This window comes from Kistimonas asteriae (assembly GCF_018263925.1).
Classification (GTDB): domain Bacteria; phylum Pseudomonadota; class Gammaproteobacteria; order Pseudomonadales; family Endozoicomonadaceae; genus Kistimonas; species Kistimonas asteriae.
The window spans coordinates 1-57,671 of the sequence record NZ_JAEVHF010000008.1 but is presented as its reverse complement, the minus strand read 5'-3'; the positions used below and the strand labels follow the sequence as shown (position 1 = coordinate 57,671).

Genomic DNA, 57,671 nt, shown 5'->3' with positions numbered 1-57,671 from the left:
TGCTGCCCCATACCCTGTATGACTGTCAGCTCATCATTTTTAAGCGCAATGAGTTTTTCCAGCGTCCCCAGTTGCTCTGTCAATGCATCTAGCTTATCCCTGAGTTCTGCATTCTCACGGGTCAGCAGATCAATCCGCTCGGAGCTTAATGCCAATTCATCTTCCAAGGCTCTAACACGGGCAGAATCTCCACTGCCTCCGCCCTGGTCAGCCCCGTTACCACGTCCACCATCACCGGAAGAGACAACTGTCAACCGGCCATCGTCCTGGCGCTTTCCGGGTTCATCATCGACTGAAGAGCGACGGGTAGCATCCAACTGTCTGACGCTGCCTTTCCAACTGGAATTCTGTTTAGCGACTCCGGCAATGGAACCCGCTTCGCTGAAGTCTCTCAGCATGACGCGATCAGGAATACGCAACACACTGCCCTGCTTGAGCATGTTGATATTGCCATTGATGAAGGCGCCCGGGTTTTCTGCCTGAATAGCCAGCATCATCTGCTGTGGCGACACCGATCGATCCGGACGGAACCGCAAGGCAATATCCCAAAGTGTTTCGTCCTTTTTAACTTTATGGGAGCCTGTCGGCGTCCTGGAAGGGGATCGGGATGAGTCAGGTGTCGAGCGGATGGGCGCAACGGCATCAGGAATACGCTGATAACGGTTGGCACTGCCTCCCTGATACATTGGTTTACGCGCAACCTCTTCAGCGACACTCGCACTGAACGAAGGCGGATCCAGCAGCAAGGTATATTCCCGCAACAGACGTCCACTGGGCCAGTGGACTTCAACCAGAAAATTCAGGAAAGGTTCAACCACCGGCTTGCGGCTGGTGAGACGGACAGTCGTTCTGCCGTCATCATGGACGACCGTTTCAAATTTGAGATCGGATAAGAAAAATGGCCGTTCCACCCCCGCACGTTTGAAATCGTCCCGTGTCGCCAGGTTCGGCAATATTTCAGTATTGGACAGCTCCCTGACCTGAACCAGCTCTATTTCAGCATCAAGCGGCTGATTAAGATACGAGTTAATCGTAATCTCTCCTAGCCCGAGCCCGAGTGCAGGACCCGCAGATATCGCCCCAGTGGCAGCCATGGCCACTATCAGCTTGCGTAGCATGATCCCCTATCCCTTGATTATTATTGTCGCTCGACCTGGCAATCCGATATCACGGTTGAGACCGGTAAAACCTGCAAAGCCACATGATTCTGATCATTATGCCCCGGTCATGCCGAGGCTTCTCTTTTATTCTCAATAACTTATCATTCTGCGAAGGATTTTATCAATAGCTCTGCGATCTGAATGCTATTGAGTGCAGCACCTTTTCGTACATTATCTGACACAATCCACAGATTCAGCCCCCGCTCACAGGAGATATCTTCACGGATTCGACCGACAAAGACCTCATCCTGACCGGAGCAATCGCCCACAGGGGTCGGATAACCACCCGCCACCGGCTCATCCATGATCGTGACACCTGGCGACTTTTCCAGCAACCCACGCGCATCTGAAACCGTGAGCCGCGCTTCCGTCTCGATACTCACCGACTCAGAATGCCCATAAAAAACCGGCACCCGGACACAGGTAGGATTCACCTGAATTGTGTCATCGCCCAATATCTTTCGGGTCTCCCACACCATCTTCATCTCTTCCCGGGTATAGCCGTTCTCTTCAAAGCGATCGATATGCGGAATCACATTAAATGCGATCTGCTTGCTAAAAACATCGGCTTCAACCGGCTTGGCGTTAAGTAAACGGGCTGTCTGGTCTGCCAGCGCCTTCACGCCCTTCATGCCAGCACCACTGACAGCCTGATAGGTGGAAACGGTTATCCGACGGATCGTCGCCGCATCATGCAAGGGTTTGAGGGCCACCAACATCTGGATCGTTGAACAATTGGGATTGGCAATGATGTTATGGTTACGGTAGGACGTAATCGCCTCAGGATTCACCTCCGGCACAACCAGAGGAATATCGTCCTGGTAGCGAAAATGTGAGGTGTTATCAATCACGACACAACCTGCGGCAGCGGCCTTGGGCGCATATTCCGCAGAGACCTCCCCCCCAGCAGAAAACAGCGCTATTCGTACCTGGGAAAAATCAAAATCCGCAAGATTTTCAACCCGATGGGCGCGATTGCGAAAGATCACGCTGCCACCTGCGGAGCGCTCACTGGCCAAGGGGTACAACTTGCCAATCGGGAACTCGCGTTCCTCCAGAATCGACAACATTGCCTCACCCACAGCACCGGTGGCACCGACTACAGCAATATCATAGGTTGAACTCATCAATTATCATCCAGCATTTACAACGAAATCAGTCACCTATATACCCCTTTTCAGGCCAACAAATCCAGCAATACTCTCGCCGAAGGCCCGCCTTCCGGTATAACGTCCCTGTTACACCCAGCGCTTTAACCTCACGATTCAAGCAGAATTCTCAGCATACGACGGAGTGGTTCAGCCGCCCCCCAAAGCAACTGGTCTCCTACCGTGAATGCGGACAGATACTCTAGCCCCATATTCATCTTGCGCAGACGACCCACCGGCACGGACAGTGAACCACTCACCACAGCAGGAGAGAGGCGCTGAATACTCTCTTCACGATGATTAGGCACCAGATCAACCCAGTCATTCGCCTGGGCGATCATGGACTCAATATCCGCCATTGGAATGTCTCGCTTTAACTTCAACGTCAGCGCCTGAGAATGACACCGCATGGCGCCGACACGTACGCAGATACCGTCCAGTGGAATAGCCTGCTCCAGCCCCAGGATTTTGTTGGTTTCCGCCTGCGCCTTCCACTCCTCCCGGCTCTGGCCGTTTTCCAGCTCCCGATCAATATAGGGAATCAGACAGCCCGCCAGTGGCACACCAAACTCAGAAACGGGAAACGCCTCTGAACGGATAACATCAGCCACTTTTCGATCAATATCCAAAATGGCGGCAGCAGGATCCTGTAATTCTGACGCTACAGCATCCCTGATCACACCCATCTGACTGATCAGCTCACGCATATTGCGCGCACCGGCACCACTGGCCGCCTGATAGGTCATGGCACTGGCCCACTCCACCAGCCCTTCGCGGAAAAGACCGCCCAGCGCCATCAACATCAGGCTAACCGTGCAATTACCACCCACAAAGGTTTTAACGCCCTGCGCCAGCCCCTGCCTGATCACGCTGTCATTGACCGGATCCAGCACAATGATGCTGTCATCGACCATTCGCAGTTTGGACGCGGCATCTATCCAGTATCCCGCCCAACCGGACGCCCTGAGCCCCGGATAGACATCACCGGTATAATCGCCCCCCTGACAGGAGATGATGACATCCATCTGCGCCAGCGCCTGCAGATCCCGGGCATCAGCCAGGTCGGGCACCTCACGACCGATATCCGGTCCCGGCTGCCCTTTCTGGGATGTGGTAAAAAAGGTGGGTTCTACCAGGGCAAAATCATTTTCTTTGAGCATCCGCTGCATGAGTACGGATCCCACCATACCCCGCCAACCCACCAGACCAAGCTTGATCATGCAATAAACTCCCCGCTCCTCTTGTTATTTATATGGCTGCCGCCACCGCATCGCCCATGGCCTGGGTTGAGACCTTCTGCAGCCCCTCCGACCAGATATCTGCTGTACGTAACCCCTCATCCAGCACCTTGCTGACCGCTTGCTCAATCACATCGGCGACCTCCGCTTCAGCAAAGGAATAACGCAACAACATGGCCAGCGAGAGAATGGTGGCCAGCGGGTTGGCAACCCCCTGCCCCGCAATATCCGGTGCTGAACCGTGTACAGGTTCATACAATCCTTTATTGTGAGCATCCAGTGAGGCCGAAGGCAGCATGCCGATAGAACCGGTCAGCATGGCAGCACAGTCAGACAAAATATCACCAAACATATTGCCGGTTACCATGACATCAAACTGCCTTGGCGCGCGCACCAGCTGCATGGCCGCATTGTCGACATACATGTGTTCCAGCTCAATCTTCGGGTATTCCTTACCAATCTCTTCCATAATTTCGCGCCAGAGCACGGTAACTTCGAGTACATTGGACTTGTCAACGGAGCAAACACGACCGCCACGTTTACGCGCTGCCTCAAAGGCGACCCGGCCTATGCGACGAATTTCGGATTCACTGTAGACATAGGTGTTGTATCCCTGGCGCTCACCATTGTCGAGTGTGCGAATGCCACGGGGTTCCCCAAAATAGATACCGCCAGTCAACTCGCGGACAATAAGAATATCCAGATCACTGACCACTTCCGGCTTCAACGTCGAAGCCGACGCCAGCTGCGGATAGAGAATCGCCGGGCGAAGATTGGCGAAAAGATTCAGGCTTGAGCGCAAGCCGAGCAAACCTTTCTCAGGACGCTTTGACGTTTCCAGGTGATCCCATTTCGGACCACCTACCGCGCCCATCAACAACGCATCGGCCGACATGGCCTTGTCGAGCGTTTCCGCCGGGAGCGGGTTACCGGTGGCATCAATGGCCGCGCCGCCTAGCAATGCCTCATCAACGGAAACGGCCAGATTGAATGTGTCTTTTACCTTGTCCAACACCTTCAGCGCTTCGGCAACGATTTCCGGACCAATGCCATCACCAGGCAACACCAGCAACTTTTTCATTTTTCTACTTACTCCTGAAACATAATCACTGTTGTACAACGATTAGCGGGCAATGGTATTGAACAACCAGGGGAAACGCGCCTGGTGACGCTGTTCAAATTGCCGGATTGAATCGGACTGCGCCAGCGTCAACCCAATCTCATCCAACCCTTTCAACAGGCAATCCTTACGAAAGGCATCGATTCCGAACTCAACCTCACGGCCGCCGGGGCGCACAATCACTTCTCGCTCAAGATCAATGGTCAGCGAATAACCATCCTGCCCAGCCGTTTCACGGAACAACTCATCAACAACATCTTCAAGCAAAACAATAGGTAACAAGCCATTCTTGAAGCAATTATTATAGAAAATATCCGCAAAACTCGGTGCGATGACACAACGAAAACCATAATCATCTAACGCCCAGGGCGCATGTTCACGGGATGAACCGCAACCGAAGTTATGTCGACTCAGCAGAATCGACGCATTGCTGTAACGGGTTTGATTGAGCACAAAATCAGGATTCAGTGGACGACCGCTGCAATCCTGATCCGGTTGCCCTTCATCGAGATAGCGCAATTCATCAAACAGGTTTTTCCCAAACCCTGAGCGTCGGATCGATTTCAGGAACTGCTTGGGAATGATCATATCCGTATCAACATTGGCACGATCCATTGGCGCAACGATACCGGTATGCACGGTGAATGCTTTCATGATGCACGCTCCATCAATTCCCGGACATCAACAAAATGTCCCGTAACCGCTGCCGCTGCCGCCATGGCCGGACTGACCAGGTGCGTCCGCCCACCAAACCCCTGACGCCCTTCGAAGTTACGGTTGGACGTGGAGGCACAGTGTTCACCCGATCCCAATTTGTCCGCATTCATGGCCAGACACATGGAACAACCCGGTTCACGCCACTCCATGCCGGCTTCAATGAAAATCTTATCCAGACCTTCCTGCTCCGCCTGCGCTTTCACCAGGCCCGAACCAGGAACCACCAGCGCCTGTTTCACCGACGACGCCACCTTGCGCCCTTCCACGACACGAGCCGCTTCGCGCAGATCTTCAATCCGGGAGTTCGTGCAGGAACCGATGAAGACTCGATCCGGGCGAATATCAGCGATATTCATACCAGCCTGAAGCCCCATGTAAGCGAGTGCACGGCGAATACTCTCTGCCCGCGCATCATCTTTCTCCTGATCAGGATCCGGCACAAAGCCGCTGACCGGCGCCACCATCTCGGGTGAAGTCCCCCAGGAGACCTGCGGTTCAATAGTCTCGCCGCGCAGAACCACGACATGATCAAACTCGGCATCAGCATCCGACACCAGTGTCCGCCACCAGTCGACGGCCGCTTCCCACTGACCGCCTTTCGGCGCGTAGGGGCGCTGCCTGACGTATTCGATCGTGGTGTCATCCACTGCCACCAGACCGACCCGGGCACCGGCTTCAATTGCCATATTGCAGATGGTCATCCGCCCTTCCATCGACAAGCTTTCAATGGCTGATCCGGCAAACTCAATGGCATACCCGGTTCCACCCGCTGTACCAATTTCGCCAATGATGGCCAGGATGACATCTTTGGCGGTCACCCCAGGCCCCAGTTCACCATCCACACGAACCAGCATGTTTTTCATTTTCTTGGTGACCAGGCATTGGGTGGCCAGCACATGTTCGACCTCGGACGTGCCGATACCGTGTGCCAGCGCTGCAAAGGCGCCGTGGGTAGCCGTATGGGAGTCGCCACAGACCAGGGTCATGCCAGGCAGCGTCAGGCCCTGCTCAGGGCCGACAACATGCACAATCCCCTGCCGCCGATCCTGCATTTGGAATTCCAGAATACCAAACTCATCGCAGTTCTCATCCAGCGTCGCGACCTGGATACGGGACACCGGGTCCACGATTCCGTCGATACCCGCTTCCCGCTCCGAACGGGTCGTCGGCACGTTGTGATCAGGTGTCGCGACACTCGCATCCACCCGCCAGGGTTTACGGCCTGCCAGTCGCAGCCCCTCAAAGGCCTGTGGTGACGTGACTTCATGTAATAACTGACGATCGATATAAATCAGCGCGGAGCCATCATCCCGGGTTCTGACCAGATGATTGTTCCAAAGCTTGTCATAGAGCGTTTTGCCGGACACGTTTCAGTCTCCTTCACAGACTTACCCTAACCACTAACAGGCAGGGGTATTTTTGTTCTATTACCGGTCAAGATGTGGAATAGCCAGGATCAACGCAGGTGATTGTTATTGCCTTTGCCATCCCGCCACACATCTGAATGCCTTATGCTGGCAATGTATGGTATCGTCACACATAAAACAAATTCATATTTTTAATGTTTTGAATAACTATAAGGAATAGGAAAGTCTCCGTGGACAGCCAAAACCTCAGAGCATTTCTCGCGGTTGCCGAAAGCGGTTCCTTTTCCGCTGCCGCACTGGCGTTACACTTGACCCAACCTGCGGTCAGCAAGCGAATTGCCACACTGGAAGCGCAGCTCGACTGTAAACTGTTTGACCGAATCAGTCGACAGATTACGCTGACCGAAGCCGGTCAAACGTTACTGACCCGCGCCCGCGCCATCCTGAACGCCATTGACGACACCCGCAAGGCACTGGGTAACCTGTCCGACAAGGTTTCCGGCAGCCTGACCATGGCCACCAGCCACCACATCGGCCTGCACCGGTTACCGGCGGTATTGAAAACCTACAGCAAACGCTACCCGGATGTCCGACTCGATATTCGCTTTATTGATTCAGAACAGGCGTATACCGCCCTTAGCCAAGGTGAGATAGAACTGGGTATCATCACACTCCCCCCGGACAACCAGCCCCCCGTCATTGCGCGTCCGCTCTGGCTGGATCCGCTGGCCTTTGTCGTTGCCCCCGAACATCCGTTAACCCAGCAATCCCGTATTCAGCTGAAAGACCTGGGGCGATTCCAGGCAATTTTTCCGGATAACCGTACGTTTACCCATCATATTGTGAAGGAGCTGTTTGATCAGGCGGGGCTGACGCTGGATATTTCCATGTCGACCAATTATCTGGAAACCATCAAAATGATGGTATCTATCGGATTGGCGTGGAGTGTACTGCCTGAAACCATGCTGGATGAAACCATTGTTCGCCTTCCGGTAAAAGGCGCTGACCTTGCCCGGACACTGGGGGTCATTCATCACAGCGAGAGAACATTGTCGAATGCAGGACGCGCCATGCTGGCACTGCTGGAAGAGTTGGAACAGCCCTGACGGGAATGTCAGGGCTGTCTAATCGGTCAACGATTACTGTTCAAATGCGCAGGGATGCTTGCCAGTAATATTGGCATAGAAGGCTTTAATGGCCGCCATGTCGGCTTCGATGTCGCCGGTAGGCATGAAGGTCGGCCCAAAACCACCGACCTTGCGCTTGAAGTCGAGGAAGCCGGACGCTATCGGCACCTTGGCCCCGTGGGCGATATGGTAAAAACCCGTCTTCCACTTCCGGACCTTGGATCGGGTACCTTCCGGGGGAATCGCGATAATCAGTTCCCTGTTGCGGTTAAAGGCATCAATGGTCGCCTGCACCAGGTTGGTCGAACGGCTGCGATCCACCGGTATTCCCCCCAACCATTTCATGACCGGCCCCATCGGTCCGCGAAACAAAGACGCCTTCCCCATCCAGAACACTTTAATCCGAAATACAAATGCCATGGCAATCGTCAGGGGAAAATCCCAGTTACTGGTATGCGGCGCTGCTATCACCACATACTTCGGCGCATCCGGAAGCGATCCTTCCATTTTCCAGCCCGTCAGCCTCAGGCCTATTTTCGACACCTGTCGAAATAGCCAGTTAACAACCGGTGTGTCAAAAACAGTATGACGCATCATGATTCCCTGTATAACGGCGGCTTGTCATGCTCACCTTGATCAATGTTTTGTCCCCTTGTGCTCCTGCCAACAGGGAACAGTATGCTGCCACCACCCTTATATGGCTGGCAGCGGTAAGACGTAGCCATAGATGGCCAGAAAATGGCACACACAACCGCCCAGAACAAACAGATGCCAGATGGCATGATTAAACGGCACCCGTTTCCAGACGTAAAAAACAACCCCCAGGCTGTACACCAACCCACCACCGGTCAGTAACCAGATCCCCCCTGCAGGCAGGCGCTCCACCAGCTCCCCAATCGCCACCAGGGACAACCATCCCATCCCCAGGTAGGTCAACAGCGACAGTTTCCGGTAGCGGTGCCCAAAGACCAGCTTGAAAGCTAACCCCAGTCCAGCAAGACTCCAGACAACCGCCATCAACACGGTGCCGAAAGTCCCTTCCAGCGTCACCAGCAAAAACGGCGTGTAGGTACCGGCAATCAGCAAATATATGGCACAGTGGTCAAATAGTTTGAGCCATCGCTTCGCCCCCGGCGCCGGAATCGCATGATAGAGCGTCGATGCCAGGAACAGCAAAATCATGCTGCCACCATAGATGCTGAAACTGGTGACCCTGACCGCGTCATCCAACGCCACCGCCTCACTGACCAGCAATACCAGGGCGACAATACCAAACACCATACCCAACCCATGGGACAGACTGTTGGCGATTTCCTCCGCCACCGAATAGGGGCTTCGGACTGACTGACTCCCTGACATGCTTTCCTCCACTGAGTTTCGGGACAGCGCTTTATAACATGACTGTGTCACGAACTCAGTAAGATTTGCTGAATTTAACGGCTGTTTCCTGTCGATAGCCTATCCTTTTCTTTCGAAACGACGAACTCTCCCAACCTGCAAACTTGGTATAAACCCTTAATTACATGGCGACACCACTGGCTACAATCCGCGAATCAAATTCCACGGAACTGGCCATAAGCACCATGAACATCAAACCAGTCCTGTACGTCGCAGGGCTTTTTCTGATGGTACTGGGCATTCTGATGCTGATCCCGGCCCTACTCACCCTGTCAATGGGTGATATTGGCGCTGGCGCGTTCTTCGAGTCTGCCATCTATACCTTCCTGAGCGGCGGCCTGCTGGCCATGCTGATGCGATCACGGCACTTCAGTCTGGTCTCCCGGCAGATCTTCCTGCTGACCAACGTGAGCTGGATTCTGGTCAGTGCGTTTGCGGCCCTGCCGTTTGTCCTGGTTGAAGACATGTCCTACACGGATGCGTTCTTTGAAACCATGTCCGGCATCACGACTACAGGCTCAACGGTGATGAGCCATCTGACCACAGTCAACGGCGGCATCCTGCTCTGGCGCTCCATTCTGCAATGGCTGGGGGGGATTGGCTTTATTGTGATGGCGGTCGCCATCCTGCCATTTCTGAAAGTCGGTGGTATGCGCCTGTTCCAGAGCGAATCTTCGGACTGGTCAGAGAAAGCCCTGCCGCGCTCCGGCTCGATTGCCAAACGCATCGTCCTGGTTTACAGCATTATTACCATCCTCTGCATGGTGGGTTACCTGCTGTCCGGGATGAATCTGTTTGATGCCGCCAACCATGCCATGACCACGGTATCCACCGGTGGCTATTCCACCAGCGATGCCTCCATGGGGCATTTCAGCAACCCTTGGGTACACTGGAACGCGACACTGTTCATGATACTGGGCAGTCTGCCATTCGTACTCTTCGTGAGGTTTCTGCGAGGGGACCGGGCATCACTGCTTCGTGACAGCCAAGTGCAGGCGTTTATCGGCTTCCTGGTCATGATCTGGCTGTTATTCAGTGTATGGCTCTGGCTCAACTCCAGCTATGACTGGTTTGAGTCACTGACCCTGGTTGCGTTCAATACCACCTCCGTCGTTACTACCACAGGGTATGCGATGACGGACTACAGCCTCTGGGGGGGCTTCGCGATCAGCCTGTTCTTCTTCCTGACCTTCGTTGGCGGCTGCTCGGGCTCCACCGCAGGTGGTATCAAAATCTTCCGTTTCCAGATCGGATTCAAGCTGCTTCATATCCAGCTGAAACAGCTCAATCATCCGCGGGCTTTCCTTGTTCAGTCCTACAACGGTATTGAGATTACCAACGATATCCTCCGCTCCCTGGTGGCTTTCAGTTCGTTCTTTGGCCTGCTGGTTGCGTTGCTGACGATTGGCCTCAGCTTGCTGGGCTTGGATTTTGTCACCAGCTTGAGCGGCGCAGTCACTGCCATTGCCAATGTGGGCCCTGGCTTTGGCGATGTGATAGGCCCTGCTGGCAACTTCGCGACGCTGCCCGCCATGGCCAAATGGCTACTCTGTGTCGGCATGCTGATGGGACGCCTGGAAGTCATAACCGTATTGGTTATGTTCCTGCCCTCCTTCTGGCGTAACTGATGAACGGGAAGATACAATCGCTCATCGACTTCCAGCCTATGCAGGACACCCTTTGTGGCGCTAGCGGACAGCTTTGAGACCCTTATTAACAATCTGATAGACCAGGCTCGCCTCTCAAAACAACGACGGGCACTGGTATTATCAGGCAGCCATCAGTGGTGCCTGGCACATGCGACCACCGCTATAGCCAGCTTTGACGATCCCCTCTGGATCAGTAACACATCAGGAAACCGCAATACAACCCACTTCAAACCCGGCCAAACCCAACAACTGCTGGGCACTGAGGGCAATGCCGTTATCATTGATGCCCATAGCGGCTTTAACCCCAATGCACTGGGCGCCGCCTCTGGCATTATTCGTGCTGGCGGTCTTCTGATCCTGCTTTGTCAGCCCTTAGAGGATTGGCACAGGCATAACGATCCGGAGTACCGCGCCATTCTCAGCCATGGATGCGCACCCGAAGACATTCGGGGGCATTATTTGTCCCGAATGGTTCGACTCATCAAAGCCTCCAGCCACACCACCACGGTAGAGGAAGGACTGCCATTTCCTTCATTACCGGTTTATGAGACGCCAACAACGGATACGTTGCCTGATACTGACAACCTCTGCCGAACGGATGACCAGCGCAAGGCCGTAGAAGCGATCGTTCGCGTTGCCACCGGCCATCGACGCCGCCCTCTGGTGATCACGGCAGATCGAGGTCGAGGCAAATCGGCTTCGCTGGGTATTGCAGCAGCACAACTGCTACAACAGGGAGCCGGTCCAGTGTTGGTTACCGCACCGCAGCCCGAAGCCGTGAAACCCCTGTTTGATCAAGCTGCCAGGCTTCTACCGGATGCTGACATCAGAAGACACCGTATCCAGTACAACGAAACAACCCTTCATTTTGTCGCACCTGATGACCTTGCCCAGAATCCCCAGGAAGCGACGTTGGTCATGGTAGACGAGGCTGCAGCGATTCCTGCCTCCCTGCTAAGCAAACTCTTAAAACAACATGCGCGTATCGTTTTCTCATCCACGATTCACGGTTACGAAGGCAGCGGCCGGGGATTTGCCATTCGATTCAGGGAAACCCTGGACCGGATAACCCCTAAATGGCGTCATCTTACGTTGAACACACCCATTCGCTGGGCGAATAACGATCCGGTTGAAGCGTTCACTTTCCAGCTGCTGCAACTGAATGCGTCGCCTGCCCCGGATGCCATGATCGTGGAAAGTGCCAATGGCCAGGATAGCATCGTAAAACTGTCGCAAGCCCAGCTAGCCCAGGATGAAGCGCTACTGAATGAACTGTTCGGCCTGCTGGTTACTGCCCATTACCAGACAACACCTCGTGATCTGCAGATGCTACTGGATAGCCCGAGTCTTTCCATTTATGTACTCTATCGAGGCGCGCATATCGCTGGCACCGTATTGAGTGTGATGGAAGGCGGGTTCAGCAAAGCGTTGGCTCAAGCCATCTGGCTAGGTGAACGGCGCCTTCGCGGCCACCTGATTCCCCAATCCCTTGCCAACCATGCCGGGATGCCGGAAGCCGCTGAGTTAACGGGTGAGCGGATCATGCGTATCGCCATCCATCCCGCACTACGCCGCCAAGGCCTGGGCAAGCAACTCCTGGAAACAGTTATAGCGGACTGCCAACGAAAGAACCGGGATTTCATTGCCAGCAGTTTTGGCGCCACCCCGGCACTCCTGAACTTTTGGCAAGCATCGGGGCTTACACCACTTCGATTGGGCTCAACACGCGATACCGCCAGCGGTGAGCATTCTGCGTTAGTCATGCTACCCCTGTCTGAAGCTGCATCCAGCTTACACACCCTTGCAAGAAAACGGTTTATCCAGCAATTGCCCTTACTAATGAGCGATTCGCTCCGTGATATTGAAACCTCGCTGGTAGCGGCACTGTTAAGTGAAACCTCTCACTCAACAGAAATAGAACATGACCATTTAACTGAGCAAGACTGGTTAGACAGTGTTTCTTTTGCCTACAGTAATCGCACCTATGATGGGTGTATTCTTGCAATAGAAAAAATGCTGCTCAAAGCACTGCGGAGGAATCCGGCACTCATAGCGCCTGACACACTGACGCTATTGGTGCGCAAGATCTTGCAGAAAGATAACTGGCAAGAGGTTGCAAACCAATGCCAGCTATCAGGAGAGAAGGCCGTGGTTGCCCAGCTTCGTCGGGCTGTAGGGCAGCTGATAGAACTGCACCTGCCAGAATGCCCAACGCCCGTCCGGGAAAAATTACAGCCATTACTGAACAGGCGGCCCAACTAGGCTCTAGGTTACAGCCCCGGCAATCACCGGGGTAGACACCGACACATCACTATTCTGGGCCCGATGCCGGAGCAGGTGATCCATCAACACAATGGCCATCATTGCCTCTGCAATCGGTGTTGCCCGTACCCCGACACAGGGATCATGCCGCCCTTTGGTGACCACTTCGACAGGATGACCCTCCACGTCAATACTGCGTCCAGGCACCAACAGGCTGGAGGTCGGCTTGAGCGCAATATGAGCCACAACATCCTGCCCCGTCGTGATGCCACCCAGAATGCCGCCCGCATTGTTCGACAGAAAGCCTTCCGGCGTCATTTCATCGCGATGATCGGTACCCTTCTGTTCCACACAATCAAAGCCCGCACCAATTTCCACACCCTTTACCGCATTAATACTCATTAATGCATGGGCAAGATCCGCATCCAGACGATCAAACACCGGCTCGCCCAACCCAGGCATCAGACCCGTTGCGATGACCGTAATGCGGGCTCCGATGGAATTGCCTTCTTTTCTCAGCGTATTGATGTAATCCGCCATCTCCGCAGCCTTGGCCGCATCCGGACAAAAGAAAGGATTACGATACACTTCATCCCAGTCAAAGGTTTCCGCCTTGATTGGTCCCATCTGGGAGAGATATCCGCGAACGGCAATCCCCTGCGCCTTCAAAAATTGCCGTGCAATGGCACCTGCGGCCACACGCATCGCTGTTTCCCGTGCAGAAGACCGTCCACCGCCCCGATAGTCGCGAATGCCGTACTTGTGCCAGTAACCATAATCCGCATGGGCGGGACGAAAACGATCCTTGATCTCGGAGTAATCCTTGGAACGCTGATCCGTGTTTTCAATCAGCAACCCGATCGGCGTACCCGTGGTCACCCCTTCGAAAACGCCAGACAGGATGCGCACTGCATCGGGCTCACGCCGCTGCGTGGTATAGCGGGACGTGCCGGGCTTTCGACGATCAAGATCCTGCTGAAGCATTTGCTCATCCAGCGGAATGCCCGGAGGGCAGCCGTCCACAATACACCCGAGCCCGGGGCCGTGGCTCTCACCGAACGTGGTCACGGTGAACAGTTTTCCGATGGTATTACCTGCCATGATACTCCACTGCCGTTTATTGCAGGGTGATGGCTTCCGTTAAGCCACCCCCCCTCGGTTCTTGTTGATGCCGGCATTATACCGGGTTTTCAGTGGCTGTCGCCGAATCGGTCGCGATAGCGCCGGCACTCTTCTGCCGTAAGAACGAAGACGCCGTGGCCGCCATGCTCAAATTCAACCCAGGTAAACGGAACCTCCGGGTAAGCCTCCTGGAGGGCCCACTCGCTGTTGCCCACTTCCACCACCAGCAGACCATTTTCATCCAGGAATTCCGCCGCATTCGTCAGGATCGTGCGGGCAAAATCCAGCCCGTCATTACCCGCTTCCAGTCCCAGAGCCGGCTCATGCAGATATTCATCGGGCAGGTCCGCCATATCCTCGGCGTCCACATACGGTGGATTGCTGACAATCAACTGATAGCGGGGGCGGTCTTCCATCGTCTTCAACGACAGAAACATATCAGACTGGACCGTTCGCACACGATCCCATAACTCAAAACGGTCAATGTTGATATGGGCAACTTCCAGCGCATCCTCGGAGATATCGACCAGATCGACCTGCGCCTCCGGAAAGGCCTGCGAACAGGCGATACCAATGCAACCGGACCCGCAGCAGAGATCCAGTACCCGGTCAACGGTCTGCCCGCCAAGCCAGGGTTCAAAGCCTTTTTCAATCAATTCAGCAATGGGCGATCGAGGAACCAGCACCCGCTCGTCCACATAAAACGGCATGCCGTAGAACCAGGCCTGATTCAGCAGGTAAGCCGTCGGGATATGCTCCCTGATACGACGCTGCACCAGTGCCGTCAGTTGCTGCCGCTCACTGTCAGTCAAGCGGCTGTCAAAATAGGCAGAATCATAGTCCCAGGGCAGATTTAATGCCTGCAAAACCAGGTGCAGCGTTTCATCCCAGCTGTTGTCCGTACCATGGCCATAAAACAGCGACGGATCTTCATTAAAACGGCTGTATGTCCATCGCAGCCAGTCGCGAATAGTTAGCAGGCCGGACGTATCATTGAGCAAATCTGACACCATGACTCCTACAACGGATCAGTTTAGAATGCGCGATTATATCCCACTCTGCCCGGGAAAGAGGCGGTTTCTGAACTATTTAACCTGTGTCGTTTCAAACGACAAGATAGCCTGAACTGTGTCACTCCCAAAAGCCAATGGAACCAGCAATGGGCGACGATGCCAACCACAACGCCAGCACTGACGACGAAAACCGACTGTTCCAACAGGAAATGGCCGGGGTAAAACCGTTGCGCCAGCATCAGGCCCAGACATCAGGTAAGTCAGACATTATTCCGGAATTCACCAAGGCAATGCGGCGGCGGTCAGCGGCAACGGACTACACACCGCCCACTGATGGACTGTCAGACACTCATATTGAGCCGATTGAACCGGAACAATCCATCGAATGCCTGAAAGCTGGCCTACAGCATAGCCGCTTCAAACAATTAAAACAGGGGCATTTCCCTGTCGACTACAACCTGGATCTGCATGGCTGCACCATAGAAGAGGCCCGCAACCTTCTGACCCGCTTCCTGGCTTTTTGCCAAGACCAGCACTATAGCTGTGTGCGCGTCATTCACGGCAAATCCCACCGCAGTTTCGGGCAACAGGATACGATGAAGAGTTATGTGAACCAGTGGCTACGACAGATCAACGCTGTCCAGGCGTTTTGCTCCTGCCTGTCGAGGGATGGTGGTCGTGGTGCAGTTTATGTCTTGCTGAAAACGCGTCGTTGAATACTGTTTTATAAGAAACGATCATTCCTGTGACGGGCTGGAATCCGGTATAGCATCACTTTGACCTGCTACACCAACCTCATCTTCTGCCTGAGAAACAGCAAACTGCGGATACTGATCCAGCAACGACGCCGCCTGCAAACGGCCGACCTGGATCAGGTCCTCCGCCCGGTGGAATTCATAAAAACGACACTGGCGGGCAGACACCGGAATCAGGACATCCGCCGAATAGGCCGCCATCTGGTGACGGGTCAAGACTTCCTGCATGATCTCCAGGGACTGGTTGACGATATCCAGCATACCGGTTTTACCTGACGCCAGCTCAACCGTTCGCTGCATGGATTCATCGGAGTCATCGTCTGAGCCACTCTTTTTGAGCTTTCTGAACCACCGCTCGAGTATCCGTTGCTCCTTGGCTGCAGGCACAGGGTCACAGGCGATCTGCAAGGGGGCAATATCCGCATTAAGATCGACTGCAATGATCAGGTCGGTATGTGCTGAGACGGTTGGCGCAATTGGAATAGGATTCAGCACCCCCCCATCGACCAGAAGCCGGCCGTTGTATTCAACGGGTGTAAACAGGCTGGGAATGGCAATGGACGCCCTGATCGCCTGCAGAAGATCGCCTTCCTGGAACCAGATTTCCTTGCGAGCATTGAGATCGGTGGCAACGGCGGTATACGGAATGCGCAGGTCTTCTATCAGGCAATCACCGACCATGCCGCTCATCGCTTCAAGGACCCGGCCGCCTCTGAACACACCGGGAGAGCGAAAGGATAGATCCAGCAGACGGATCACATCCAGGTATTTCAACTCCATCACCCACTCGCGGTAGGCTTCCAGCCTGCCGGCAGCATAGAGACCGCCTACCAGTGCCCCCATGGAGCACCCTGCAATGGCTGAAATCTCATACCCTCTGGCCAGGAGCTCATCAATCACTCCGATGTGGGCATAACCCCTGGCGCCGCCACTACCAAGAACCAGTGATACCGTTTTGGCCATGTTTTTTCTCCCTGTCCCTTATTAGCCTAGGTGATGTCAGGGAAGTATCAGGCATTGAGAGCGTTACAGCAGCTTTGACTGGCTATTGAACCCTCATAACCCGTACAAAAGGCATGGTGCTAGTCGCCGTTTCCTGCAACAAAGGACCCGTACCAATCACAAAGAGCCGCTCATCTGCCACATTTTCTTCGATTAAGCGGTCTTTCAGCGCTTGGCCATACTGCCGGGAGCGCTCAATTTGCTGATCCAGTTTGAGGTCGCGATCAAATGGCACAGAGCCGGCCAGCAATAATGTCGTCGTACTATCCTGCTGCAAATGCGCCAGGATTTTGTCGATAGCCTGCCGGGCAATCGTTCCAGTCTCAGGCTGTACGACAACATCCCAGTACTGCTCCATTCCAGATGCTTTCAAACCATCGTCAGAACTTGGCGCGGTCGGAAATGCTCGTTCCTGCACTCCTTCCACGATCAACTGATCCAGCATGGCATAAACGCGCTTGTTTCCACGCCGGACTGTATACAGCACATAGTACTCGGTATGACTATCGACGGTACGCGCACCCAGCAAGTAAAACTGATCCTTGTCCAGACCATACAGGTTAGCTTCTTCAAACACCTTATTGGCCCAGAGGTTACTCGGGCCACAATGGCGACCTTCGCAACTATAAAGCGTTTTCACACCCAGTTTTTCCAGACGATCAGAAAAATAACGAAAACTGGCATCACTGCCATGACCATCCGGCATCAGATAGATGACCCTGCGCCACGCACCATCGAGCCGCTGTTCCTCATCAGCGCGCACAACACCATTCACTTTTTTTATGGCACTGGCCACCAGCGGGTAATTGACTTTTTTCCCTTCGCTATGACGAACAATGTCCGCATTGGGATATCGCTCAATGCCCGCCAGATTGGCCGAGCCCGACATATCGGAGGAATAGGCACTGCCCCAGAGAGAAAGCAAACAGAGAGAAAACAGGATCCTTTGCATTGTCGTCAACTACCCGGTACAGGTTGAATGAGAATTGCAGTTTATCACTTGCTCACCCAATCAGCCTGCTAAAACCTTCGTCCTACTTCAATACATGTCATATCCTGCACTTCGCATTCAGAACCACGCCTTAACACGCTCAACAAACGGCAGCAGCGATCCCACAATCCAAAGCCTTGCACGAAGACCAGCACTGGTGGTGTAGCCGGTTGTGATGAAGCGCACCCTGCCATCCATGACCACCACGAATGAGGGGACCGTCGTCACGCCCCACTCCCGGCTGATGACACCCGTCGTATCATTGAGAACAGGAAAATTCAGCTCCCTTGCTTTCATATACTGCCTAAGCCATTCCTTGTTTCCGGAGCTCATGGTCACTGAGACGACCTTATAATCATTGGCCACCTTCTGTACCGCAGAATTGATCGCGCGACACTCCATACACCAGTTGGCCCAGAAATACAGCAAGACGGGCTGATCGTGGCTGATCGAGAGTAAATCGATATAGTCACCATCAATCAGGCGGCCTGAAACAGCAGGTGCCTGATCCTTTGGCATACTCCTCTGGGCAAAGTAGCCCTGCACCGTGAGCACCATAACAACCATAAGGACACCAAACAGAATTGGCTCCATAATCTTGCGACCATCTATGAAGGAAAACATCGACACTCCTTGTCGTTTGCATGGCCGTTGAGTAAAAGCCATGCCGTTTCAATACGCTGCCATTAGCTTAAGTATTAGCTTGATTATGGCGTGATGCTATCTGCGCTGATTTCAACAATAGACAATTTTAAGCGACGATTGCCTGCACAATATTACAGAGGTACAAATTGTACATATTACATTTTCTATCCATTTTTTAGATGATAACTGAAATTATATAGATATGAGCCAATATCAGGATAAAAACGCCTAACAACGTGGAGATTTGCTATAAATCTCAAAGAGTTAAAACAGCTCATACGTGAAAATCCAGGCACCGCAGTCAACTTGGTGGCCAATGAAGGCAATATTTATCTTTGTCAAATTACGAAAGGTAACAACCGGTACTTTCTGACGGAAAAAGACCCAACATTTCCCATCCTATTTCACAGTATCAGTGAAGCCACTGATTTTCTGGGCAAGATCGAGCAGCCTATCAACCTGATACAACACAGCGCGTATGATGAAATGGTAGGAAACCAGACCGCTGAAGAGACCTATTCATCGTTACAGGTTCGCTGAGGATTGTCAGCATACTGAAAAAGCACGCAGCAGCATCCTCATGGAAGCGTAAATCTGCGTACAATACGCCCACCAGAAACAAAAAAATCGGGGATCCACATGGATTTTCTTCGCCACGAAATACCACTTCTGAATGGTAAGCCTCAACCCCTGTCAGCTTACAGCAACCAGGTCGTTCTGGTCGTCAACACCGCCAGCAAGTGTGGCTTTACACCACAATATCAAGGCTTGGAAGCTCTTTATCAGAAATACCAGGACCAGGGACTGGTTATTATTGGTTTCCCCTGCAACCAGTTTGGCCATCAGGAACCCGGTAATAGCGATGAAATCGCCAGCTTCTGTGAAAAGAACTACGGCGTCAGTTTTCCCATGTTTTCAAAAGTGGATGTCAATGGAGAGAATGCCCATCCATTGTTCCAAGAACTCAAAAGTGCTGCGCCGGGCGTATTAGGGTCTGAAGCGATCAAATGGAATTTCACTAAGTTCCTGATTTATCCGGATCAGTCCAAAGTCGTTCGTTACAGTCCGACAACCGCGCCGGAAGATCTGGAGCTGGACATTCGAATTGCACTCAAGAAAATCAAGGCAACGTCAACAGCCTGAGCCAATAAACCGCTCTTAAAAAATCAAACCGGGAATCGTCCTTCCAGGCGGTTCCCGGTGTCGTTTTACGCACTGGACAGAAAATCGCCCATCGCCTCCGCTACCGCCTCTGCCTGTTCTTCAATATGAAGATGGTGTCCACCCGGCAATGTCTTGATGGCAATATGATCCAGTTCGCCTTGGTGGGCTTCCACACCTGCGATCACGATGCCGCCTTCAGCGGCAATTAACAGTGTTGGCATGGACAGGCGATTCGTGAAAGCCTGCGCATGCGCATGGGTCAGCCGCATGGCTGAAGGCAGTGTCAAACGGGCGTCCGTACGCCAGGTCCAGCCACCGTCACAGGGCTCAACACCACGCTCAACCAGTATTCGAGCGGCCGCTTCGCTGATCGTCCCAAAACCTCTCAAGCGAGCAGCAACAGCCTCATCCTTGGAGGCAAAAACGGATTTATTGCGGCTACGTAGCCGAATACGGTGTTTAATCGCCTTGGCCAGCTGTTCCGGCGCCTGGTCCACCTCCGTTGGCATAGGCCAGATGCCGTCTATCAGCATCAGGCGCTCAACCCGCTCCGGGAAAGCCCCCGCCGTCAGCACGCTGACAATGGCCCCCATAGAATGTCCCAGCAATGAGAAACGCTCTAACGCGAGCGCATCCGCAATTTCAATCAAATCACCGACATAATCCCAGATCGCATAGCTGGCATCCGGCCCACGATGCTCCGAGAAACCATGACCTGCCTGGTCAATTGCAATAATCCGGTATTCATCAATCAGAGGCGCCAGACGGCTGAACGTAGCGGCATTGTCGAGCCAGCCATGCAGGGCAAGGATGGCTGGAGCATCATCACGTCCCCACTGGCAGGCCGCAAAGGTCATATCCGGCGTGGTTATTTTGAATTCTTTCACGAAGGTTTGGGCACTCCCATGGATTCAGCTAAACGGGTAATCAATTGCGCCGTCTGCTCAGGCTGTTCGAGGGGAAACATATGGCCACCGGGCACTTTCTGGACGCGAACCTGTCGTCGAAGACGCATCGCCATAATCATATGCGGCATCACCACATCGCTGCGATCACCGTAAACCACGACAGTTGGCACCGGAAACGGTTTTACTGCACGAGGCCAGCGATCAGGAATATTGCGATAAATGCTGATTTCAATATCTGGGTCGAAACCAAGGCGAACCTCCGTCTCACCATGTTCCATCCCATGATCCACATAATCCGCCAGACACTCAGGATCAAAATGCCGAAACAGGGGCTTTTTCTGGAAGTAATCCATGGCCTCTTTCCGGCTGCGCCAGACGCTCCGCCGCCCGAGGGTTCGCCCTGCCGGTGTAATCCTGTCGACAGCGCCGAGTCGTTTGATCAGGCGTACAAGACCTCCCTCCACGGGCGTTAACAACGGTGCATCCAGCATGATGACCCCACGAAAAAGCTCGGGCGCCTGCCATGAGGCAAACAGGCTCAGAACGCCGCCCAGCGAGTGCCCGACGGCCAGCACCGGCTCCTTATGCTGACGACGTATCGCTTCCAGCAGCTCATCAACCAGATGCGGCCAGCTGTCCGTCACGGGAAACAGCGGATCATGACCATGCTTTTCCAGCCAGCCGACGGAAAACCCCTGTTGCTCAAGGGCTGAAAAGAGCTTTCTGTAAACGGGTGCAGGAAAGCCATTGGCATGGGCAAAGTGAATTGGCAACGTCATGACGCCCTTTTGTTTTTTTCAAACAAGCGTTTGATTAAGAATAAGAGAGCATGGCGCTGGCGTAAAGGAAAAAAGGGGGATCATCACAAACAATCAACCCCTTTTGTTGTGTTTCAGGCATAAAACAGTAACGGGACAAACGCAGTCAGCAGCAGCGTGACAGCCATCACCAGCAGCGGCAGGGCAAAACGTTCATAGCGCTGCCAGAATGATCCTGACACGGCTCCGCGATCCACTTCATCATCACCCACCACCTGGCGGGTCAACAAATGATTCAGCGCAACCGGCGGGCTGAGATAACCCAATTCAAAGGCAATCAGGGTCACCATCCAGAAATGCAGCGGATCAATGCCATTATTGAAGGCAAAACCGGTCAGTGTGATGGTCACCAGGATCACAGCACCATAGGGATCCATGATCATCCCAATCAGCACGAGTATCACCACCAGCAATGCCATAGTCAGCCAAACGGAAGACAGATCCTCCGGCAGCATAGACACCACATCTCCACGATCAAAGACGCCACCGAGACAAATGGACAGGGCCATCAGCATCAGCAACGCCCCGATATGCGCCGACGCCTCGCCGGTCGCATGGCGAACCGCAAGTTCGGTATCCTTTATGATATTGCCTTCGCGCTCCGACCTTTCCCGACGACGAAGCCATTGATCAAGAATCACAACCGCCAGCATGACCGCAGGCAATATCACGGGGGCACTGAATTCATCAAGTGCTGTATTCAGCCCCCATCGATACCAAAGCACCATCACTGCAATCACCAGTGCGTAAGGCACCAGTTTTTTTAGGGTGTTCACCGTTTCCGGCCACGCATCGGCTACCGGCGAAACAGATAGCGTTGCACGACGGGATACCATTGAAACCACAAGAAACAATGATGCAGACAGCAGGAACAACCACAGACCCCAGCCGTATAACTCCCGCGTTGTCACTTCTTTGTTCAGAGCCGCGATAATGACAATCAGCAGACAGGGGTTAAGGATCACCCCCATGCTGCCGGACATGGCGGTGGTCGCCAAAGCCAGTTGACGTTGCGCACCGGCACGCCGCAGCTCCTGATAAATCACGGCACCTACCGCAATCACATAAATACCGCTAGCACCGGTGTAAGCCGTCGGCAGCGCAGACACCATAATGGCGAGGAAGGCCAGCATTTCTGGCGGTAGCCGCCATGGGCGGAACAGATCAAAGACGAGACTGGCCATCCGGGTCTGCTTGAGCAGCATACCAATCCAGACATACAGACCGACATTGATAAACAGACCAGATAGATCGAGCATCTTGCCCAGATAGATCGTCATTGCGGGCAGGTGACCGATCAGAATAAAGAAAACACCCGAAATCAGCGCCATCCAGCTGTATAAGGGAATGCACAACAAGGCATGGCCCATCGCCCCCCCCGGCAGCAAACCTGACGGCCGTCGTAAGTATTGCAACAGGCTGATCAGGGTCAACACCGTAAAGCCGGCAATCCAGCCCCACTGAATCCAGTATTGCTGGAAATCAGGCACAATCCCTGACGCTTCCTGCATTGATCGGTAAGCCAGCGCAGAAGCCAGCAACAATGCATTCCCTGCCAACTGGGCCAGGCTGGAGACCTGCAGGTCCCGTACGGTACGAATCCCCCGCAGGGCAATATGGTCGCGCAACAGGGTGGCGGATGCTGCAGCCACCAGCAGCAAGGTCATTAGAATGTAACGGGAGGCATTCAGCCCAAGGTCACCAATGGCAGCAATCCCTTCTTCAAAGGCTGCATAATACTGAAGCCCATCCGTTACCTGACTCTGGCGCGAAGCATAGTCAGAATGACGACGCTGGCATTCTGCCTGAGACCGTTCCAGCGAAGCCCTGAGAACAGCAGGGTCAGCCGGTTCTTCATCAAACAGGGACAACTCATCATCAACATCCGCCTGCTGGTTCGCCAGCAACTCAGCGAGTTCATAGTCAATATCAAGATCTGGCTGACATGCCGGGGCCTGAGCTGGGACTCTCAGTTCGTGATAATCAGGCCAGAATTCACCGCCAATGGCGAGTAGGCGGGAATGCAGCATGCTACTGCTTTCCAGCACAATGACCAGCAGTAGCACCAGCGCAATGGGCAAAGAGGAGAGCCAGTCTGACAGAGTGCGGCTACGGCTAACGCTTTCGTACATCGAGGTCTCGCCTTGTTATTATTATGGCCGTGTCGTTCGATCAGTGGTCAGCTGATCACTCAAGCTTTTCCGCACATTCCGCCTGAACCGGATCGTATTTGCAGCGCACCTTACGCATAAGTTTCAGCATCCTGCCGTCATAAATCGACTGATCCCGGAGCACTAGCCTTGCCTCACGCATAATCTGACGATAGTCGTCGACTTCCGCAGGATTGGGTTCCACCCAGTACTTGTCGTCAATTTTATCGGTGGCGTTGCCGATAAAGGCGAACGCACGATCAAAACTGGTCAGGGCCATCTGCCGTGATTTCTGACCAAAGTCTTCGGGAAAGCGGTCATGGCGGATCACCATCTGGAAGGTCAGCTGGATAAAAATATGGTCTACAACGCCGCCCCCAGGTTCCAGCCCCTTGTACATCTCCAGTGGTTCATAAGCGACAGCCGGCGCAAAGGTGACATCCACACTACCGTTGTTGAACTTACCGGCAAAATTCGTTGTATTACCACTGACCGGTGTCCCGCCGACCTGTCGCACCAGCTGCTGAGAGACTTCGTCCCCCTCCATTACGATGATCTTCTTGCCCTGGATTTTGTTGAGGCTGTCCCAGTTCCGATCCCTGACAAATGCATAAATAGCGCCAGCTGGCATAATACCCGCCACTTCGTAAGGACCATTCCGCATCAATTTCGCCGCCTTAGGGCTCATCAGTGTCTGGAGGGTTGTTCTCAGTGTCGTGTAATCCGGCAAAGCACCCACGGCTTCTACCGTTGAGGTGAAGCGGTTGAAGGCGCGCGTCTTGAGACCGGTAAACGCAGCGGCATCACACTGCCCCGCCTTCAGCTCATCGACAATGACGCTTTCATCCATGAAGGTTTTTAAATCAAGGTCAACCCCCCAGGACAAGGCTTCCGTCTTATAATCCTTCATCAGCGCAAGCACGTCGCCATTATTTCCGACAGGATCGAAAATACAGAAAGTATTCTTGGTCAAAGCGGCCTGGACAGACACTGAGCCAGTCAACACGCATGCGACAAACAGTGACAACAGTGGCCGACGAATATGATGGGACATGAAAACCATCCTTTACATTGTTCTTCTTTTTATCAGCTGCACGACAGATCAAAAGCATTTAAAGCAAATCGTTGATATCAATGGTTTCGATCGCATCCTGCTTGTCATCCCAAAAACGACCAAATGCACCTGTCGGGGTTCGCTTACCGGTTGCTGCAGTCCATAATGCGTCAGAAATGCCTAACATTTGCTCATGGGCCATGGCATCAAGCAATTGATAATCAGGATCGGGTAAGCGACGTTTTTCGGCTTGCGCATGATCACGAATCAATTGGCGCACCAACGCTTCATCACCCGCACTAACGGCCGCCATCGCATGAAATATATTTGCCAGCCTGACGCCACTGGCGGCACCGGCATCACTGGCCTCCTGCAGGCGGCGCCACGGGTCTTCACCTTCCGGTACTACACCGGGAATCATCACCCACAGCGTCGCACGAATGGCTTTTGGCACCCCCCACCATGCCTGGCTGTCGAGACACTGTGCGCTGCGTTCAACACGGGCAGCGATACTCCGGGGGATTCGCCCTTCTGTTGACCGAATATCACTGTTGACCGCCTGCAAACCACCAATCAACCCGAGCAACCAGACCAGCTCATCCTGCGAAGATTCCAGTGCCGGACAGCCAGTGCCCGGCTCACCATAATATTGACTCAGATGGTGCCAGGCCTGATATTGACGATCGGCAGCGACGGCCCAGGCGCGCTTCACCATAATGCGGGCGTCCTGAGCCTCCATGGTATCGCCTCGCAACAAGGCCCGTTGATAACGCAGCTCCTGTTCCCGCGCCTGAACTTCAGCACACAGCGCAGATGACATATACGACATCACACCCAACTTGCTAGCGCCTCGATGAAACGTTCCCATGGACATCAGGGCCGGTGTCATGGCATCACCCATCGCACACCCCATAGCCGGGTCACTGGTGGTCATGACATACGGCATCGCAATATCTTCGGCGTAGGTCTGGGTGTATTCAGTTGCAACATTAAAAACCATACTGCTACAACCGCCCAATAAACCCAGCAATAGCAGCAGTGAGATTTTTTTCAGAGAGAAGCGAAGAGCTTCAAGCCTTGAGCTGATATGCGGCATCCAGGACTCCATGGACGTTTATTCTTATTATTGACCGCAAACTATGACAAGTACGTTAGTACCTGTAAATGACTTTTGATACAGGATTAATCGTCATGCCAGCCAAGTAAAAAGCCTGATTTCGTCACTCAAGGCTGGTCCATTTGTGCCAATTCGACTGCAGCTTCCATCAAAGCGCTTATATGCATCCAGAACTGTGCATTCTCATGGGGATCATCAGGACTGAATGCAGCCATTGCACTCGCCTTTACCCGTAACGCCTCGGGGCACACCGACTGACGCTCAGGCGTTTGAGCATCTGGATAACACATCGGCCAAAACCGATCCCAGTCAAAACAGTAACCAGGGTCTACTTTGCCGCGATACCCGGCGATATGTTCATGCCCAAGAATACGACTCGGGGACATCAATGAGGGATAATGCTGCTTCAACAACAAGACGACAGCCGCAAGCGACTGATACTGGGCATCAGTAAAAGGAAAGATATTGCCATTGGTGTTCACCAGTTCAATACCAAGCGAAAAGTCATTAAATCCAGACCACGCCTTCTCATCATCCACATAAATGCTTCGCCCGGCATGCCACGCCCGATACGCCTGCCCCTGCAGGCAGTCAACCAGTGAATAGACCATTCCATCAACATCAATCACCATATGTGACGAGACACCACGCTGATCATCCTGGAAGATGGCCAGCGTGTTCGAAAGATCCGTTGCCGTATAGTGCAATACCAAAAACTCGACGGGGATTATCTGGCGATCCTGATTGGGGCACTCAACCTGTTGCATAGGAAATGACATAGAAGAATCAGACCTGAATAGTATAAGTTCTCAACCCGCAATACGTTTGACCGCCATGGTCAAACGGGATATGCAGACCAAACGTCCTTCTTCATCTTGAAGGGTAATTTCCCAAACCTGCGTAGATCGTCCAATATGCGTAGCGGACGCTTTCGCTGTCACCAGGCCTGATTTCATGCTTCGAATATGGTTTGCATTGATATCCAAACCGACACAGTAACTTGCTTGATCGACGGCCATGTTCGCAGCGAGACTTCCCAGCGTTTCGGCCAATGCCACAGAGGCGCCCCCATGCAACAACCCCATTGGTTGCGTGGTACGGGCATCCACCGGCATAGTACCCACCATATAATCATCACCAACTTCGGTGACTTGCATTTGCAGGTGCTCGCATAGTGTATTTTTCATCCCTTTGTTCAGGCCTTCCAGGGTAAACGGCTTTTTCCATATAGACATCGTGAAGCTCTCGACAAAAACATAGGCCAATAACGATATTTCATCGAGAATCGCATGTTAAGGTATCCGCTGACAAGCGCTAAGAAAAACTAACAGAGGGAAGCATCATGAGAGAAAAAAACAGCATCTATCCAACCGAAAATCAGTCTTCATTAACAACAGAAAATATCGAAACATCTCATGCAATTTATAGTTAACACCAAGAATACAGAATTTATTTCTTTGATCCCCAGTCATAGCCACTTTCTGCAAGGAGTGTAAACATATCGATTTTACCTCTACCTCCTTCTACCGTCCGAAACGCTTTCGTTTCTTCCGGTATAGGCAACCATGTATTCACGGTTACCTTTTCACTGTTCTTTATTTTATTTTTAACCTTTTTGATATTCTGTTTGATTTTCTCACTTTTCTTATCCATCTTTTCAATTTTATCACGAGCAGATCGCAGAAACGCGGCCAATCCTTTCAACTGTCCAAGCTGCGCATGGTGAGACTTCGGAGTGACGGCCACATCACCATTACCTTCGAGATGGCATCCTTCCGGCACAATACCCAGCACATCATCAGGCTTTGAGCGTAAATCACCGCGAGGCTTCACCGGTACCGCAACCGTTAGTCGATCTTCAGCGATACGCGTCTTTTTTGAGTTGAGACTTGCCAGCAGGCAGTGGGTGAGGAGCTTCTGAACCAAATTGACGCCCCCCTCATTAAATCCTGTTGCCCAAAGGCGATCCAAATCCAGCATGCCTTCCCGGATCTTCAAATCAATACACAGCACACACTTTCTTTCTGCATCCTGACTGGCAGTAACTTTTTTTCTAAGATGCTTTGGCAACCATTCAGGACAGTACTCATTGAGGCTTTTAAAGTTCGTCTCCAGGTTAAACCGTAACGAGCCATTGGCCTGCTCATCCAGATAAACATAACCATTTTTGAGTGTCATAGGACCGGCCTGTATATTATCCATCTCAGCCAATCCGAACCCAACAACAGGCTGGCTATCCACCATGGGTCTCATGCCTACAAACTGAAGATTTTCCTGCCCAAAATGAGGATTATGCAATAACAACGTTGGATTTTTATCCGTATCTCCCTGCTGTGCAAACCCTTCCAGCATGGAGCCATGCTCAAGTATTTCAATCCCCACTGTTTTTGCAGTGAATGCCACACCCGTTTTTTCATCAACCATGAAATGCTGTAAGGATTGATAATCAACAGCCTCATGCCTCGGCATATAACTTTTTAGCAACGCGGTAGCATTGGCACCGTATTCACCCAGCAAAGACAGTAGATTGGTTTTCGCTGACAACTTAGGCACGGGAATCTCAAGCTTAACTGTCGTAGGTTTCAAACTTGCATTTTCATTGGCCGAACCATTATTTAAAGGCACATAAGACAATACCATTGATAATCGCTCAGCTTCAAAAGCCATCTGTGCATCAGTACCTTTAGATCCGGTTTTCATTGGCTGTAACCGCTCAAGAGTGACTTTACTGATATCAATCGCATAATCAGTGAACGGCTTGTGGTAACGGAACTTTGCATTATCAAGACTGATGGTCTGACTCTTCCCCAAGTGCAAAGCCGCAACAGAAAGCGAAAGCTGCCGTAACTCTTGCGGTGTCATGTCGCTCACTTCTATGTCCGCCTTACGCAATAACGGTGTTACAGCATCAACTGACACAGGCAACCCACCAGACACCTCGTCAAGCAATGCCAAGCCCGCCTGAGAGAGAGATGCGGTAAAACCCACCATACGCGCTGCTGTTTCAGAAAATAGGGCTGACGATAATGTACTGGCTGTTGTAGCGGCGAAATCTTCAACAAACGCTTTACTAACCTGTGCTGTTTTTTTAGCAACACTGGCAGCAGTTCCTAAGACATGATGCGCACTACCGACCATGTTTCCGAACGCTTTTAGCGGAGATAGTGTAATATTATATGCTGATAGCGGTTTATTGGGGCATAGGGAAGAGGATTCAGATAAACCCCGTGCCGGTTCAACCTCAACAACTGTATCCGTTTTCTGAGGCTCCATGCAGGAATGAACAGACAAAACTGACTGAGAGGAAACCTGTCCACTGTAACGATCCATATCGATATCCCATCTTTTTTATTAATATTAGCGTTTATGGAAAACCGATAGAATTAGACATATTATTTAGAATAAATAACTTAGATACTTAATAGAAATGAAACATAATCCGAACCCCCATATAAATATTCGAAATTAAAAACAATCTTTCCCTTCCCTTTTCACTACTCACAACCATCAATTAAATCGTTACCTGCCTCCCCATAAAAGGCACTTATCACACCACAAACAAGACCAATCAACAAAACATTGAATGCAAATCGATAGGAAACAAGCGTAGCTTCAACACCTGAAGAGTTCAAAAGCACACCAATAAGCGGCTGAAATATGACCGTGCCTACAATGACCTCAATCATGTTAACCATCCCCAATGCAGGGGAAAGAACAGATGACTCACTCCACTTCTTTACCTGCACAAAAGGAATAACATAAGCGCCACAAGCTATCCCCATCAACAGTAGACAGAAACTGACTAATGCCTCAGAAACCGGATAATACAAAACGAACCCGAACAGCAAGCTGCAAGCAATACTGCAAACAATCATCAAACGTCTTGCCTGATGTCGGCAGCCACTAAAATACCCAATGATTGGCGCACCAATCGCTACGCCTACAAATACCAGACTGACCACATCAGCGACAGAAACAGAGCCACCAAATACTAAAGCAAAATAGGGGATAGCCCACATCGCTGCAAAGCTGTTTACCAGTGCAAACACCAACCCACCAGCAATCGATACTTTCCAGATACGCTCGTCCCTCAACACGCTAAAAATAAGCAAATGTCCGTGACCATCATTGTCGCTTGCAGCCTTTCTCCCAGAGCGACAAGGTAATAGCAGGCAGGCAAGAACAGAAATACAAAGCGCCGCTATTGCAGACAAAAGTAAAACGCCCTCCCATCCTGCATTGGCCATTTCCCAGGGAATAAACCACTCACCTGCAGCGGCGCCAACCATACTGACAACATCCATAACACCGGCCAGCAAACCAAACCAACGCACAGCAAACAGTAAGGAAATCACCTCCAGTGTTGAAACTATTCCAGATGCACTGGCAACCCCCATCAACATCCTTCCGACCAACGCCTGAGAGAATGTTGTCGCAGTTTGGAAAAGGACACACCCAATAGCTAAAAGGCTGGCCGAATAAAACATAACCCGCCTGACTCCATAACGACTCACAAACCGTCCCATCGGAATCTGCATAAAAACGTATGGGTAAAAAAAGCAGGAGGACAACAAGCCGATACCCGCCATATCCACACCGAAGGCATGCTGCAATTCGGGAACCATCAAACTGACAGATCCCTGCAGCAAAAACTGCAATGCAACAAACATCGCGCATACACCGTATGCAAGCAGAGACTTCACGCCTGAATAGTCATACGACTTCCCTGTCGCTCGCTTCATGTACCATGCTTCCTCACAGGTAAGGGATCCTTTGAAAAACCCGCCACTAGCAATGCAAGAAGTAACAACAATATCAGAGGACTTAAAGCAATCTGGAAATAAGCAACGCTAAGCCTATGGCCTGACGCTAACTGCTGATCAAGCAACCATCCAATCAACGGTTGAAAAAAAATACCCGCAATCAACATACTTCCGTTAATAACGGCCAACACCTGCCCTAATTTTCGACTCGGAGCGATCTGTCTTGACTGAAGAAATGCGAGACTATAAAAACCCGAAGCAAATCCAAACAGCGATAACATCATTATCATCAAGAATAGAGGCATAGGCACATAAAGAATGACCATTAAACAATTTAATCCGGAAAATGCGCCTACCATCATCAAAATACGACATTTTTTTAAAACACCTGCCAACCATCCGGAACAAACGGTACCTAACGCAATAAACAAATACATGCAGGCCAGCCCCATTCCTGCTTCAGATTGATTTTCAGGATAGAGCGTTTCAAGAAAGGGCAGCCCCCATAACATGGCAAAAACATTCACCATGCCAAACATACATAACCCGTAAAGCGAATTTAAAAGAAGGGTCCGAAAAACGGGATACTGCGCATCATTGCTTATTTCGCCGGCATCTTCAGGAGCGGTAAGACGCTTTCCACTGCAAACGACAAAAAAGACAGTAATAGCCAACACCAGCCCAGCTACAGCATTGATCATCATTCCTGTGCGCCAACCAAAGACATCAACCATGGCGGGCAAAATAGTCGTTGCCCCCATTCCTCCGGCCATACCAGCCATTTCGAACAATCCGACCAGCAATGGAAACCAGCAGGCCGCATACCACTCTGACGCCAGCAAAAAAGAACCGACAATAGCAAAAGCACTCCCGGCCCCCATCAACACCCTACCCAGAGCCGCTTGCCAGAGCGTATCAGCAAACGCCATCAACAAGGATCCAGTGGCGACCGACAAGATCGCCATAGGTAACAATTGCTTGCACCCAAAACGATCTAGGAGCTGCCCAGCCGGCATTTGAAATAATAAGTAGGAATAACTCAAGCAACTAGCCAGAAAGCCAACACCGGCAAGATCTATGCTTAAACCAGACATTAATTCATTGACCATACTCCCCGGAGCCGCCTGCATATACACCTGATACCCACAAAATAATGCCGCCACAAATGCGATCAAATGAGCCCGCATAGGGCAATAGGATGCAACTCGGTTTGACATAATCCCCCCCTACGGCTTATTCAGGGACATTTACAAGCGATAAAAAAAACTGCCACGACGATGACTCGGGGAATAACAGCTAAATCCCAACATGTGCTCGTTCGCAACAGTTTCCTTCAAGGGGCAAGACGCGAGAGTATAGTGAGCAATCCCTGCCCTTGCCTCCCTGTCAGACAGCAAAGATAAATGATGGTTCCGCAGACCATTCAATAATTGAGGAAGAGGCAGCTGCCCCCGCAATCTAGACGAGTCTGCAGTAACGTTTCAGGGAAGATAGCTTATCGATTGAGTAGCCAGCCCTGGAGCTACGACGGGCATATCAAGACCAACCACCATAGCCGTTGAGAAGATGACGCCCCGGTCTGGGGCATCCTGCATCAGGAGGCCTGTGAGGCGGCTGACAAGCGGCATATGTGATACCAACAGCCAGCAGCCACTATCGGGTATAGCCCCCAGCACTGATCGAACAGGCGCATCCGGCGTCAATTGATCACAGCGGGTTATCGGTATATCCATAGCTGCCATACCGGCTTGCATCCGTTCAGCTGTCTGCTGAGCTCGCAGATAGGGGCTTGCGAGAATGCCGGTCAATGGCAGCCCTGACATCTGTCTGGCAACTTCAGTGACCTGCCAACGGCCATGCTCTGAGAGAGAACGGTTCCGATCAACATCCGCGAAAGGAACCGCTTCCCCATGACGCATGATATACAACTTCATAACATCATTCGTTCCGGTACTGCTCTACCGCCTCTGCATGCTCCACTTTCGGCCAATCAGTGAATGGATAAGGTTTCTTATCACTATTAAACGTCAAAAAGCAGAGAATTTGATAGAGAAAACGATTTAAACCAATACTGAACTCCTGTAAGTTCAGGTTCGGCTTGCCCGTGACCAGGCTAAACAACGCCTGAGCAACCGCAAGAACAGCCACCAACATGATAGCCACCTGACTGACCAGGTAAAAAATAACCATATAGAGTATCCGCAGCCAGAGCGACTCGGACATCAGATTTTTCTTCAGTTTTTCATCCATAGTATCACCAGCCTTTTCTCTGTTTGCACTCAATATGACGCTTCCGACAGACAATCTCAAGATTGCTGCAGGATAAACTCGACATCCGTCTTTTGCTCACGCAGCATCATGGTGCGGGCAATATCGGCAATATCATGACCGTTAAAGATAATTTCATAAAGACCTGTCGCAATGGGCATGTAAACACCCATTTCATCAGCCTTTTCTTTTACCAGCTTTAAGGTGTTGATGCCTTCCGCCACCTGCCCCAACGCCTTTTCTGCGGCTTCCAGAGACTTGCCTTCACCCAAGGCATACCCTACCCGGAAATTGCGACTCAGGTTGGACGTACAGGTCACAATCAGGTCGCCCACACCGGCCAACCCAAGAAACGTCAGGGGATTGGCCCCCATCGTCACTGCAAATCGTCCCATTTCAGCCAGCGCGCGGGTAATCAACAAACTCTTGGTGTTCTCTCCCATCCCCAAGGCTTCTGCAAGCCCGGACACGATCGCATAGATGTTCTTCAGAGCGCCACCCAATTCCACGCCATAACGGTCATGGTTAGCGTAAACCCGGAAATAGTCGCAATGGAGGACTTCCTGGACAGTTTGACAAAGCTCCTCATCTTCACAGGCAATCACAGTGGCCGTAATACACTTCGCCATGATTTCCTTAGCCAGATTCGGACCGCTCAACACACCGATGCGCGCACCAGGTAACTCTTCATGCAGAATTTCGCTCATCAGGTCGAAGGTTTCAGCTTCAACCCCCTTGGTGGTCGAGACCAGTAATTTACTATCCACCAAACCCTGCATGTTACGCACAACCTCGCGAAACGCTTTGCTCGGTATGGCAACAAAAACCAGTTCACTGTCGTCCAGGGCAAAGGCAAGATCTGAGGTGGCAACCACATTCTGGTTAATCGTAAATCCAGGCAGATAACGCTCATTGACGTGAGTTGTGTTCATGGCCTCTGCCTGCTCAGTAGAACGCATCCACTGACGGACATGGTTACCCTTCGTCGCACTGATATCTGCCAGGGCAGTCCCAAAGCTACCACCACCCACCACGGTAATCCGACGCTTTTTAGTTGGTCTATTCTGTTCTGTCATGCACTGTTACAGCTATTTTGTTCAATAGCTCATGATACTTGATTGCAGTAGCAAAGCGCGAGCTATAACCCCTGTTTTTTTATGAACAAAATTTAACCTTCAGCGGAAGCACTTTGCCTAACAGCTTGCTAGTACAATACATCCCTCCAACAAGATGGCGAATCAACAGATTCTTCATATTTAAATCAACTTAGAACCCTTAAATTACCCTACACATCAACAACCATAAACAATCAAATCAACAAAGACAGGCATTGGCCTCTAGAAAGCACAAGGCCACAAAAAACATGTTCGGAATGTTTCATGAAATACTTTCTGTTTCGTACTCCGCTTTAGATAGAAGCGCCATCTTTTCATTTTTCACTCAACCATTTTATGAAACGCACCAAACGAGTTTTATCTAAAGCCCAACCAAACATCAAGCTGAATACACCAAAAATAATGAGATTTCCCTTTTACACAAAATACAACTTCCAACTTAATACAAATGGCGTCATACAAGAACAAATAATCAATCTACCTATATAATAAAGCCATATAAAAAATCACATAAAAACAATTTCAACAGTGCATTCTTTCCATTTACTCTTAAATGACTGTTAAGGTAAGAATCAGCACTAAAGCAATCCCATTTTTTTACGCCTACAGCACACCCATCTGAGACTGTTGCGCGGTGAAAAGTCTGGCCTTAGCATTTACGGATGTCACCATCTAACCACCCGGTATCACTCGATAGAATAAGTGACCGGTTATGGTGGCAAAAAGCGATAACACATTAATTTGGTAGCAGAATAATCCCACATAAGCGTTACGTTCTGTGTACAGTCGTTTTGTTTTTTGTTACAAATCCACGATTGTCGTTAATGCTACGACATTCCGGTGTTATAGTGCCACGGTGACGCAATACTCAGCGCGCCAGGGAAGCTCAGTCACCTGTTAGCATTAACCATTCCCTGTGCGAGGCGCACATTATCAGTAACCCTCTGCTGTGCCTGCCTACTGCTGAATCCGGCGGTAAACGCCGGACAGGGGAATGATTTGGCCGACCGGACCTCCATGATGAAAAAAGACAGCTTTAGCCGTGATGAATTACTAGCCTGTTCCCAGGGAGAGCTCTTCGGCCCAGGAAACGCACAGCTTCCCGCACCCAATATGCTGATGATGGATCGCATTACTCGCATCAGTGAGGAAGGTGGCGAATACGGCAAGGGAGAAATCATTGCCGAGCTAGACATCACGCCCGATCTTTGGTTCTTTGAATGCCATTTCCCGGGCGACCCCGTCATGCCTGGCTGCCTTGGGCTTGACGCTATGTGGCAGCTGGTGGGTTTCTATCTCGGCTGGCTTGGCAACCCTGGCAGAGGTCGCGCCCTGGGATGTGGTGAAGTCAAATTCTCAGGCCAGATACTGCCACGCCACAAGACTGTGACCTATAACATACATCTGAAGCGGGTCATCACCCGCAAACTGATCATGGGTATCGCCGACGGCACCGTCAGCGTCGATGGCAAGGAGATCTACGTTGCCAAAGACCTGCGCGTCGGCCTGTTTACCTCAACCGATAATTTTTGACATAACCCGGGTTAATTCATGAGACGAGTCGTTATTACTGGCCTTGGCATCACTTCCTGCCTCGGCAACTCTGCTGATGCCGTGACCGAATCACTCAGGCACGGTCGCTCTGGCATTCGCCTGAATGAAAGCTATCGCGAAATGGGCTTCCGCAGCCACGTCTCCGGCTCCGTCGAGATCGACCTGGAATCCCAAATTGACCGGAAGTACCTTCGCTTCATGGGCAACGCTGCTGCCTATGCCTACATTGCCATGCAACAAGCCATTGAAGACGCCGGCCTGGAAGAGAGTGATGTATCCAATGAAATGACAGGGCTGATTGCAGGCTCAGGGGGTGCGTCTTCCAACAATATCATCGAAAGCACTGACATCCTGCGCAGCCGGGGTATCAAGCGCGTTGGCCCCTATCGCGTACCGCGGACCATGGGCAGTACCGTTTCCGCCTGCCTGGCAACCCCGTTCAAAATCAAGGGTATTAATTACTCCATCACATCGGCTTGTGCAACAAGTGCCCATTGCATCGGCAATGCCCTGGAACAAATCCAGATGGGTAAACAAAACATCGTCTTTGCCGGTGGTGGTGAAGAAGAGCATTGGTCACAAAGCGCCATGTTTGATGCCATGGGCGCCCTCTCCAGCAAATATAACGATTCCCCCGAAACCGCTTCCCGCCCCTACGATGCTACTCGGGATGGTTTCGTTATCGCCGGTGGCGGCGGTATGGTTATTCTCGAAGAGCTGGAGCACGCAAAGGCCCGCGGCGCCAAAATCTATGCTGAAATCGTAGGTTACAGTGCGACTTCCGACGGTTATGACATGGTGGCGCCATCCGGTGATGGCGCAATACGCTGCATGAAGCAGGCGCTTTCCACTGTCAACGGTTCCATTGACTACATCAATACTCATGGCACCAGCACACAAGCCGGCGATATCACCGAGCTTAAGGCGATCAAAACCATGTTTGGCGATGCCATACCGGAAATCAGCTCCACCAAGTCCTTATCCGGTCATTCACTGGGAGCTGCTGGCGTACAGGAAGCCATCTACAGCCTCCTGATGATGAAAGAAGGTTTCATCTGCGCCTCTGCCAATATCACTGAGCTGGATGAAGGCGCTGCGGGTGTCCCTATCATCACCGGTGAGTCCGTATCCCGAGACTTGAACCGTATTCTGTCAAATAGCTTTGGCTTTGGCGGCACCAATGCCTGCCTCGCATTTGAGAAGTATGCTGGCTAACCAATAAACAAAAAGGGCAACTGCAGTTGCCCTTTTTATTCTCTATTTCGCACACTTATGCCTAACAGGCAGGTGTAACACCCACCGTTTCAAAGGCCTCATTGACTGTCGCTTCCAAGACTCCTTCCTGACTGGCTGCCAGCTTTACACCACAAGCAGCTTCTGCAAAGCTTGAATCCGGTGTCCAGTAAAGCATATTGGCCCGTAACATCAGACCAAAGACCTTACGTACATCGCCATTGAGGCGCTTTGACATTTCATAAAATGCTTTGCTGAACAGACCACTGCCGAGATGGTCAACATCCCCTTTGTCAACATCATCAAAACTCAGGTAACAGCCAGCCACGCGATAATAACAACCCGCTGCACCATAGAGCTCAGGCTGACTGAGCGATCTTATTGGATTCTTGCTTTTACTGATACGCTCGCCAAATTGCCAAGTCAGCTGATTTTGGCCATAAAGACGCTCATGAGCCTTTGCATCATGGCTTTTCAGGTAATATTCAGCCGTAATCGCAGCCATATCTGAAAACGCCTCACTCAGTGCGCCGGCCTCACCTGCCCCTGTTAGCCCTGAGTGTTGCTGAGTAAAGGCATGACTGATTTCATGCGCCAACACCCCCAACGATGCAAACGGGTAAAAGCGCTTCCCCCCGTCCCCCAGCAGCACATTCTGACCATTCCAGACAGCGTTCTCATAATCAACACCCGCATGGGCTGCCACCATCAACGATTGACCACCAGCCAGAACCGACTGTTTATACCAACGTTCATACATGGCAATAACCATATTGCCAAAAACATAGGCATCATTGGCGGGTGAAAACGCACCGTTGGACGTATCTCCTCGATTATTATCACACTCGTAATTCAGTGGCATGGAAAAATCATTATCCACCCAGTAAGTGCGATTATTCAAAGAGATAACGACCAGGCGTGTATTGGCCAACAGGCAAATATCATTGCTTTGCGTTACCGACAAGGAAGGTAATCCGCTTTCTCCAAATACATACCGACCGGTTTTAGCATTACCACCCGGCCCTTTATCCCGATAAAGGGATTTAACGTTATCCCAATATTGATAAATACTGGAGTCAGCGGCATCAATTAAATAATGGGGCCATTTCTCAGGTCCATTAGATGGTCGTACACGGAAACTGACCTGATAGACAAAATGTGCTGTACGATTACGATCAAGCCATATTGCCGGTTGTGTATCACTCTCAACGATATTGCCAGCAATTCCCGTTCGCTCCGTAAACTCTTCCTTAGCAAAACTGAGCATTTCTTCACGAAAACCATCCGTTCTCAGCTCATCATCAATCGGAAGGCGTAAACCTCTGGCCAACTTGCCAGAAAATTCAGCATTACTCAGGTCTTCATCCTTGTCAGTCCCGAAATGCGCAACAACATGGCGCCCCAAAACCAACATACCCTTGTAATACTGCTGGTAACGGGCATAACTGCCCTGCCTATCGGTAAACTGATGAATCCTGACAAGAGAATGGTCCAGCGACTCTATATCCAGCTCGCTATTGTTACGGTCATCAATGACCGTAAAGCCTTTCAACACCCTCTGATCAAACAATTCCAGCCGTAGATCATCAATCGCTGCCTGTGCGCTGACAGACAGCCATAACGCCACCCATAGAATGCATTTCGAGATAGGCTTGAGAGCCATGGTATCGTCCCTGAAATCCCAACCATCAATCTATATAGACAAAATTCACTCTATCTATGAATAAAACCTTATCAATTTCACTATAGACCGGAACCCGAAAGAAACTATCTCAATACCCTTCGGTCTTGACGGGGTGGTCAGTTGTGTTTATTTGCAGCAGCGGCATGGATGCCGCGGTAGCGAAGCAGGACAAGGAGTGTCCTGTCAGAGCGGGCGGAGAATAAACACAACAGGCCGCCGCTGGCTCGGCTTTCCAAATAACACTCAACAGTAGAAACATAACGCATAAAAAATGCCGGAAAACATACGCTTTCCGGCATTTTCATAGCGTTATGATTGCAGCTACTTAGCCAGCTACTTCAACCAAAAACTGATTAAGACGTTTGACGTAGGCAGCAGGATCATCCAGCTTACCACCTGCAGCCAGGTTGGCTTGGTCAAAGATAATATGCACCAAGTCGCCAAACCGGTCTTCATCAGGCTCATGATCCAGCCGGGTAATCAGCGCATGATCAGCATTAATTTCCATGATCGGCTTGCTTTCAGGTACATCCTGACCCGCCGCCTGGAGAATGCTCTTCATCTGAGCCCCCATATCAAACTGACCAACAACCAGACAGGCCGGTGAATCAGTCAGGCGATTCGTCACCCGAACCTCTTCCACACTATCAGCCAGGACGGTCTTGATACGTGTAATCAGGTCTTCGTGTTCTTTGGCTGCCTCTTCCTTGGCTTTCTGATCGGCTTCATCATCCAGGGTGCCAAGGTCCAGGTCACCACGACCGACGTCAACGAACTGCTTACCGTCAAATTCGTGCATATGGGACATCAGCCACTCATCGACACGATCAGTCAGTAACAGAACTTCAATACCCTTCTTGCGGAAGACTTCCAAATGCGGACTATTGGCCGCCGCATTGTAGCTTTCCGCTGTAATGAAGTAGATCTTCTCCTGCCCTTCTTTCATTCGGCCCATGTAATCGGCCAGAGAAACTGACTGTGCTGATGTCCCCGTATGCGTGGAGGCAAAGCGCAACAGCGCCGCAATTTTTTCACGGTTGGCAAAGTCTTCCGCCGGACCTTCCTTCAGCACCTGACCGAATTCACCCCAGAAGGCCTGATAAGTCTCCTGATCACTTTTCGCCAGCTTGGCCAGCATATCCAGCACCCGCTTCGTCAGAGCGGTCTTCATACTTTCCACCTGCGGCTCTTTCTGCAGGATTTCGCGGGAGACGTTCAGGGACAAGTCATTGGAATCAACCACACCCTTGATGAAGCGCAGGTACATGGGCAGGAACTGCTCGGCTTCATCCATAATGAACACGCGCTGCACATAGAGCTTCAGCCCCTGCTGCATGTCACGGTTGTAAAGATCAAACGGTGCCTTGGATGGCACATAGAGCAGACTGGTGTATTCCAGCTTACCCTCGACCCTGTTATGACTCCACTTCAGCGGATCAGCAAAATCGTGACTGATATGCTTGTAGAATTCCTTGTACTCTTCATCGCTGATATCACTGCGACTCCGGCACCAGAGCGCTTTCGCGGTATTAACCGTTTCCCACTCAGGCTCAATCTCAACCTTTTCTTCACCCTCTTCAGGCTCCGGCTGATCCTTGAGCATCAGGACAGGCAGGGAAATATGGTCAGAATACTTGCGAATGATAGAACGCAGACGCCAACCATCGGCAAACTCCTGCTGCTCTGACTTGAGATGCAGGATAATGGTAGTGCCACGCTGTTCACGATCAATAGACTCAACAGAAAATTCACCGGCACCTTCTGAAATCCAGCGAACGCCCTCCTGCTCACCGGCTTTACGGGTTTCAACCGTGACTTTGTCAGCAACGATGAAGGCTGAGTAGAATCCGACACCAAACTGACCAATCAGCTGGGCGTCCTTTTTCTGGTCGCCCGTCATCTGTTTCAGGAATTCACCGGTACCCGATTTAGCAATAGTGCCCAGATTATCAATGACTTCCTGGCGGCTCATACCAACACCATTGTCAGTGATGGTGACGGTTTTCGCCTCTTTGTCAAAACTGACGCGGATATCCAGATTAGGATCAGATTCCAACAGGCTGCTGTCGTGCAATGCTGCAAAACGCAACTTATCAGCCGCATCGCTGGCATTGGAAATCAATTCACGGAGAAACACTTCCGGATGAGAGTACAGGGAGTGAATCATCAAGTGCAGCAGCTGCTTGACTTCGGTCTGGAATCCCAGGGTTTCCTTACTGGCTTCAACAGTCATGGGGTGCTTTATCCTCTTGAATTGAGCCTGACAAATGAATACTGAGAACCTAGATGAGGCCATCCTGGCCGATTTCAAGGGCATATTTTCTGCCAATTGATTTCGGCGCGTATAGATAACGACTGCAGAGCCCCAAACACTACCCATTATTTTCTGCAACTGACAACATCGTCATTGACCATAACAACCGTTCAAAATACTTATTGTCGCTGGCGGCCATGGCCCCTAAGATGCGCCGCTTTGGCATAGACCCGCGCCTTTGCTAACACAAGGTTTTCAAACGGTCCCTGTCAGGATGACAGCACACTATATGCCCAGCACCTGGTGCAATCGCGTACCGCCGGAGGACAAGCAGAGACACGATGACACCCATTTCCTTTATTTACGGCCCAATGAAGTCTGGCAAAACGGCACGGCTGATCGGTGATTTTTACGCGCTGTCTGAGCACTACAAAGTCACAGTCGTCCGCCCGTCCATTGATACCCGGTCACCGGACGGCTATGTGAAAAGCCGCAATGGCAGCGAGCTGCAATGCAAGGTGTTTGCTTCTACTGATCAGTTGCTGTCAATAATGAATGATTCGGGCACCGAGGTTCTACTGGTCGATGAAGCCCAATTTCTGCCTGCCGAAACCGTCAGGCAGCTAATCCGTCTCAGTCTGAACTCTGCACTGCAGGTGCGTTTCTACGGTCTAATGACCGATTACCTGGGCAATATTTTTGAAGCCTCAGAAACCATCACGAAGTTTTCGCAGAAACTGGAGCCCCTGTTTGCCAACTGCCACTGTGGTAAACCCGCCCAGTTCACTCAGTTTACCGGCGAAAGTAATGGCCGCACCATCATCGTCGGCCACGATGAAGAATACTTTCCTGTTTGCACTCACTGTTTCCTGGAAGCCTGTTAACCATGACCGATTGCCAGACCAACCATTTTGTTGCCGTGGAAGCCAACATTGCTGCCGGTAAATCGACACTCTTGCCGCTTCTCGCCGAAGCCATGGGCTGGGAAGCGTTGAAGGAACCGGTTGACGACCCACGTTTCACCGAACTGCTGGAAGATTTCACCAAACATCCCCACGATGCCAACCGTCGTATTCGTTTCCAGAAGTACATCACCGAGCGTCGTGCGACACTGGTAGAAGGGCTGGACAAAAGCAAAAATTACCTGATTGAGCGCTCGCTCTACTCAGACCTGATCTTTTCTCAGGCCAACTTCCTGTCCATGGAACAACCTGACGCCATGTACATGGATTATTACTACGATATCAAGCGTCGGCTGGAGCACTACCCAAGAATAAGCACTGTCGTCTACCTGCAGACTGACCCGACGGTTGCTCATAGCCGCCTGCTGGAACGGGCACGTTCAGCAGAAACAGGCACGCCACTGGCATATCTCGAAGACCTGCATCGTTTCCACGAAGCCTGCCTGCCCCAAATCTGCCGGGAAATGCAGACCCCCATGCTGACCGTCAACTGGAATGCGTTCGGTTGCGAACATGCGCTGGCCGAAATGATCATTTCGACCATCGAAGATCATCAGCCATTGGCAGCCTAAACACATAAAAAAGAGCCTTAACAAGGCTCTTTTTTTCAATTTACGCGTATTCTTCTTCCAGCCCGAACCATTTCAAGCGCTCGTGCAACTGAACCACTTCACCGACAATGATCAATGTGGGCGGTTTGATTTTGATTTCGGCGATGTCACTGACGATTGAGGTCAAGCTACCCGTGTAGACACGCTGTTCCCGTGTCGTACCTTGCTGAATCAGCGCAACCGGCGTCTCCGGATTACGACCATGGTCGATCAATTCCTGACAGATTCTGGGCAGCCCCATCAATCCCATATAAAAAACCAGCGTCTGATCGTTACGCACCATTTCTGACCAGTTAAGGTCATACCCTCCATCTTTGAGGTGGCCGGTCACAAAACGTACCGACTGCGCATAGTCACGGTGTGTCAGGGGTATACCGGCATAGCTGGCACATCCCGATGCAGCGGTAATTCCTGGGACCACCTGGAAAGGGATGCCTTCATCAGCGAGGGTATCAATCTCCTCTCCCCCACGACCAAAGATAAACGGATCACCGCCTTTAAGGCGCAAAACACGCTTACCCTCTTTGGCCAGCTTTACGAGCAGCGTATTGATATCCTCTTGGGGTAACGTATGCTGATCCCGTCGCTTACCTACGTAAATATAATCCGCATCACGACGACACAGGGCCAGCACATCTTCTGATACCAGTCGGTCATGTAACACGACATCCGCCTGCTGCATCAGCCGAAGGGCACGGAATGTCAACAAATCGGGATCACCAGGTCCACCACCGACAAGATAAACTTCTCCCACCAGCTGTTCTTCCTGCGCTTCCAGCGCTTCCAGCGCCTGACCGATCATTCGCCGAGCCTGTTCCATATTGCCAGCCAGTGCCTGCTCCGCAGCAGGTCCACCAAACACTTTTTCCCAGAAATAGCGACGATCATTCAAGCTGGAAAAACGGGCTTTGACCTGCGCCCGGAAGCTACCGGCCAGGTCTGCCAATCGTCCGTAACCATCCGGAAGCAAACTCTCCAGCCGGGTGCGTAATAGCCTTGCCAAAACCGGCGCTTTACCTGCGCTGGACACCGACACGATCAGGGGAGAACGATCAATAATCGCCGGCATAATGGCATTACCTTGCTCAGCGCCATCGACCACATTCACCGTCAAACCACGGGCTTTAGCGGCGTCAGCAACGGCTCCATTCACCGTGTCACTGTCCGTCGCGGCTATCACTAAACGAACACCATCCAAATCATCGCCCTGAAAAGGACGCTGAATGATTTCATGTCGCTGGTGATCCAGCATGCCAGACAGTTCTTCAAGGATATCCGGCGCCACCAGACGAATGCGTGCCCCTGCTGAAAGCAGCAATCGAATCTTACGAAGCGCTACAGAATCACCACCAACCACCAGGCATAAGGTATCCCTGACATCCAGATACAGCGGCAGATAATCCACTGTCGCACCCCCCTTCTTATTCTCTCTCTGAACGACCGGTTCCCTGTCAGCTCCTGTCCTTCCGATGGCATTTTACACACATCAAACAACCAAACGCTTATAAAACCCTGAAATATCCTTATATGAAAAAGGCTTTTTACGGAAACCATACCCCTGAAATCGTCAAATATGGTAACCTCGGTGCGCCTGAAAAGGTTAAAAAAAGAGCGGCAAACGCCACAAAAGAGAACTGCCGTTTACAACGGCACGCAGGTATCGACAAGGACCAGTAATGACCCAAGAGAGTCGCTATATTGTCGCGCTGGATCAAGGCACCACCAGCTCCCGCAGTATCATCTTTGATCATGACGCGCAGATTGTCGGCATTTCACAACGGGAATTCACCCAGATCTACCCCCGGGCCGGCTGGGTCGAGCATGACCCCATGGAAATCTGGGCAACCCAGAACGCCACACTGACAGAAGTGCTCGATAAAGCCGGTATTGGCGTCGAGGAAGTGGCGGCCATCGGGATAACCAACCAGAGAGAAACCACCGTCGTCTGGGACCGTCACACGGGCAAGCCTGTTTACAATGCCATTGTCTGGCAATGCCGACGTACCACCGAAATTTGCGAATCGCTGAAAGAGCAGGGCCTGGAAGACTATGTCCGTGAAAATACCGGACTGGTACTCGACCCCTACTTCTCCGGCACCAAGATCCGCTGGATTCTGGACAACATAGAAGGTGCTCGGGAAAAAGCTGAAAAAGGTGACCTGCTGTTCGGCACCGTGGATACCTGGCTGGTCTGGAAACTAACCAACGGACGCACACACGTCACTGATTACACCAATGCCTCCCGTACAATGTTGTTTAATATCAAGACACTGGAATGGGATGCAAAACTGCTGGAAGCCCTGCAAATTCCACGCAGCATGCTGCCTGAAGTCAAAACCTGTAGCGAGGTTTACGGTAAAACCACACTACGAAACAACATCAGCGTCCCAATCGCAGGCATTGCCGGCGACCAGCAGGCGGCCCTGTTTGGCCAGCAGTGCTACGAAAAAGGCATGGCCAAAAACACCTACGGCACTGGCTGCTTCATGCTGATGAATACCGGCGAAACGCCGGTGCCATCCAGTCATGGTCTGCTGACCACCATCGCCTACGGCCTTAACGGTCAGGTGAATTATGCGCTGGAAGGCAGTGTATTCATGGGCGGCGCTTCTATCCAGTGGCTGCGGGATGAAATGGGACTGGTGCGTGATTCTGCCGATTCCGAATATTTCGCCAGCAAGGTCGACGATACCAATGGCGTCTACATGGTGCCAGCCTTTACAGGCCTTGGTGCGCCCTACTGGGATGCCCATGCCCGTGGCGCCATTGTCGGGCTGACCCGCGGCGCCAACCGCAACCACATTATTCGGGCTACCCTGGAAGCCATTGCCTACCAGTCACGCGATGTACTGGACGCCATGCAGCAGGACGCTGGCATTGAGCTACACCAACTGCGTGTTGATGGCGGTGCCTCAGCCAATGAGTTCCTGATGCAGTTCCAGGCCGATATGCTGGGCGTTGACGTTGTGCGCTCCGCGATTACCGAAACAACAGCGGCCGGTGCCGCCTGCCTGGCCGGTTTGGCTGTGGGTTTCTGGGACAGTGTGGATGCCTTCAGGCAAAAAGCCAGTGACGCCTCTGTATTCTCAGCCAACATGCCACCTGACCAGGTTGAACAACGCTACAAGGGGTGGCAAAAAGCCCTGAAACGCTCCCTGGCATGGAACAGCGACGATTAAACAGCAATAAAAAACCCGGCAACGCCGGGTTTTTTATTAAAACAACAGTAGTTACTGAATAATCTCAATACCGCCCATATAAGGCTTCAACGCTTCAGGCACGTGGATTCGACCTTCGGCGTCCTGATAGTTCTCAATAACAGCAACCATCGCACGGCCGACAGCCACACCGGAACCATTCAGGGTATGCACCAGCTCTGGCTTGCCTTCCGCATTACGGAAACGGGCCTGCATCCGACGCGCCTGGAAATCCAGGCAGTTGGACACAGAGGAAATCTCACGGTACTTCTGCTGACCGGGCAACCAGACTTCAAGATCGTAGGTCTTGGTCGCGCCAAAGCCCAGGTCGCCGCCACACAGCGCAACGACACGGTAAGGCAGGCCGAGCTTCTGCAGGATTGCTTCCGCATGACCGGTCATCTCTTCCAGCGCCTCAAAGGACTTCTCCGGATGAACAATCTGTACCATTTCGACTTTATCGAACTGGTGTTGACGGATCATGCCCTTGGTATCCTTTCCATAGCTGCCCGCTTCACTGCGGAAACAGGGGGTATGGGCCGTCAGGCGCAGCGGCAGCTCAGCGGCTTCAACAATGGAGTCCCGCACCATATTGGTCAGCGGCACTTCTGATGTAGGAATCAGGTAATACGGCTTTTCTTCCCCTTCACAGGAGGTCTTGAACAGGTCTTCCTCAAACTTGGGCAACTGACCGGTTCCACGCAGCGCCTGATCGTGTACCAGATAGGGGGTGTAGCACTCCTCATAACCGTGTTCACTGGTCTGGACATCCAGCATGAACTGGGCCAGCGCACGGTGCAGGCGGGCAATCTGGCCACGCATCAAGGTAAAGCGGGCACCTGATAACTTAGCGCCAGTTTCAAAATCCAGTCCGTAAGCCTGACCCAGCTCGACATGATCCTTCGGCTCAAAATCGAACGGCTTGGGCTCGCCCCACTGGCGCACTTCGAGGTTTTCCTCTTCGTCCTTGCCTTCCGGTACCGATTCGTGCGGCAGGTTGGGCACTGCCATGAAAATGCTATCAAGCTCGCTCTGAAGTTCTTTCAGGGCATGCTCGGAGGTCTTCAGTTCCTCGTTAATGCCATCCAGACGGGATTTGAGCTCAGTGACATCCTCGCCTTTTGCCTTCAACATACCGAACTGCTTGGAACCGGACTTGCGCTCGCTCTGCAGTTGTTCTGTACGCAGCTGGATGGACTTTCGCTCGGCATCCAGGGACATGATCCGTTCCACATCCAGTTCGTAGTGCTTCTTGCGCAGCAGGGCCGCGACGTCCTCAGGATTGGCGCGAACGTATTTGGGATCTAGCATGAGAGCTCTGTTACCTTGTCTGTATTAAGCAAAGACCTTACCGGCCAGCGAGTAACCGGCCCAGGTTGCCAGCAGGCAACCTGTCACACTGGTCAGCATGTAGGCAATGGCGCCTACCGGGTCGCCGTCCTGTATCAGGCGGAACGCATCCAGCGAAAACGTCGAAAAAGTGGTTAATGCACCCAGGAAACCAACCATGATGAACTGCCGCCAGACCGGCGGTAATGAAGCCTGTTCAACCAGTGCGTAGTAAGTCACGCCAATGATAAAAGATCCAATAATATTGGCAACCAGCGTGGGCACCGGGAACAGCTTTGCTTGACCCAGCTCAGCAAAACCCAGGTAGATCAATGCCCTGGAAACCGCGCCAAGCGCACCGCCCAGGGCAATGGCAATCCATTCAAACCAGAGAAACATAAGACAATATTCCGATTCTACTAAAAACAGGAAAACACCTGCATAAGGTGTTCCAGGCTCTCGCCGTCAGGATGAAGATCGCCGGGGATTGGGAGACGCGGCATCCAGCGATTGCAGCCATTCCAGTTTCTGACGAATTTTACTTTCCAGCCCGCGATCCGAAGGGTCGTAATATCGCCGGGGCTCCATAGCTTCCGGAAAATAACATTCACCGGCAGCGTAGGCATTGGGCTCATCATGGGCATAACGATAGCCTTCATGATGCCCCAGGGATTTCATCAACTGGGTCGGCGCATTGCGAATATGCAACGGCACCTCATGGGAAGGGTTATTCCTGACATCATCAAACGCAGCCTTCATTGCCCGATAGACAGCATTACTCTTCGGGGCACAGGCACAATATACCGTCGCATGGGCAACGGCAAGCAACCCTTCGGGGCTTCCCAGCCGCTCAAAAGCCTGCCAGGCATTGAGGGCCATCTCCAGGGCACGGGGATCCGCATTGCCGATATCTTCACTGGCAATCGCCACCAGCCGCCTCACCACATACAGGGGATCAGCGCCGCCATCCACCATTCTCGCAAACCAGTACAGGGCTGCATCAGGGCTGGAACCCCTGACTGACTTGTGAAAGGCGGATATCTGGTCAAAAAAAGCATCCCCGCCCTTATCAAAGCGCCGACTGCTGTCAGCCAGTACGCCCTGCAGAATCTCGGGGGTAATTGCCTGATCTGAAGCCAGATCAACCGCAATCTCTAACAGGTTTAGCAACCGCCGGGCATCGCCATCGGCGGCACGAAACAACATGATTTTTGCCTCGTCGGCAATCACTGGCGGGTGTTCACCCAAGCCGCGCGCCTTATCACTCAGGGCATGCTCCAGCACCCTGGCCAATGCCTCGGGTTCCAATGGCTTGAGCACATAAACACGGGTTCGGGACAGCAAGGCATTATTCAGTTCAAAACTGGGATTTTCGGTGGTTGCCCCAATAAAAATGATCGTGCCGTCTTCAATATGCGGCAGAAACGCATCCTGCTGGCTTTTATTGAAACGGTGAACCTCATCCACAAAGAGGATACTGCGGCGACCACTCTGCTCGCGAGCCATCCGCGCCCGCTCTACTGCAGCACGAATATCCTTGACCCCAGACAACACGGCAGACAGGGTTTCAAAGTGCGCATCGCAGACATTGGCAACGAGTCTGGCCAGTGTCGTCTTACCCACACCGGGCGGTCCCCAAAGCACCATGGAATGCGGACGCCCCTGCTCCAGCGCCTCGCGCAATGGTTTCCCTTTTGCAAGGATATGGGATTGCCCCAGGTAGTCATCCAATGTCTGTGGCCGCATGCGAGCGGCCAGTGGTTCATACGGTTTTTCCAGGGAGTCAAACAGAGAGCGGCTCATGGGTGATTGCAGTGTCCTTATCAGCTCTCATCATCAATGACATCCACACCGGGTGGGATGTACAACTCAAAGTCTTTCTCCGCCAGCTTTCGCTTACTACTGCTGGACAAATTGCGGAATTCAATCCGGGTTTTGGCGCCCAGCGCATCCGTCAGCATCATTTCACTGAGCATCTTTCCCTGAAACATCAGCTGCAGATTCTCAAACAGAGCATCCTGCCCTTTAGGAATCAAGGTAAATAATGAGACACCATCAGAAACGGATTCTGTCACACGGAAGCTGCTGGTGAGATCGGCGGTTTCACCACTCAGGATCAAGGCTGGTGTGGTATTGGTGCGGGCATCCAGCTTCTGAATCGTGACTTGTTCAAGATCCATATCATACAGCCAGACCTTCTGCCCATTGGATACCACAACCTGGGGAAAGGGCTTCTTGACCTCCCAGCGGAACAGATTAGGCCGCTGTACAGTCATTACCCCCTCAGATTCCTGGATACGCTTACCGCTGGCTTCCAGCGTATGCTGGGCAAAGCCGGCCTTGATGTAATGAAGAGGACTCAGCAACTTCGACAACTGACTCGCAGCCTGTTGTTCCTGGGCTGACACCTCAACCGCGTTCGTTTTGTTGCTTGGCGCACTCTCACCGTAGGCTGGCGACGTCAGCAACGTGATAGACAAGACCAATCCACCCAAGCAGCGGATGGAGAATTTATCACTCTGAAACATGCAATAGGATTCTGCTCTGAAAACTGCGGTTAAGGGTAACACAAGCCTTCCCTGAAGGATGGCAGTTTTGATCAATCACCCTTCTCCTTCAGGTCAACGCCATTATGTTACTACCGTGGTGGCGGAGGAGCGATCACTTCCCGGTTACCGTTACTGCCCATGGCAGAGACAACACCTGCCGCCTCCATGCTTTCAATCATCCGCGCTGCGCGATTGTAACCAATTTTGAGTTTACGCTGCACCGATGAAATAGACGCCCTACGTGTCTCGGTCACAAAGGCGACGGCCTCGTCATACAAGGCGTCCTGTTCTTCATCACTGCTGGCACCAAAGCCCGTGGCATCGCCGTCTCCGTCCGATGCACCACTGAGGACATCCTCGATATAATTGGGTTCCTGACGTTTCTTCCAGTCAGCAACCACCCGGTGAACTTCTTCATCACTGACAAATGCGCCATGCACGCGCACCGGCAGGCTGGTTCCCGGTGGCAAATACAACATATCGCCATGCCCCAGAAGCTGCTCACCGCCCCCCTGATCCAGAATGGTGCGTGAATCCACTTTCGACGATACCTGGAAGCTGATCCGGGTCGGGACGTTCGCCTTGATCAAGCCAGTAATTACATCCACCGAAGGGCGTTGTGTCGCCAGAATCAAATGAATCCCTGCCGCCCGGGCTTTCTGGGCAATACGGGCAATCAGCTCTTCAACCTTCTTGCCGACAATCATCATCATGTCAGCAAATTCGTCGATCACGACAACAATGAAAGGCAGTTTTTCCAGCTCCGGCGCCAGGTCGTCAGCGGAAACCGATTGATAGAAAGGATCGCGTAGCGGCTCTCCGGCTTTTTCAGCCTCATCCAGCTTGCGATTGAACCCCGCCAGGTTTCTCACCCCCATAGCGGCCATCAACTTGTAGCGCCGTTCCATTTCAGCGACACACCAGCGCAGTGCATTGGCCGCCTCTTTCATATCTGTAACAACAGGCGCCAGCAGATGAGGAATGCCGTCGTAAACGGAAAGTTCCAGCATTTTCGGGTCAACCATGATCAGGCGGACTTCTTCCGGAGACGCCTTATAGAGCATACTCAGGATCATCGCATTAACACCCACTGACTTACCGGAACCGGTTGTACCGGCAACCAGCAAATGGGGCATCTTGGCGAGGTTCGCGACCATCGAATGGCCGCCGATATCGTGCCCCAGCGCCAGAGTGAGCGGCGACTCCGACTCATCAAAGACTTTTGACGCAATCAGCTCACTGAAATACACAATTTCCCGATCCTCATTGGGAATCTCAATCCCTACAACGGATTTTCCAGGAATAACCTCAACCACACGCACACTAATGACCGCCAATGATCGGGCTATATCTTTTGCGATATTGGTAATCTTGCTGACCTTAACACCGGCCGCCGGCTGAATTTCAAACCGTGTGATCACCGGGCCGGGGTGAACAGCAACGACTTCCGCATCAACACCAAAATCCTTCAGCTTGAGCTCCAGCAAGCGGGACATACCCTGCAGGGATTCTGCGGAATATCCTTTCTTGCTTGAATGATCAGGCACATCCAGCAGATTCACCGCTGGCAGGCGGCCTTCAACCGAGGGTTCCTCAAACAATACCTGCTGTTTTTCCTTGACTGCCCGTACACTGGGTTCTGGTTTTTTCGGTGGCGGCGCGATAGCCGGTGGCGTACGCCCTGCCTGCTTTACCTTTTCTTTCTGAATAACCGATTCGCGTTCCTGTCGTATTTTTTCAACCGTCTGCTTTTCCCTGCGGGCTTCCATTTTGACAGCCAGCCTTCTGAAACCATTCTGCAGCAGGGAAACACCGTTCAGCGTCCACTTACCTATCAGATCCATGAGTCGGAACCAGGATAAATCCGTCAATAGCGTCAGGCCGAACAGAAACAGGGAGAGGAATATCAGGGAAGTACCAAAGCGATTCAATGCAGGTAATGCGACATCCAGTACCAGCTTGCCCAGAATGCCACCACTTGACGCTGGCAATCCGGCACTGGCCTGCTGATAGTGCAACGCGGCAAGCGCACAGGCGCTGGTCAGTACCAACAACAGCCCCGCAAAACGAAGGGTAAAGGTCGGCCAGTTCCAGGCACGGATTTCATAGCGATCGCGAAAGACTGTCCAGGCTTTCCAGGCTAACAGCAGTGGAAAGAGAAACCCTAAATGACCAAACAGGGAAAACAGCACATCCGCGAACCAGGCTCCCGCCCTGCCAGCACTGTTCACCACCATTTGCGAATGGCCAATATGCGTCCAGCCGGGATCACCGGCGTCATACGTAACCAGCGCCATGCAAAGATAAGCGGCGGCAACCAACAGGGTCAGCATGAACCCTTCCCTGAGTCTCAGAGCAAACGGCCCGGGCTGCCGGCTCTCAGTGTCCTGTTTTTTCTGCTGTTTCACTCTTGACCTGAAAATCTGACGCTAACGTAACATTCTCTATTGTAAGTCTTTTCCGTGAGGAATCTACGGTGGTCATTACCTGATGCCAAAAGCAGTCGCAATCTGCATCACACCATCGTCGCTGATAAGCGGGTAATCGCCTGCGCATAGGATCGAATGGCTTCACTATTTTCCAGCTTATCCAAGAAACGCCTGGGAATCGCATTCACACCATGCAGAGCCCCTGCTAACGCCCCAGTCAGGGCGGATCTGGCAACATTTTCACCCCCACCATTACTGGCGGATAACATAGCCATTTCGAAGCTGTCAGGATAACGGTATAGAAGATAGTAGGCAGCGGGCAAAAGATGAGTGACCTGGCAATCAAGCCCGAAAACAAGACTAATGTATTTGGTCGGTTCTACACAGACCATTTCCGGTCGCTCTGCTATCTGACCTAAACCCGGCTGTTGCAGGGAGCCGTATGATCCCACCAGGCGCATAACATCCTGAATTTCCGCCATCCTGGTCATAGCCTCATCCAGCTGCTCCAGCGTCGTCCCTTGAACCAACGCCTGGACGGTGAGTGCATACACCAGCTGACAGCCACGAAGAAAACGATCGCGATAAAATACCTGCAACAATCGATCCGCCGCGTCCACCAGTGACAATGGATCACGATATAACACCGCTAAAATCACGCAAAGCTGCGCACCCAGGGAGGTATCCGCATTGCCAGGCAAATCAGGCGAATCCCACGCAATGCCCTGCTGGCGCTTTTGCCTGATCTCTCTGACAACGCCTTCACTGTATCGACCAGACAGCGCCTCACCATTGAGTTCGCTCAAAAGCCCGTCTAACGCATGCCCAAACACCGCGACATCAAAACGGTTTTTCTCAACCAGCGATTCAAGCAACAGGAAGAGTATCTGACCCGTTTGAGAGTAGTTACCCGCTCTCAACCCCTGGTCGAAACGGTACTGACTAATGTAACGACAACTCTGTTCACTCTTCACCACTGGGTCCAGGTAGTCTGTCACCCACGGCCCCACATCGTGCTCCAGCACATTCAGGTCATAGTACCAGTGATAACCGAGACCAAGGGCATCACCGACAAACAGCCCCAGCACCGCCCCCTCAACCCGTTCTTCACGGGTCAGGGCTGCACCGGTTTGTGCGTTGTCAGCCATGAAGATTCTGCCTATCGATATGAGAAAAATGAATGTATCACGCAGCTAGGCACTGGGTGACGACAATCTGAATTCTCATCAGTCTAGCAGTAGGGAAAAGAATACATGGGCAGCGACAGGCAACCCATACGTTGGCCGCCGCTGCCAGAAAGGTTTGATCAACCGGTGAAGACAGGCAGGAGTTTCAACATATTCAAGACTTCCAGCAGCATCACTACGACACCAAAACCCAGCACCAGCCAAAGACGGGCATTACCCCCCGACACACGGAATGAAGAGCCAGACAAGCCCTGGCGCCGCGTTTGACGCACCATCATCACCGGCCCAATCACACAAAAAATCGTCGCGCCAAGGCCAGCAAAACCAATGGCAGTGATAAAGCCGTCAGGAATGAATACACCGAGCAAGGTTGGCGGAATAAACGTCAGAGCAGAGGTTTTCAGACGCCCAGGCATATCATCAGAAAAGCCAAACAGATCCGCCAGGTAATCAAACAGGCCGAGTGACACACCCACAAAAGAGGTGGCTACTGCCAACTGGGAAAACAGTTGTAATGCACTGGAGAGGTGAACACTGATGCCAGACTGTTCCAGCGCACGAATCAAGGCGCCGATATTACCGCCACTGGCAAGCACGCCACCAAAGGCCTCACGGGACAGGTTGCCCATGATGCTGATCTGCCACAGCACATAGATAACCAGAGCCAGCAGCGAGCCGAACAGAATCGCATTACGCAATGGACGCGACTCCTTGCCGCCCATGTACTTCACCAGACTGGGGACACAGTTATGAAATCCAAAGCTGACCATCATGAACGGAAGCGCCGTCATCACGAAAGGCAGGCTTTCACTCATCGGTAACACGGGAAACAATGTTTCGTGCTGCGCATTGCCAACAAGGCCACCGGTAAAACTCAAGAATGTGATCACCATACCCGCGACCATCGCCGTCGTAATGCGATCAACCGCTTTCGGCCCGATAATGACAAAGATCGACAGACCAGCAGCAAAAATCAGGCTCGCCAGGTGCGATTCCACGGCAATACCTGCCAGAGACTCCATGGAATGCGAAATAATCGAACTGCCACCGGAAATATAGGCGTAAGTCAGGATATAACAGACAAAGGCAACAGAGGCGCCATTGATCAAGCGACCGGATTTACCGATAGTCTTGCCAGCCAGGGTATCAAAGCTGGCTCCCTCCTTGTAATGCAGATTGACCTCAAGCAGATAGAGCGCCGAGCTGTAGCAGCAAAACCAGGCCAGCACCAGCACAACGATCGACACACTGAACCACATGCCGCTACTGACAACCGGCAGGGAAAACATACCAGCACCAATCCCTGTACCGGCAACAATCAAAGCCCCCCCAAGGACCTTTCTCAGGCTCGTTCGGGATGTGCTCCCGATACTCCCCGCAGAAACTGCAACATCATTCATTATTTACTGCCTGTATTGCCTGCATCAAAAAGTCACGTTCGCCATCATTCATGGATTTGAGGTTATTGGATCCCCGTGTGACCGTTGCGATACTGACACCCAGCCGCGTCGCTATCTCCCGCTGGCTTTCCTTACCCTCAATCAGCGCCTTGGCAATAGCCACCCTGCCATTGATGGCACTATGCTCTTCCCGGGTCAGCATCAGCTTGAACAGCCGTTGCAGATCACCTCTGTTTGTCGCGCTCTGTATCAGATCAATAAACACGGAAACACCAACTATCCATCAAAACCATGTAACGCCGTAACAGTACAGCAGTACGCGCTATTGATTACATAGCGATATATACGTATTCATTTATAGGCTTTTTATTTATATAGAGGTAAAGGTAGAAGCGTCAGATCAATACCCTTTCCAGTAGTAACGACCATAATCGACCAACACTTCAGCGCCCTTCTTGACGGGTTTAATAGTGACAACAAAAACATAAGGCCACCCCTGGTAGGTCGCCAGCACAAAGCAGGCATTATCTCTAAGGTCTGGCTCGTGCTCAGAATAAGTGGTGTTAGCGTTGATACAGATGGTGATATTGCCATGGCCATAACCGCACAGATCTATTTGTACCCCACCAAGGGAACAGTCGACGGCATAGCGGCCAACATTGGCACCATAACGTGCCATTTCTTCAGCAACATCATTACCCGCGCAGTAAAGACCGGCATACGGCGCAATCACACTGTAAGCGGGAATATCACATGCTGCGACAACACCAGACTGACCATGCAAGGCTTTCCTGGGATCCGAATGGCGTATCGTTGTCAGCTGCAAGGACGACTCAATGGTGCGTTGACGACCTACTCCATCGAACGAGAGCCAATGCTCAATACAATCGTGCCAGTAATGTTGATCCAATAATGGATGACGACTTGATAAGGTTTTTAATCGTTGCTCAACAGCCGGTGGAAGAATAACCTGCGGTTCTGGCCTTTTCTTAGTAAATGTCTCTTTCAGGATGCAGGCATCAGCCCCTAAAACACACAACGGTGCCCTGTTATCCCAGTACTCAGACAAAACAAGACCCTTAGTGTCTTTTTGCTTTCTATCGTGCTGAGTATCATCGGAGTGTTTGTTCTTCTGTAATGATAAATGGTCTTTCGGTATGGAAAATGGTGAGATCATAATGCACTGCAACGAACGCTTTCTCACCCACTCATCATGATCCTCTGAGGGGAGATATGGCTTTTCTATCTCACGGCTATCCGCTGCATCTGCACGGTTGTTATTGACCTGAAAATAACCGGCAGAGTGACCTGATGGAATTTTCGAAGACAATCATGACACCTTGTAAATAAACAGGATTGTTGATTGAGAATCAACGCAATCGCTCTATTGATTCAATTCGATGTTTCTCAATTGGCATGGTGAATGTTCCTCCACCATGCCTTAACTGCAATGACACAGTATCAGACTCAACGGAAACCAGGCGTCCAATAAAATGCTTGGATCGCTCTACAGAAACTTTTACATAATGCCCGATGTAATCTGAAATCTGATCAAGCGGTATGACACGACTGGATCCTATTTGTTTCTGTAATTGAGATTTTTTCTGCTCTTTTTTGGCCGCAGGAGGTTCCGCTTCCGACTCTTGTACAGCCATCCTTTCCCGCTTTCCATGATTCGACGCTTTTTCTTCTACGTTAGCTTGCTGCTTGGGTTGATAAGCATTCTTTGGGATATTGAGTTCAAACGGCGTGACTGTTTTGTCATTAATGCTCAGGGATAAGCCTAAAACCTCTACTAAATACTGTGCTTCATACATCCCCAGTATCATAGGATTAAAATCTGGCGGAGGATATGACGTAATAGTAATAGCGTCAGGTGTTTTCATAAAATCGAGATAGGCAGTTTTCATTACCTGATTAGGTATAATCCCCAGCGATAACGCATAGTAATCATCAGGCAATGCAGCAAAGCGTTCAATGTATTGATCAACCGTTATGCCTTCTTTATTCGCACAAAAACGATTGGTTTTCTCCGTCAATCCTTCATCCTGATAAGTTAACTCAACACTATCAATAGAAGGCATCGTCATAAGATCCTGTATTCCCAAAGAACGCTGATTTTCAAGATTGATTTTAGCCGTCACAGTGTAAGAATCAGGAACCCCACCACCCACTCTTAAACTGAGCTTTTGATCAAGGCGATTAAAGTCATATGAAACAAACAGGCTGGAAAACATTGCATCGTAACCCATCTCCTTGATTGCAGATGGGCCTAGCACATAGTATTCGCCACAAACAGGCTCAGCCACCCCTTCCAGCCGCTGTTTGATCATGCCATTCATTGCCTTCACAGATTGAGCATACAGGCCATATTCACTGATCAAAGGGTCATCGATACCATCAAACCGTAGCGTCAATGAAGCAGGCATTTCCCAGTCATTTTCCATCCTGATGTCATACATCAGTTTTATCATTTCAAACGTATTTGGAAAGACTACCGATGCTTTTTTGGCATAGAACTTATCTTCCATATAGTTTCTTGGCGCGATTTCCAGCTCGGAAAGTACAATTGCGCCCGAAATGTCGACCGTCACCTCGTCAAATCTTATGCGCGCTTCCGAAGCAGCCATATAAGCAGCCTGCTCAAGCCCCTCTTTAATCCTTTTTTCGGAATAATATTTAAACCCAAACCATGCAATTAAAAGCACAATAGAGAGGAAAACCAACTTTTTAAGAAGTGACAAAATCATTGTGACACCCTAAACATCCTGTACAAACGGTGCTTTCACATCAGGAAAACATGACCAATAAATTGATTATTGCCCATTATTACCTAGCCATTTAAAAAGAACCTTAAAATAACCATCACTTCGAAGAAAAGAAAAAACACCACAGTCATTAATTTGACACAACACATCCGCATCACACTAAATGCCCAGCAGATAATGACTGAAACAATACTTAGCCAAAAACTCACAGACTGCAGCAATCTTTGAAAGAAATACAAGTTGCCTGTTAAATTGAGCAGTAAGAAGTAGCTGGCATTTAAAAACCATACAAAGCAAAAACCCTGACCAGTTACCTGATCAGGGTTTTCTCAATTAAAGCCTGGCGATGACCTACTCTCACATGGGGAGACCCCACACTACCATCGGCGATGTATCGTTTCACTGCTGAGTTCGGGATGGGATCAGGTGGGGCCAATACTCTA

General features: G+C 51.6%; 51 protein-coding genes and 1 rRNA gene (1 of these 52 running past the window's edge). 12 read left to right on the top strand and 40 right to left on the bottom strand.

Annotated elements, in window-relative coordinates; translation table 11 throughout:
- The 6 genes from KHS78_RS10685 to leuC form a co-directional block, all read right to left on the bottom strand.
- Positions 1 to 1,118 carry the 5' end (the start) of a FimV/HubP family polar landmark protein gene (locus tag KHS78_RS10685; RefSeq protein WP_211828245.1) on the bottom strand. The gene continues 2,056 nt to the left of window position 1, outside the view, so only the first 1,118 of its 3,174 coding nucleotides appear in the window; it begins with the start codon at positions 1,116 to 1,118; its stop codon lies beyond the left edge, outside the window.
- A gap of 143 nt (positions 1,119 to 1,261) precedes the next feature.
- Positions 1,262 to 2,287: an aspartate-semialdehyde dehydrogenase gene (locus tag KHS78_RS10680; RefSeq protein WP_211828242.1), complete on the bottom strand. Its 1,026-nt coding sequence runs from the start codon at positions 2,285 to 2,287 to the stop codon at positions 1,262 to 1,264.
- A 131-nt stretch (positions 2,288 to 2,418) separates the two neighbouring features.
- The gene (gene asd, locus KHS78_RS10675) at positions 2,419 to 3,528 is read right to left on the bottom strand and encodes an aspartate-semialdehyde dehydrogenase (protein ID WP_211828234.1); all 1,110 of its coding nucleotides are present in this window, start codon (positions 3,526 to 3,528) and stop codon (positions 2,419 to 2,421) included.
- A gap of 28 nt (positions 3,529 to 3,556) precedes the next feature.
- The gene (leuB, locus tag KHS78_RS10670) at positions 3,557 to 4,627 is read right to left on the bottom strand and encodes a 3-isopropylmalate dehydrogenase (RefSeq protein WP_211828232.1); all 1,071 of its coding nucleotides are present in this window, start codon (positions 4,625 to 4,627) and stop codon (positions 3,557 to 3,559) included.
- A gap of 42 nt (positions 4,628 to 4,669) precedes the next feature.
- Positions 4,670 to 5,320: a 3-isopropylmalate dehydratase small subunit gene (gene leuD / locus KHS78_RS10665; protein ID WP_211828230.1), complete on the bottom strand. Its 651-nt coding sequence runs from the start codon at positions 5,318 to 5,320 to the stop codon at positions 4,670 to 4,672.
- A complete protein-coding gene (gene leuC / locus KHS78_RS10660) occupies positions 5,317 to 6,750 on the bottom strand; it encodes a 3-isopropylmalate dehydratase large subunit (RefSeq protein ID WP_211828228.1) in 1,434 nt (477 codons plus the stop codon). Before leuC ends, leuD begins: the two co-directional genes overlap by 4 nt.
- A gap of 230 nt (positions 6,751 to 6,980) precedes the next feature.
- On the opposite strand from leuC, the gene KHS78_RS10655 reads away from it, so the two are divergent.
- Complete coding sequence (locus KHS78_RS10655; protein ID WP_211828227.1) at positions 6,981 to 7,856, top strand: LysR family transcriptional regulator; 876 nt, start codon at positions 6,981 to 6,983, stop codon at positions 7,854 to 7,856.
- Between the two features lie 33 nt (positions 7,857 to 7,889).
- Here KHS78_RS10655 and KHS78_RS10650 read toward each other — a convergent pair whose 3' ends face one another.
- The gene (locus KHS78_RS10650) at positions 7,890 to 8,471 is read right to left on the bottom strand and encodes a lysophospholipid acyltransferase family protein (protein WP_211828225.1); all 582 of its coding nucleotides are present in this window, start codon (positions 8,469 to 8,471) and stop codon (positions 7,890 to 7,892) included.
- A gap of 99 nt (positions 8,472 to 8,570) precedes the next feature.
- Positions 8,571 to 9,236, bottom strand: coding sequence for a PAQR family membrane homeostasis protein TrhA (gene trhA, locus KHS78_RS10645; protein WP_211828223.1), 666 nt, complete (start codon positions 9,234 to 9,236; stop codon positions 8,571 to 8,573).
- A gap of 224 nt (positions 9,237 to 9,460) precedes the next feature.
- Here trhA and KHS78_RS10640 point away from each other — a divergent pair, with 224 nt between their 5' ends.
- Both KHS78_RS10640 and KHS78_RS10635 read left to right on the top strand, forming a co-directional pair.
- A complete protein-coding gene (locus tag KHS78_RS10640; RefSeq protein ID WP_211828221.1) occupies positions 9,461 to 10,903 on the top strand; it encodes a TrkH family potassium uptake protein in 1,443 nt (480 codons plus the stop codon).
- A 54-nt stretch (positions 10,904 to 10,957) separates the two neighbouring features.
- Entirely contained in the window at positions 10,958 to 13,186 is a 2,229-nt protein-coding gene (locus KHS78_RS10635; RefSeq protein WP_211828219.1) for a tRNA(Met) cytidine acetyltransferase TmcA, read from the top strand.
- Positions 13,187 to 13,189: 3 nt separating this feature from the next.
- Here the strand turns inward: KHS78_RS10635 and aroC are convergent, their stop codons facing one another.
- Entirely contained in the window at positions 13,190 to 14,287 is a 1,098-nt protein-coding gene (aroC, locus tag KHS78_RS10630) for a chorismate synthase (RefSeq protein WP_211828217.1), read from the bottom strand.
- A gap of 89 nt (positions 14,288 to 14,376) precedes the next feature.
- Positions 14,377 to 15,321: a 50S ribosomal protein L3 N(5)-glutamine methyltransferase gene (gene prmB / locus KHS78_RS10625; RefSeq protein ID WP_211828215.1), complete on the bottom strand. Its 945-nt coding sequence runs from the start codon at positions 15,319 to 15,321 to the stop codon at positions 14,377 to 14,379.
- A gap of 146 nt (positions 15,322 to 15,467) precedes the next feature.
- On the opposite strand from prmB, the gene KHS78_RS10620 reads away from it, so the two are divergent.
- Positions 15,468 to 16,037, top strand: coding sequence for a Smr/MutS family protein (locus KHS78_RS10620; protein WP_211828213.1), 570 nt, complete (start codon positions 15,468 to 15,470; stop codon positions 16,035 to 16,037).
- 21 nt (positions 16,038 to 16,058) lie between these two features.
- Here the strand turns inward: KHS78_RS10620 and KHS78_RS10615 are convergent, their stop codons facing one another.
- From KHS78_RS10615 to KHS78_RS10605, 3 genes are all read right to left on the bottom strand, one after another.
- Complete coding sequence (locus KHS78_RS10615) at positions 16,059 to 17,039, bottom strand: patatin-like phospholipase family protein (protein WP_211828211.1); 981 nt, start codon at positions 17,037 to 17,039, stop codon at positions 16,059 to 16,061.
- Positions 17,040 to 17,121: 82 nt separating this feature from the next.
- Positions 17,122 to 18,030, bottom strand: coding sequence for a DUF4892 domain-containing protein (locus KHS78_RS10610; RefSeq protein WP_211828209.1), 909 nt, complete (start codon positions 18,028 to 18,030; stop codon positions 17,122 to 17,124).
- A 117-nt stretch (positions 18,031 to 18,147) separates the two neighbouring features.
- Positions 18,148 to 18,693 carry a protein disulfide oxidoreductase gene (locus KHS78_RS10605; RefSeq protein ID WP_211828207.1) on the bottom strand — a complete coding sequence of 182 codons (546 nt, stop codon included), beginning with the start codon at positions 18,691 to 18,693 and terminating at the stop codon, positions 18,148 to 18,150.
- A gap of 270 nt (positions 18,694 to 18,963) precedes the next feature.
- On the opposite strand from KHS78_RS10605, the gene KHS78_RS22660 reads away from it, so the two are divergent.
- The gene (locus tag KHS78_RS22660; RefSeq protein WP_425513969.1) at positions 18,964 to 19,254 is read left to right on the top strand and encodes a DUF6482 family protein; all 291 of its coding nucleotides are present in this window, start codon (positions 18,964 to 18,966) and stop codon (positions 19,252 to 19,254) included.
- Positions 19,255 to 19,353: 99 nt separating this feature from the next.
- The gene (locus KHS78_RS10600) at positions 19,354 to 19,857 is read left to right on the top strand and encodes a glutathione peroxidase (RefSeq protein ID WP_211828205.1); all 504 of its coding nucleotides are present in this window, start codon (positions 19,354 to 19,356) and stop codon (positions 19,855 to 19,857) included.
- Positions 19,858 to 19,922: 65 nt separating this feature from the next.
- Here the strand turns inward: KHS78_RS10600 and KHS78_RS10595 are convergent, their stop codons facing one another.
- From KHS78_RS10595 to KHS78_RS10535, 13 genes are all read right to left on the bottom strand, one after another.
- Positions 19,923 to 20,765: an alpha/beta fold hydrolase gene (locus KHS78_RS10595; protein ID WP_211828203.1), complete on the bottom strand. Its 843-nt coding sequence runs from the start codon at positions 20,763 to 20,765 to the stop codon at positions 19,923 to 19,925.
- Positions 20,762 to 21,565, bottom strand: coding sequence for an alpha/beta fold hydrolase (locus tag KHS78_RS10590; RefSeq protein ID WP_211828201.1), 804 nt, complete (start codon positions 21,563 to 21,565; stop codon positions 20,762 to 20,764). Before KHS78_RS10590 ends, KHS78_RS10595 begins: the two co-directional genes overlap by 4 nt.
- A 113-nt stretch (positions 21,566 to 21,678) precedes the next feature.
- Positions 21,679 to 23,736 carry a TRAP transporter large permease subunit gene (locus tag KHS78_RS10585; RefSeq protein WP_211828199.1) on the bottom strand — a complete coding sequence of 686 codons (2,058 nt, stop codon included), beginning with the start codon at positions 23,734 to 23,736 and terminating at the stop codon, positions 21,679 to 21,681.
- Positions 23,737 to 23,791: 55 nt separating this feature from the next.
- Positions 23,792 to 24,808: a putative solute-binding protein gene (locus tag KHS78_RS10580; RefSeq protein ID WP_211828197.1), complete on the bottom strand. Its 1,017-nt coding sequence runs from the start codon at positions 24,806 to 24,808 to the stop codon at positions 23,792 to 23,794.
- A 58-nt stretch (positions 24,809 to 24,866) separates the two neighbouring features.
- Positions 24,867 to 25,904 (bottom strand): hypothetical protein, encoded by a 1,038-nt coding sequence (locus tag KHS78_RS10575; RefSeq protein WP_211828195.1) that lies wholly within the window; start codon positions 25,902 to 25,904, stop codon positions 24,867 to 24,869.
- 128 nt (positions 25,905 to 26,032) lie between these two features.
- The gene (locus KHS78_RS10570; RefSeq protein ID WP_211828193.1) at positions 26,033 to 26,704 is read right to left on the bottom strand and encodes an N-acetylmuramoyl-L-alanine amidase; all 672 of its coding nucleotides are present in this window, start codon (positions 26,702 to 26,704) and stop codon (positions 26,033 to 26,035) included.
- Positions 26,705 to 26,734: 30 nt separating this feature from the next.
- Positions 26,735 to 27,160 carry a hotdog fold thioesterase gene (locus tag KHS78_RS10565; protein ID WP_211828184.1) on the bottom strand — a complete coding sequence of 142 codons (426 nt, stop codon included), beginning with the start codon at positions 27,158 to 27,160 and terminating at the stop codon, positions 26,735 to 26,737.
- A gap of 214 nt (positions 27,161 to 27,374) precedes the next feature.
- Positions 27,375 to 29,255 carry a hypothetical protein gene (locus KHS78_RS10560; RefSeq protein ID WP_211828182.1) on the bottom strand — a complete coding sequence of 627 codons (1,881 nt, stop codon included), beginning with the start codon at positions 29,253 to 29,255 and terminating at the stop codon, positions 27,375 to 27,377.
- A gap of 164 nt (positions 29,256 to 29,419) precedes the next feature.
- Positions 29,420 to 30,667, bottom strand: a complete 1,248-nt coding sequence (locus tag KHS78_RS10555; RefSeq protein WP_211828181.1) for an MFS transporter — start codon at positions 30,665 to 30,667, stop codon at positions 29,420 to 29,422.
- The gene (locus KHS78_RS10550; protein ID WP_211828179.1) at positions 30,664 to 31,905 is read right to left on the bottom strand and encodes an MFS transporter; all 1,242 of its coding nucleotides are present in this window, start codon (positions 31,903 to 31,905) and stop codon (positions 30,664 to 30,666) included. The genes KHS78_RS10555 and KHS78_RS10550 overlap by 4 nt, the downstream gene beginning before the upstream one ends.
- Before the next feature lie 264 nt (positions 31,906 to 32,169).
- On the bottom strand, positions 32,170 to 32,622 hold the full coding sequence (gene sixA, locus KHS78_RS10545) for a phosphohistidine phosphatase SixA (protein ID WP_211828175.1): 453 nt from the start codon (positions 32,620 to 32,622) through the stop codon (positions 32,170 to 32,172).
- Positions 32,623 to 32,626: 4 nt separating this feature from the next.
- Positions 32,627 to 32,971 (bottom strand): DUF4389 domain-containing protein, encoded by a 345-nt coding sequence (locus KHS78_RS10540; RefSeq protein ID WP_211828174.1) that lies wholly within the window; start codon positions 32,969 to 32,971, stop codon positions 32,627 to 32,629.
- Positions 32,972 to 32,994: 23 nt separating this feature from the next.
- Positions 32,995 to 34,032: an NAD(P)H-dependent glycerol-3-phosphate dehydrogenase gene (locus KHS78_RS10535; RefSeq protein ID WP_211828172.1), complete on the bottom strand. Its 1,038-nt coding sequence runs from the start codon at positions 34,030 to 34,032 to the stop codon at positions 32,995 to 32,997.
- A 1,056-nt stretch (positions 34,033 to 35,088) separates the two neighbouring features.
- Here KHS78_RS10535 and fabA point away from each other — a divergent pair.
- The gene (fabA, locus tag KHS78_RS10530) at positions 35,089 to 35,604 is read left to right on the top strand and encodes a 3-hydroxyacyl-[acyl-carrier-protein] dehydratase FabA (RefSeq protein WP_211828532.1); all 516 of its coding nucleotides are present in this window, start codon (positions 35,089 to 35,091) and stop codon (positions 35,602 to 35,604) included.
- Between the two features lie 18 nt (positions 35,605 to 35,622).
- Positions 35,623 to 36,840 carry a beta-ketoacyl-ACP synthase I gene (fabB, locus tag KHS78_RS10525; RefSeq protein ID WP_211828170.1) on the top strand — a complete coding sequence of 406 codons (1,218 nt, stop codon included), beginning with the start codon at positions 35,623 to 35,625 and terminating at the stop codon, positions 36,838 to 36,840.
- 61 nt (positions 36,841 to 36,901) lie between these two features.
- Here fabB and KHS78_RS10520 read toward each other — a convergent pair whose 3' ends face one another.
- Both KHS78_RS10520 and htpG read right to left on the bottom strand, forming a co-directional pair.
- A complete protein-coding gene (locus KHS78_RS10520; RefSeq protein ID WP_211828168.1) occupies positions 36,902 to 38,521 on the bottom strand; it encodes a M4 family metallopeptidase in 1,620 nt (539 codons plus the stop codon).
- Positions 38,522 to 38,867: 346 nt separating this feature from the next.
- A complete protein-coding gene (gene htpG / locus KHS78_RS10515) occupies positions 38,868 to 40,775 on the bottom strand; it encodes a molecular chaperone HtpG (protein WP_211828166.1) in 1,908 nt (635 codons plus the stop codon).
- 362 nt (positions 40,776 to 41,137) lie between these two features.
- Here htpG and KHS78_RS10510 point away from each other — a divergent pair, with 362 nt between their 5' ends.
- Positions 41,138 to 41,680 carry a thymidine kinase gene (locus tag KHS78_RS10510; RefSeq protein WP_211828164.1) on the top strand — a complete coding sequence of 181 codons (543 nt, stop codon included), beginning with the start codon at positions 41,138 to 41,140 and terminating at the stop codon, positions 41,678 to 41,680.
- Positions 41,681 to 41,682: 2 nt separating this feature from the next.
- On the top strand, positions 41,683 to 42,330 hold the full coding sequence (locus tag KHS78_RS10505; protein ID WP_211828150.1) for a deoxynucleoside kinase: 648 nt from the start codon (positions 41,683 to 41,685) through the stop codon (positions 42,328 to 42,330).
- A 40-nt stretch (positions 42,331 to 42,370) separates the two neighbouring features.
- Here KHS78_RS10505 and cysG read toward each other — a convergent pair whose 3' ends face one another.
- Complete coding sequence (gene cysG / locus KHS78_RS10500) at positions 42,371 to 43,774, bottom strand: siroheme synthase CysG (RefSeq protein WP_211828148.1); 1,404 nt, start codon at positions 43,772 to 43,774, stop codon at positions 42,371 to 42,373.
- A 122-nt stretch (positions 43,775 to 43,896) separates the two neighbouring features.
- On the opposite strand from cysG, the gene KHS78_RS10495 reads away from it, so the two are divergent.
- Both KHS78_RS10495 and glpK read left to right on the top strand, forming a co-directional pair.
- The gene (locus KHS78_RS10495) at positions 43,897 to 44,046 is read left to right on the top strand and encodes a hypothetical protein (RefSeq protein WP_211828146.1); all 150 of its coding nucleotides are present in this window, start codon (positions 43,897 to 43,899) and stop codon (positions 44,044 to 44,046) included.
- Positions 44,046 to 45,548: a glycerol kinase GlpK gene (gene glpK, locus KHS78_RS10490; protein WP_211828144.1), complete on the top strand. Its 1,503-nt coding sequence runs from the start codon at positions 44,046 to 44,048 to the stop codon at positions 45,546 to 45,548. Before KHS78_RS10495 ends, glpK begins: the two co-directional genes overlap by 1 nt.
- A gap of 51 nt (positions 45,549 to 45,599) precedes the next feature.
- On the opposite strand, the gene serS is transcribed toward glpK, so the two are convergent.
- From serS to rrf, 11 genes are all read right to left on the bottom strand, one after another.
- A complete protein-coding gene (gene serS / locus KHS78_RS10485) occupies positions 45,600 to 46,877 on the bottom strand; it encodes a serine--tRNA ligase (RefSeq protein ID WP_211828142.1) in 1,278 nt (425 codons plus the stop codon).
- A gap of 24 nt (positions 46,878 to 46,901) precedes the next feature.
- Positions 46,902 to 47,294, bottom strand: coding sequence for a fluoride efflux transporter CrcB (gene crcB / locus KHS78_RS10480; protein WP_211828140.1), 393 nt, complete (start codon positions 47,292 to 47,294; stop codon positions 46,902 to 46,904).
- A 66-nt stretch (positions 47,295 to 47,360) separates the two neighbouring features.
- A complete protein-coding gene (locus KHS78_RS10475; protein WP_211828132.1) occupies positions 47,361 to 48,698 on the bottom strand; it encodes a replication-associated recombination protein A in 1,338 nt (445 codons plus the stop codon).
- Between the two features lie 20 nt (positions 48,699 to 48,718).
- Positions 48,719 to 49,423, bottom strand: a complete 705-nt coding sequence (gene lolA / locus KHS78_RS10470; protein WP_211828130.1) for an outer membrane lipoprotein periplasmic chaperone LolA — start codon at positions 49,421 to 49,423, stop codon at positions 48,719 to 48,721.
- Positions 49,424 to 49,533: 110 nt separating this feature from the next.
- The gene (locus KHS78_RS10465; RefSeq protein ID WP_425513968.1) at positions 49,534 to 51,852 is read right to left on the bottom strand and encodes a DNA translocase FtsK; all 2,319 of its coding nucleotides are present in this window, start codon (positions 51,850 to 51,852) and stop codon (positions 49,534 to 49,536) included.
- Positions 51,853 to 51,959: 107 nt separating this feature from the next.
- Positions 51,960 to 53,021: an ADP-ribosylglycohydrolase family protein gene (locus tag KHS78_RS10460; RefSeq protein ID WP_211828126.1), complete on the bottom strand. Its 1,062-nt coding sequence runs from the start codon at positions 53,019 to 53,021 to the stop codon at positions 51,960 to 51,962.
- Between the two features lie 158 nt (positions 53,022 to 53,179).
- Positions 53,180 to 54,460: an aromatic amino acid transport family protein gene (locus KHS78_RS10455; protein WP_211828125.1), complete on the bottom strand. Its 1,281-nt coding sequence runs from the start codon at positions 54,458 to 54,460 to the stop codon at positions 53,180 to 53,182.
- Positions 54,453 to 54,725, bottom strand: a complete 273-nt coding sequence (trpR, locus tag KHS78_RS10450; RefSeq protein ID WP_211828123.1) for a trp operon repressor — start codon at positions 54,723 to 54,725, stop codon at positions 54,453 to 54,455. Before trpR ends, KHS78_RS10455 begins: the two co-directional genes overlap by 8 nt.
- Positions 54,726 to 54,860: 135 nt before the next feature.
- Positions 54,861 to 55,790 (bottom strand): SET domain-containing protein-lysine N-methyltransferase, encoded by a 930-nt coding sequence (locus KHS78_RS10445; protein WP_211828121.1) that lies wholly within the window; start codon positions 55,788 to 55,790, stop codon positions 54,861 to 54,863.
- 40 nt (positions 55,791 to 55,830) lie between these two features.
- On the bottom strand, positions 55,831 to 57,210 hold the full coding sequence (locus tag KHS78_RS10440) for an LSm family protein (protein WP_211828119.1): 1,380 nt from the start codon (positions 57,208 to 57,210) through the stop codon (positions 55,831 to 55,833).
- A 356-nt stretch (positions 57,211 to 57,566) separates the two neighbouring features.
- A 5S ribosomal RNA gene (gene rrf, locus KHS78_RS10435) occupies positions 57,567 to 57,671 on the bottom strand; the annotation flags it as partial.

Coding starts and splice junctions, on each gene's coding strand:
- glpK (WP_211828144.1), top strand. CDS start 44,046: ATGACCCAAGAGAGTCGCTATATTGTCGCGCTGGATCAAGGCACCACC.
- KHS78_RS10615 (WP_211828211.1), bottom strand. CDS start 17,039: ATGGCCAAAACGGTATCACTGGTTCTTGGTAGTGGCGGCGCCAGGGGT.
- KHS78_RS10460 (WP_211828126.1), bottom strand. CDS start 53,021: ATGGCTGACAACGCACAAACCGGTGCAGCCCTGACCCGTGAAGAACGG.
- lolA (WP_211828130.1), bottom strand. CDS start 49,423: ATGTTTCAGAGTGATAAATTCTCCATCCGCTGCTTGGGTGGATTGGTC.
- KHS78_RS10505 (WP_211828150.1), top strand. CDS start 41,683: ATGACCGATTGCCAGACCAACCATTTTGTTGCCGTGGAAGCCAACATT.
- KHS78_RS10495 (WP_211828146.1), top strand. CDS start 43,897: ATGAAAAAGGCTTTTTACGGAAACCATACCCCTGAAATCGTCAAATAT.
- KHS78_RS10620 (WP_211828213.1), top strand. CDS start 15,468: ATGGGCGACGATGCCAACCACAACGCCAGCACTGACGACGAAAACCGA.
- crcB (WP_211828140.1), bottom strand. CDS start 47,294: ATGTTTCTCTGGTTTGAATGGATTGCCATTGCCCTGGGCGGTGCGCTT.
- KHS78_RS10640 (WP_211828221.1), top strand. CDS start 9,461: ATGAACATCAAACCAGTCCTGTACGTCGCAGGGCTTTTTCTGATGGTA.
- aroC (WP_211828217.1), bottom strand. CDS start 14,287: ATGGCAGGTAATACCATCGGAAAACTGTTCACCGTGACCACGTTCGGT.
- KHS78_RS10575 (WP_211828195.1), bottom strand. CDS start 25,904: ATGCCGCATATCAGCTCAAGGCTTGAAGCTCTTCGCTTCTCTCTGAAA.
- fabA (WP_211828532.1), top strand. CDS start 35,089: ATGATGAAAAAAGACAGCTTTAGCCGTGATGAATTACTAGCCTGTTCC.
- KHS78_RS10555 (WP_211828181.1), bottom strand. CDS start 30,667: ATGAAGCGAGCGACAGGGAAGTCGTATGACTATTCAGGCGTGAAGTCT.
- KHS78_RS10570 (WP_211828193.1), bottom strand. CDS start 26,704: ATGTCATTTCCTATGCAACAGGTTGAGTGCCCCAATCAGGATCGCCAG.
- KHS78_RS10580 (WP_211828197.1), bottom strand. CDS start 24,808: ATGTCCCATCATATTCGTCGGCCACTGTTGTCACTGTTTGTCGCATGC.
- KHS78_RS10650 (WP_211828225.1), bottom strand. CDS start 8,471: ATGCGTCATACTGTTTTTGACACACCGGTTGTTAACTGGCTATTTCGA.
- serS (WP_211828142.1), bottom strand. CDS start 46,877: ATGCTAGATCCCAAATACGTTCGCGCCAATCCTGAGGACGTCGCGGCC.
- KHS78_RS10600 (WP_211828205.1), top strand. CDS start 19,354: ATGGATTTTCTTCGCCACGAAATACCACTTCTGAATGGTAAGCCTCAA.
- prmB (WP_211828215.1), bottom strand. CDS start 15,321: ATGGTGTCAGATTTGCTCAATGATACGTCCGGCCTGCTAACTATTCGC.
- htpG (WP_211828166.1), bottom strand. CDS start 40,775: ATGACTGTTGAAGCCAGTAAGGAAACCCTGGGATTCCAGACCGAAGTC.
- KHS78_RS10475 (WP_211828132.1), bottom strand. CDS start 48,698: ATGAGCCGCTCTCTGTTTGACTCCCTGGAAAAACCGTATGAACCACTG.
- KHS78_RS10585 (WP_211828199.1), bottom strand. CDS start 23,736: ATGTACGAAAGCGTTAGCCGTAGCCGCACTCTGTCAGACTGGCTCTCC.
- leuB (WP_211828232.1), bottom strand. CDS start 4,627: ATGAAAAAGTTGCTGGTGTTGCCTGGTGATGGCATTGGTCCGGAAATC.
- trhA (WP_211828223.1), bottom strand. CDS start 9,236: ATGTCAGGGAGTCAGTCAGTCCGAAGCCCCTATTCGGTGGCGGAGGAA.
- KHS78_RS10680 (WP_211828242.1), bottom strand. CDS start 2,287: ATGAGTTCAACCTATGATATTGCTGTAGTCGGTGCCACCGGTGCTGTG.
- leuD (WP_211828230.1), bottom strand. CDS start 5,320: ATGAAAGCATTCACCGTGCATACCGGTATCGTTGCGCCAATGGATCGT.
- KHS78_RS10535 (WP_211828172.1), bottom strand. CDS start 34,032: ATGACAGAACAGAATAGACCAACTAAAAAGCGTCGGATTACCGTGGTG.
- asd (WP_211828234.1), bottom strand. CDS start 3,528: ATGATCAAGCTTGGTCTGGTGGGTTGGCGGGGTATGGTGGGATCCGTA.
- KHS78_RS10610 (WP_211828209.1), bottom strand. CDS start 18,030: ATGCAAAGGATCCTGTTTTCTCTCTGTTTGCTTTCTCTCTGGGGCAGT.
- KHS78_RS10605 (WP_211828207.1), bottom strand. CDS start 18,693: ATGTTTTCCTTCATAGATGGTCGCAAGATTATGGAGCCAATTCTGTTT.
- KHS78_RS10455 (WP_211828125.1), bottom strand. CDS start 54,460: ATGAATGATGTTGCAGTTTCTGCGGGGAGTATCGGGAGCACATCCCGA.
- KHS78_RS10560 (WP_211828182.1), bottom strand. CDS start 29,255: ATGGATCGTTACAGTGGACAGGTTTCCTCTCAGTCAGTTTTGTCTGTT.
- sixA (WP_211828175.1), bottom strand. CDS start 32,622: ATGAAGTTGTATATCATGCGTCATGGGGAAGCGGTTCCTTTCGCGGAT.
- KHS78_RS10565 (WP_211828184.1), bottom strand. CDS start 27,160: ATGTCTATATGGAAAAAGCCGTTTACCCTGGAAGGCCTGAACAAAGGG.
- KHS78_RS10550 (WP_211828179.1), bottom strand. CDS start 31,905: ATGTCAAACCGAGTTGCATCCTATTGCCCTATGCGGGCTCATTTGATC.
- KHS78_RS10590 (WP_211828201.1), bottom strand. CDS start 21,565: ATGACGTTGCCAATTCACTTTGCCCATGCCAATGGCTTTCCTGCACCC.
- KHS78_RS10510 (WP_211828164.1), top strand. CDS start 41,138: ATGACACCCATTTCCTTTATTTACGGCCCAATGAAGTCTGGCAAAACG.
- KHS78_RS10440 (WP_211828119.1), bottom strand. CDS start 57,210: ATGATTTTGTCACTTCTTAAAAAGTTGGTTTTCCTCTCTATTGTGCTT.
- KHS78_RS10520 (WP_211828168.1), bottom strand. CDS start 38,521: ATGGCTCTCAAGCCTATCTCGAAATGCATTCTATGGGTGGCGTTATGG.
- fabB (WP_211828170.1), top strand. CDS start 35,623: ATGAGACGAGTCGTTATTACTGGCCTTGGCATCACTTCCTGCCTCGGC.